We start from the raw sequence: 57,671 nt of genomic DNA, 5'->3' as shown, positions 1-57,671 counted from the left end.
AACGATTATGTCGTACAAGCCGGGTACAAATATCTCATTGTCATTTAGTTACTCATTTTAACGCTTAACATATTGTTAATGTGAGGTTAACGCTAAAGCAAACTTAAATCAATCTATTTGCACTATTCAAAAAGAAAACTAGAAAAATGAAAATCAAAATTTTATTATTAGCATTATCGGTTGTTTTATTCGCAACCTCATGCAAGAAGAACAGCGTTGTTGATGATGAGCCAACGCCTGTTGCTGGAAATGTAGTAGAGGTTAGCGGAGAGATTTCGGCCAACACTACTTGGTCTGCAAGCAAAATCTATTTGTTAAAAGGCTTTGTTTATGTAAGCAATGGCGCTACCTTGACTATTGAGCCTGGAACAATCATTAAAGGCGATAAAGCAACTAAAGGTACTTTGGTTGTAACCCGTGGTGCTAAGATCAATGCTACTGGTACTGTTGATAAACCCATTGTATTTACTTCTGCTTTGGCAGCTGGCGCACGTAGCCAAGGCGATTGGGGCGGTGTAATCCTTTTGGGTAAAGCGCCTGTAAACCAAGGTAACGATGTGAAGATAGAAGGTGGTTTGGTACAGCCTACTGGCAAAGACGAAAAAGCTTATATCTTTTATGGCGGTACAGATCCAGCTGACAACTCTGGTACCATGAAATATGTACGTATCGAGTTTGCAGGTATCGCTTATTCAGTTGATAACGAAATCAACGGATTGACGATGGGCGGTGTTGGTAGCGGTACTACTTTAGATTATATCCAAGTTTACCGTTCTGGCGACGATGCTTTCGAGTGGTTCGGTGGTACAGTAAATGCAAAACACTTATTGGCTATCGGTACTTGGGATGATGATTTCGATACAGATTTCGGTTATTCAGGTAATGTTCAGTTTGCTTTGGCTCAACGTGTAGCTACCGTGGCCGACCAATCAGGTTCAAACGGTTTCGAATCAGACAACAATGCAACTGGTACTGATCAAACGCCTAAAACTTCGGCTGTTTTCTCAAACGTAACCATCATTGGTCCATGCAAAGCCGCTACAGGTTCTTTCAATGCCAATTTCCAAAACGGTGCGCAAATCCGTCGTAACTCTTCAATCAGCATCCTGAACTCGGTTATTGCCGGTTACCCAATTGGTTTGTACATTGACGATACTACCGTTCAAACAGCAAACTCTACTACAGCAAACTTCAACTCAGGTTCGATGGTTATTGCCAACAACTTGATTTACGGTACAAGAACACAAGAAGTTAAAATGAGCAACACAGGTGCTTTGGCAGCTGTTGAAGCGAAACTTCGTACCGATAACGTTTTTGCAAACGGTCTTTTTGCAGGTAGCTTATTTGTAAATCCTTATTTATACGCAACTGATTTCGGATCGGGTGCAACCCTAGGTACAGCTAACTTTACTTTGGCTGCTGGTTCGGTTGCTGCAACTGGTGCTTCATTCACCAACGCAAAAGTATCTGGTTCGTTCTTTACACCTGTTGCCTACAAAGGTGCTTTCGGTACTGACAACTGGGCAGCTGGTTGGGCAGAAGTTGATGCACAATCATTGGCTTACACCACTCCAGGTGCTGTAAAATAATAAGATATTAAATTGTTTATTTCAAAACCGTTCCGATTAGCTTCGGGACGGTTTTTTTATGCCTTCAACATTTAAGGGTTATTTGTTGAGCGGATCGTAATGGTACACCACCTCGTAAGGCTTGTTTTTTAGGCTGGCCGATAGCTCGCCCATTTTGAGGTTCTGCTGTTGTGGCGTAGGCTCGCAAACGGTGTACGATTTGCCATTGTATATAATGGCATTGCCCACAGGCTTATCAAACTGTACAGCCATGGTAATATGCGTAGGGTAGAGCATGGCAATCATGGGCAGGTTGTAGATTTCCTTTACCAAAAAGAAAAACAAGGCCGCGCGGTCGTCGCAGTCGCTGTATTTATTCAATAAGGTCTGCTCTGGCGATAGGCGTTTTTCCTTGCCGAAATTATCTTCGTCGTTTTCGTAGAGGAAAGCATAACGGGTAAAACGCATGAGGTAGTCTACACCGTTTTTGGTGCTCATGCCTTTGAGGTTTTCCTTTAATATCGGAATAAGCGACTGATAGGTTTCCCTGCTCAGCGGAATATTAAAATAAGTTTCGAAATCTACGCCCGGATAATTGGCAAAGATCTTGTCTACCTCATTGTTCAGCTTTACCTTAAAGTGGTAGGCTTTGTGCTTGTAGTTAAAGGCCAGTTGCTTCTCGGTATAATCTTCGGGCTTAAACTCGGGCATGCGGGTTACTTTATAGCTGAATGCGTTCTTGGCTTCGGCAATAGCAATGTTTACCGGTTTGTAGGTGTCTTCGCGCTTAAACAATTTGCCGTAGTCGTGGTAGTTTAGACAGGTGTATTTTTTGTCGTCGACCATAAAGAAAGGGATATCGGCAATGTCTTCGTTGTTGCGGATGTAGAATATAATCTGGTCGTTGCCTACGGCTACCTTGGCATCGTAACCCGATTTGGCCATTAAAAACCATTTGTACAGCGTATAACGGCTATAGTTCTCGGCTTTCGGACTAATTTCCTGCGCTGTTTTTCTAATCAGTTGATAATAGAGCCAATCGTTCAGTTTGTATTTGTCGCGGTAATCGAGCAGGGCCTGTACGAGCGCCTGGTAATGGCCAGAATTTACCTTATAGTAAAAATCTTTAACCGACTGATTAGTCAGCTGTGCTTGAAAAGGAATATCGATAGTCGAGTCGGCTTCAAAATTGAAGGTGCCCTCGTAAAATTCGAAGCTATAGCGCTGTGACTTTGCGCTTGCAAAAGAAAATGCTAATCCGATGATGATGAGAAGCTTATAGGCGATATGTTGGACTCTGCTTTTCAATGCCTTAACATTGCGATAACATTAAATATATATAAATTTAACCTATCGGCCTAGCTTTTATTGTCCAAAAAATGTTAAATCCGACGAAAAATCAGTTTTAGTCGATTCCTATATTAAATAATCTTAAGATAATCCCGATTTCATAAGTTCTTAACATTGCAGACCTACTTTTGTGGTGTTAAATATTTGGTTAGTATTTATCATTACAGTTTAGGTTAGTTGATAGCAAAAAGCCCCGATGGATGTCAGGGCTTTTGCTTTTTGCGGTTATGGCTGAACAACCTGATAACCTATGCCGTCGGGAAATTCTGGGGCATCTACTTCGGCATAATAGCTGCCGTCGAGGTAATAATATTCTATGCCGTTAATGTTCCTGATTTCGTAGCCGTCAGGCAAGGCATCAACTACAGCGCCAAGCGGTGCATCTACCACCACATAGGCATCGGCCATCCGGGTATAGAAGGTCCCGTAATAGTAGAAATAGCTTCGAGGACCAAGTATGATGGTTCTGTAGCCTACAGGCAATACTCTTATTCTTACTCCCCTTACCGGTCTAACTACGGCAAACGATCCACCTCTTTTTACGTAATAAATACCCGAGTTATAATAGTAGTTGTTGTTTCCAAACCTGATGTTGAGCGAAGCCCTGGGCACCACATTAACAGCCGCGCCCCATCTAGGCATTGGGGCATAATGAACATTTGCCTTTCTGGCCACCACGCGGTGTGCCTCACGGTGTGCAACAGGTGCCCTTTCTCTGCCCCTTCCTCTGCCTTGAGCGTTTGCATTTAAATTGGCTATGCTTAATAAGCCTACAGCTGTTGCAGCCAACAGCATTTTAAAATTTCTCATCGCCTTTATATTTTAAGTTGCATATATGTACAAGACTAGAACTGAACGGCAAAGTTTAAAGTGGCAGGGCTGCAGCCTGGTTTCTTCATCAAAACTTCAGAATAAGCATCAAAAAAGCCCCGGTGGATGCCAGGGCTTGTGTTGTTTATAATAGCTTATCGTTCATTAGTGACTAGCTCATCACTGTGAGCTGGAAACGGTGAACTGAACCTAAAAGTTCTTACCAATCTTCTCCAGCATCTCCGACGGGATCTTGTGTACGTCGACCACCAAGAAACCGTCAAGGCAGTCGGAGAATTTAGGGTCGATGTTGAAGCAGATGATTTTTGCATTCAAGGTCATGTACTGACGCAACAGCACCGGAATTTTGATGTGCGAATTTTCGATATCGCCAATCAGGCTGTCCAGGTCTTTCAGCGAGTCGCTGTTTTCTATCAGCAAATCGGTATCGATAGGGGTAAGGTCGGCCTTGAATTTGTTTCTAGGCTTTACATAGTGCGCCAGTTCGTAGTTGAAATGGTTTTTGGTAATGTAATCTACAATCAGCGATTTAGAAAACTTCGAAAAATTGTTGCTGATACTTACCGGTCCGAACATATAGCGGTATTTCGGGTTTTCGATCAGGTATTTCAATATCCCTTTCCAAAGCAGGAACAGGGGCAAGGGTTTTTGCTGGTATTCTTTTCTGATCCACGAGCGGCCCAGTTCAATGCCTTGCCTCAACACCGGATAAAAAGGCTCCTTGATCTTAAACAGTTCCGACAGGTAAAATCCTCTACGGCCCATGGTGTTTAAAATCTCGTCGCCTTTGCCTATGCGGTAGGCGCCTACAATGGTATGGGCATCCTTGTCCCAAATAAACAAGTGGTTGTAATAGATGTCGTAATTGTCGAGGTCGATTTTCTTGTTCGTGCCTTCGCCAACCTCCCTGAAGGTAATCTCGCGCAAACGGCCAATTTCCCTCAATATATTCGGAATGTTGGATGTAGGGGTAATGTAAACCTCGTAGTTCTTTTCTTCCCAAACCCTAAAATCCTCCAGCTTGGCCACTTCGTTTACAATCAGGTTGCGGTCGGTTTCCTCTACAATCTGCGCCGGTTTTTTCTTCCGCTTGAACAGGTTGATCGGGTTGAACAATTTTTTCTCCTCCTCCAAGCTGGTACCCAAAGCATAGGTTCTCGCCCTTAAAAAGTCGAGCAGCTTGTTGGTGTTGTTCTTGTAGGAAATATCTTCGATCTTGATCGGCTTGCCAATACGCACTTTGATTTTTAGGCCCTGTTTGTTCAGGAACTCCGACGGCAGTTTGGCCGTTCTTAAAGTAGGGTGTATAAAACTTAGGATGTTGAACAAGATGCCGTTGTTGCCATGGAAATAAATCGGCACTACCGGCATTTTGGCCCTGGCAATAAGTTTGCCCACCACCGGATGCCACAACCTATCGGTAATTTCCTGGGTTTCGAGGTTAAAGGTCGATACCTCGCCGGCAGGGAAGATGCCAATCGGCGTACCGCTCTGCAACAAATCGAAAGTAGCTTTCAAGCCACTGATGCTCGAAGAATGCTGCACGTTTTCGAAAGGGTTAACCGCCACGAAAAACTCGCTCAGGTTAGGTATTTTCTTCAGGATAAAATTTACCATGACCTTGGCTTCCGGCCTTACGGTACACAATAATTTAACCAGTGCAAGGCCTTCTACGCCACCATAAGGATGGTTGGCAATGGCAATAAAGCCACCTGTTTTGGGGATATTCTTCAGGTCGTCCTCGTCAAAATCGATAGAAACGCCAATGGTTTCCAAAATCTTGTCGACAAATTCGAGGCCCTCAAAGTGTTCGTTTTGAGAGAAAACTTTATTGATGTCGTTGAGCTTCATTACTTCCATCAACAAAGCGGCCAGACCCGGTACTCCTAACTTATCTATCTTGGTTGCTTTTGCAAACTCTTTTGTGGTAATAATCTTCATCTGTAAGGAGGAATTAATTCATAAAGCAATTTCAAAAATAAGATTTATATTTATAGTACCTATCTTATCTATGAAAAATTGGTTAAATAAGTACTTTGGCTTTACAAAGCGCGAGTACAATGGCCTGTTGTTTCTAATGGCCGTTTTGCTGTTTTTAGCGGTATTTCCGTATGTGTATGATCTGTTGAAAGACAAACAAGAACCGGCAACGGCCGTTGAAGTTACGGCTATCAAGCAACTGGAGCTGGTCAATATGGAATCCGACAATCGGGATGGTTATGCCTATCCTGATCATGCCAGGGCTGTACGCAAAGCACCCGAATTGTTCCGTTTTGATCCGAACCAGATCGATGCCTCTCAATGGCAAAGCCTGGGGCTTTCGGCCAAGCAGGCGCAATCCATTATCAATTACCGTAACAAGGGAGGGAGGTTTTACAAAGCAGAAGACCTGCAGAAAATGTATGTGATTTCTCCAGAAATGTATGCGCGCCTAAAATCTTATGTAACGATTGAAGGCGGTGCGACGGACAAATTCGAGAACAAGCAACCATTTCATAAAGACACCAATCCAAGGCCTCAAAAAGAACTAGCAGTGATCGAAATCAATGGAGCCGATACTGTCCAGCTTCAGGAAATCAGGGGCATCGGTCCGGCATTTGCCAAACGCATTGCCAATTATAGGGAAAGATTAGGCGGTTTTTACCGGAAAGAACAATTGTTAGAAGTTTTCGGATTAGACAGTGCAAAATTTGAAGGCATCAAAGACCAGGTGCGCGTTGACGCCGGCCAGCTCAAAAAAATCAATATCAATACCGCTGTTTTCGACGAGCTCAAAAACAACCCTTATTTGAAATACAAGCAAATCAATGCCATTATCCAGTACAGAAAACAACATGGGCCTTATAAAGCTATAGAAGATTTGAGGAAAGTAGCTATCTTAACGCCTCAAAATATACAGAACTTAGCACCTTATCTTACATTTTAACATGCTTGAAGCAAGAATTAAACAAACCCTGCGCGACGTGGCCGATTTTCCGAAGCCCGGAATAATTTTCAAAGACATCACCCCGGTATTGCATAACCCCCAACTATGTACCGAAATTACCAAGGCATTGGCCGAGCAGGTGAAAGATTTGCACATAGACGTGGTTGCGGGCATCGAAAGCCGTGGTTTTTTGTTTGGCCTGGCCTTGGCGCAGGCCCTTCAGGTTCCTTTTGTGCCCATCCGCAAAGTCGGTAAGCTGCCTTATAAAACCGTTCAACAGTCTTATGATTTGGAATATGGAAGTGCAACGCTCGAGGTGCACGAAGACGCATTTAAGGCTGGCCAAAATGTACTCATCCACGACGATCTGTTGGCTACTGGAGGAACGGTGGTGGCGGCTTCTAAGTTGGTAGCGTTGCTGGGTGCAAAAGTAGCAGGCTATTCTTTTCTCATCAGCCTCGATTTTTTGAATGGTCGCGAGCGCTTGAAGGACTTTTGCACGCAGGTATTTTCTTTGGCCAAGTTCTAACTTTGGCTACATTTTTTAACCCCAAATTGTAATCGGATTGTCTTATTCGGCCTTGCCCGAAATTTTTTTTAAAATTTTTTTAGGCAAACGTTTGCCCTTTTTTATAAACCTGTATTTAGCAGGTTAACTAATTGAACCAAATACTAAATCATTCTACTATTTTATGGTCAAAAACCGAGTTGTGGCGTATGTTTTATTTGTTTAATATTGCCCTCAACCAAATATAAATCTTAAGAAACTGTTTAAATCAAAACGCCCATTATCAGCGCAAAATTTAAACAGTTTCTTTTTTTAATCGAACTTAATATATGCATACTGGCTTTAGCTTTGAAATAGCAGAAAACCAAGATATGATCAGAAAGATGGTCAGCGATTTTGCCGAAAAGAACATTCGTCAAAATGTAATGGAATGGGATGAGGCACAACATTTTCCTGTAGAAATTTTTAAGCAACTGGGCGAACTGGGCCTGATGGGCGTTTTGGTTCCCGAAGAATACGGAGGTTCGGGCTTTGGCTATCAAGAATATGTAGATGTTATTGTAGAAGTGGCCAAGGTTTGCGGTTCGATAGGTTTATCGGTGGCGGCGCATAATTCGTTGTGCACCGGCCATATCTTGGCATTTGCCAACGAGGCCCAAAAACAAAAGTGGCTGCCTAAATTGGCTTCGGCCGAGTGGATTGGTGCCTGGGGCCTTACCGAGGCCAATACCGGTTCTGACGCCTTGCGTATGCGTACCACAGCCGTGCTAGACGGCGACGAATATGTAATTAATGGTGCCAAAAACTGGATTACACACGGCAAGTCTGGCGATGTAGCCGTGGTGATGGTGCGTACTGGAGAAGCGGGAAGCTCTAAAGGCATTTCGGCCATTGTAGTAGAACGTGGCACGCCAGGTTTTACCGCCGGCAAAAAAGAAAACAAATTGGGCATGCGTGCTTCAGAAACCACCGAAATGATTTTCGATAACTGTCGCGTACCTAAAGAAAATCTCTTGGGCAACGAAGGCGATGGCTTTAAACAAGCCATGAAAGTTTTGGATGGTGGCCGTATTTCTATTGCGGCGCTATCGTTAGGTATTGCAAAAGGGGCTTACCTGGCCGCATTGGGCTATGCACAAGAACGCCACCAGTTTGGCGTGCCAATCTCTAGTTTTCAGGGCATCAGCTTTAAATTGGCCGATATGGCTACCGAAATCGAAGCGGCAGAGCTGTTGATTCGTCAGGCAGCCGATTTGAAGAACCGCCACCAGCCAATGACTAAAGAATCGGCTATGGCCAAATATTATGCCTCTGAGGTGGCCGTAAAATGTGCTACGGAAGCAGTGCAGATTTTTGGTGGCTACGGTTATACCAAAGATTTTCCGGTAGAGAAATATTATCGCGATAGTAAACTGTGTACGATAGGCGAGGGAACTTCCGAAATACAAAAGATTGTTATCGCCCGCGAAATCATGAAATAAGAAACTATTAACTAACCATAATTACTAACTGGAGGCCATCTGAAATTTCGGGTGGCCTTTTTGTTTTTTCCACGGTCTGTAGCTCTTTTCTCTTTTCCATGGTCTGTGGCTCACAGACCATGCGTAGTAAGATCAGGTCAATCAACCGCATAACGAAGCTAAGTTAGCCACAGATTGACAGATTTTACCCACGGTCTGTGGGCCACAGACCGAATACGGTAAGATGAATTAACTGTATAGCAAAACTAGGTTAGCTTGTTCCTTACCCACGGTCTGTGAGCCACAGACCATAAGTGATATTCTTTTTAAGTCGTAAAGCATAGCCAAGTTAGACACAGATTAACAGATTTTAGTCAATAAGCTAGTCCTAGCATTATAAGCTGTCAACCTGTGGCTTTCTTTTTTTTAAGTTTATCTTATCCATGGTCTGTGGCCCACAGACTATAGGTGATATTTTTTTTCAGGTCTATGGCTTTTATCCAAAGGCAACTGGGAGCCTGCAACCTTTCGTTTATTGCATATTCACAATACTGTCTACCACATACACGCTAAAGCCGCGCCAAGGCAAGGCACCTTTGTACTCTCGGTAATGCACTTCGAAATTCTTGCCGCTGTTGGTCATCATCTTTTGGGCAACTTCCTCGCTGGCTACAGAGAATTCGAACTCGTTCGATTGGATGCTGCCTGCCTGTCTCGATTTAATGCCGCTTTGGATGATCTTGCCTTCATAGGTCTTAAAAACATAGCCTTTCTTAACAATGTAGTTGAGGTCGCCTGATTTTACGCCTTCGCCAAAAACAAAGAAATAACGGTAGTATACCATAATGGCCAGTACCAAAACCACAAGGCTTGCAGTAATGAGGATGAATTTTCTTTTGGTTGTCATGATTGGGCTTTGAGGTAAATTTAGCAATTGCCCTGCACAATTCGTACCAAATTGAAACACAGGTTTTTTAATTGTTGGCCCTATTGAAAGGCTCGGCGCCTCCCGCAGAAAAAATAAGGCAAAAACTTTCTCTTTTTCAATAATTTACTTACATTTGCATCCCCTACATAAACAGGGCATTAAAAATCGACTGAGAGGAGGTATTTCACGTTATGATCATTATCAATATTAAAGACGGCGAATCGTTAGACAAAGCGTTAAAACGTTTCAAGAAGAAGTTTGAAAAAACTGGTGTGTTAAGAGAATTGCGTAGCCGTCAGGCATACGAGAAAAAATCTGTAACCCGTCGTACTGAAATTAAACACGCTGTTTACATCCAAGGATTGAACCAAGAAGGTACGCTATAAGCCCTGTCTTGTTGAAGATAATAAGCGCCTCCGAATTTCGGGGGCGTTTTTTTTTGGAAAAAAAATACTTGGAAAGCTATTTTTTGTATATTCACCAACAACGAACCCTATGCCTATGCTGGTGAGCAATTTTCTGACCTATTTGCAGCACGAGAGGCGCTACTCTCCGCATACTGTACAAGCCTACCAAAAAGACCTGATGCAGTTTGAGGGCTTTATGCAAAAAGAATTTGAGCTCGACCTCGTTGCCGTCCAGCCTACCCATGTCAGGAGTTTCATGGTACACCTTTTAGACCATCAAATGGCCGAAAGTACGGTTAAAGCCAAACTGTCTACGTTAAGAAGTTTTTACAAGCACCTGCTCAGGGAAAAAGCCATCAAAACGAGCCCAATGACGCTAGTCAAAGCGCCGAAGGTGCCCAAACGGCTACCGGTATTTATCGAAGAGGCCAAGATGGATACGCTGCTGGATGGATACATAAACGAAAAAGGTGAAAAGGTCGAGTTTTTTGACGATAACTTTAGCGGCCAGCGCGACAAGCTGGTGGTGGAACTGCTTTTCGGAACCGGAATGCGTTTGGCCGAATTGGTGGCGCTCAAAGAAAGCGATGTCGATTTTTACGAAGGCGCCATCAAGGTGTTGGGCAAGCGCAACAAGGAACGCATCATTCCTTTGCACGGCGAATTGGCCAAGCAGATCAAATTGTACATAACACTGAAATTATTACAGAATTTTGATAACAAAAGCGAGGCCTTAATCGTTACTGACTCAGGCACCGGTGCCTACCCAAAATTGATCTATAGGATCGTTACCCGTTATTTGACAGATGTATCAACGCAAGACAAGAAAAGCCCCCATGTGCTGCGGCATTCGTTTGCCAGCAGCCTGTTAAACAAGGGAGCCGATCTTAATGCAATAAAGGAACTGTTGGGGCATGCAAGCCTGGCCGCTACCCAGGTGTATACGCACAACTCAATAGAACGCTTAAAATCTATATATAAACAAGCCCATCCAAAGGCATAAAAAAGGAGGAAAAATGAAAATCAGAGTTCAGTCCATTCATTTCAATGCAGACAAAAAGTTATTAGACTTTATCCAAAAGAAAGTTGACAAGTTAGATCAGTTTTTTGATCAGATTATAGGTGGCGAAGTTTATTTGAAGCTAGAAAATGTTGAAGATGAGGAGAATAAGATTTCCGAAATTAAATTAATGGTTCCAGGAATGACGCTTTTTGCCAAAGAACAGTGCAAGTCTTTTGAAGAGGCTACCGATTTGGCAATCGAATCGCTGAAAAAACAAATTACTAAACATAAAGACAAAACCCGTGCAAAATTAAGCGAGCATAAGGCCCTGCTTAATGCAGATGAAGTATCTGATTACTAGGAGGATATTTCCATATCGAATTTCAAAAGGATTTGGCGGACGATGTTCCGCCAAATTTTTTTTTAAAATATATTTTTTTCAGAAATTAATTTTTGTAGATTTGCATTCCATTTCGGAAAGGGCATGAGAAAAAGCCGAGAGATGGAAGTTCTGTGAAAGATTAAAAAGATACAAAAACATCGATTTTATTGAATTGATGTACCGTATAAGCCTCCTTAGCTCAGCTGGTAGAGCAACTGACTTGTAATCAGTAGGTCATTGGTTCGATTCCGATAGGAGGCTCTTTTTATTTCAGGTTGACGATTTTAGATTTTAGATTGGAACTTTTCAGTCGTAATTCGCAAATCATCAAATCGAAAATAAAAAGAGGGGGAGATACCAGAGTGGCCAAATGGGACAGACTGTAACTCTGTTGTCGCAAGACTTCGAAGGTTCGAATCCTTCTCTCCCCACCAAATGGTTTTAGATTGTAGAACGACGATTTTAGATTGGAATATTTCAGTCGTAATTCGTTAATCAAGAATCTTCAATCAAAAAGCGGAAGTAGCTCAGTTGGTAGAGCGATAGCCTTCCAAGCTATAGGTCGCGAGTTCGAACCTCGTCTTCCGCTCTTTAAGAAGAGTTGAGCAGTGGCGGTTAAGGGTTGGCAGTTTAAACTGTAAACTGAAGACTGGGAACTGAAAACTAAAAAAGCCGAAGTAGCTCAGCGGTAGAGCACTTCCTTGGTAAGGAAGAGGTCGTGGGTTCAAGTCCCATCTTTGGCTCAAAAGATATAAATGCTTTGTTAAAGCTGTTCAAAAGAGCAGTATTAAACAAGGTTTTTTGTGTTGAAAATTGTATCAAAGCAATAAATAAATAAAAAAAGTTAACCTACTAATAAGTATAAAAAAATGGCAAAAGAAAAGTTTGACCGCAGTAAGCCGCACTTAAACATCGGTACTATCGGTCACGTTGACCACGGTAAAACAACCTTAACAGCAGCTATCACTAAAGTGTTATCTGATGCTGGTTTATCTGAGGCACGTTCATTTGATTCGATTGACTCTGCTCCAGAGGAAAAAGAAAGAGGTATCACTATCAACACTGCTCACGTTGAGTATTCAACTGCTAACCGTCACTATGCACACGTTGACTGTCCAGGTCACGCGGATTACGTGAAAAACATGGTTACTGGTGCTGCTCAGATGGACGGTGCGATTATCGTGGTTGCTGCTACAGATGGTCCGATGCCACAAACTCGCGAGCACATCCTATTGGCTCGTCAGGTAGGTGTACCTTCATTGGTAGTATTCATGAACAAAGTGGATATGGTTGACGATCCAGAATTGTTGGAGCTTGTTGAGATGGAAGTTCGTGAACTATTATCTTTCTATGAGTTCCCAGGTGATGACATTCCAGTTATCCAAGGTTCGGCTCTAGGTGGTTTGAACGGCGACCCTAAATGGGTTGGCAAAATCATGGAATTAATGGCAGCTGTAGATAGCTACATTCCAATTCCTCCACGTTTGACAGACCTTCCATTCTTGATGCCAGTTGAGGACGTATTCTCAATCACTGGTCGTGGTACAGTAGCAACTGGCCGTATCGAGCGTGGTCAAATCAACTCTGGTGATCCAGTAGAGATTTTGGGTATGGGTGCTGAGAACTTGAAATCAACCGTAACAGGTGTGGAAATGTTCCGTAAGATCCTTGATTATGGTGAAGCAGGTGATAACGTAGGTCTATTGTTGCGTGGTATTGAGAAAACTGATATCCGTCGTGGTATGGTAATCTGCAAACCAGGTTCAGTAACTCCTCACACCGATTTCAAAGCTGAGATCTATGTATTGTCTAAAGCTGAAGGTGGTCGTCACACTCCATTCTTCAACAAATACCGTCCTCAGTTCTATTTCCGTACCACAGACGTAACTGGTGAGATTTCACTAGCTGAAGGTACTGAGATGGTAATGCCAGGTGATAACGTAACGATCACTGTAAAATTGATCAACGCTATCGCAATGGAAAAAGGTCTACGTTTCGCTATCCGTGAAGGTGGTAGAACAGTAGGTGCTGGTCAGGTAACCGAAATCCTTAAATAAGGATAAACATAACAAAACAACAATTAGCTAGTTAGCAAATTCGCTGATTAGCTAATTGTGTCTACGGGAATAGTTCAATGGTAGAATAGAGGTCTCCAAAACCTTTGATCAGGGTTCGAATCCTTGTTCCCGTGCAAAATAATGATTGAATAAAGAATGGTAAGATGAATGAATAATGCCATTCAACCTTCAAAATTCAGTCATCCAAAATGATATAATATGGCTGGTGTAGTTCAATTTATTAAAGAATCATACGAAGAAATGACCCAGAAGGTAACTTGGCCTACTTGGGGAGAATTGCAAAATTCTGCAGTATTGGTTTTGGTAGCATCGCTTATTATTGCCGTGGTTATCTTCGGCATGGATAAAGGTGCCAACTATATATTAGAAACTTTTTATAATTCATTAAACTAAGAGGACACTAGATGAACGATCAGCTAAAGTGGTATGTAGTTAGGGCGGTAAGTGGCAAGGAAAAGAAGGTTAAACAATATATCGACTCTGAAATCAGCCGTTTAGGTTTTTCTCATTTGGTACCTCAGGTATTGATCCCTATGGAGAAATACTACCAGATGAAAGAAGGAAAGAAAATTGCCAAAGAACGTAACTTTTACCCAGGCTATGTACTAATCGAGGCAGTTTTGGATGGAGAGTTGGAACATATTATAAAAGGTATCAATAGCGTAATCGGATTTTTGGGCGACAAGGCCGGAAATCCTATTCCTATGCGCCAGGCAGAAGTGAACCGTATCTTGGGTAAGGTTGACGAAATGAGCCAGCAAGGCGAAACCATGAACATCGCTTACTATGTAGGCGAGAACGTTAAAGTAATGGATGGCCCATTCAACGGTTTTACCGGGGTTATCGAAGAGGTTAACGAAGAGAAGAAGAAACTAAAAGTAATGGTTAAGATCTTCGGTCGTAAAACGCCGTTGGAGCTTAACTATATGCAGGTAGAAAAAGAATAATAGCGTAAGCGTTTTGCGTACGGCGTTTAAATTAACGCTTATCGCTTAACGCCAAACGTCTTTATAAAAATCTTAAATGTTACATGCTTCCAATATTTAACATTGAGTATTACAATTAACAAATCAGAAAATGGCAAAAGAAGTCGGTGCACTTGTTAAATTACAAATCAAAGGCGGAGCGGCAAATCCATCACCACCGGTAGGACCTGCATTAGGTGCTAAAGGTGTTAATATCATGGAATTTTGCAAGCAATTCAACGCTCGTACCCAAGATAAGCCAGGTAAAGTATTACCAGTTGTAATTACTGTATATGCTGACAAGTCGTTCGAATTCATCATCAAAACCCCTCCGGTTGCAATCCAGTTATTGGAAGCTACCAAATTACAGAGCGGTTCTGCTGAGCCCAACCGTAAAAAAGTTGGTTCGGTGACTTGGGATCAAGTTAAGACAATTGCTGAAGAGAAGATGAGCGATTTAAACGCTTTCACTATCGAATCTGCTATGAAGATGGTAGCGGGTACAGCACGCAGTATGGGAATCACCGTTAGCGGTGACGCACCCTGGTCTAATTAATTAACCAAAAACAGTTTACAACAGTGGCTAAGTTAACAAAAAATCAAAAAAAGGCACACGCTAAACTAGAAGCCGGCAAAGTGTATTCTTTACAGGATGCAGCTGCTTTGGTAAAGGAGATCACAATGACTAAATTCGATGCATCGGTTGATATCGATGTGAGTTTAGGCGTTGATCCACGTAAAGCCAATCAAATGGTACGTGGTATTGCTACTTTACCTCACGGTACAGGTAAAACTGTACGTGTTTTGGTGCTTTGTACTCCTGACAAGGAAGAAGAGGCTAAAGCAGCAGGCGCGGATTTCGTAGGATTAGACGAATATGTGGCCAAGATTGAAGGTGGTTGGACAGATGTTGACATTATTATCACTACTCCTGCTTGTATGGCAAAAGTAGGTAAACTGGGCCGTGTTTTAGGTCCACGTAACCTTATGCCAAACCCTAAGTCAGGTACAGTAACCAACGAAGTTGGTAAAGCTGTTACTGATGTAAAAGGCGGTAAGATTGATTTTAAAGTTGACAAAACTGGTATCATCCATGCTTCGATAGGAAAAGTATCATTCTCAGCAGAGAAAATATATGAAAATGCGTTAGAAGTACTTCAAACCATTTCAAAATTAAAGCCTTCTGCTGCAAAAGGAACTTATTTTAAAAGCATTCACGTGTCTTCTACAATGAGTCCTGGAATTGCAATCGAAACTAAATCAGTAGCGGGGATCTAATTATGAACAGAGAAGAAAAACAAGAAGTAGTTTTAGCTCTTCAAGAGAAAATGCAGGAGTTTGGCAATTTTTACATTGCTGATACCTCAAGCTTATCTGTTGAAAATGTAAATAACATCCGTCGCAAATGTTTCGAGAACGGTATCGAAATGAAAGTTGCCAAAAATACTTTGATCAAAATTGCGATCGAAGGATTGGAAGGCGATGCATCTGAGATATTCCCAGCATTAAAAGGCCAGTCGGCCTTGTTGTTCTCAAAAGTAGGTAATGGTCCAGCCAAGCTGATCAAAGCCTTGAGAAAAACATCTGACAAGCCAGTGCTTAAAGCAGCTTATATCGAGTCGGCGATTTATGTTGGCGACAACCAATTAGATTCACTAATCACCATCAAGTCGAGAGAAGAATTGATCGGAGATATCGTTGGTCTATTGCAGTCACCAGCTAAAAACGTAATCTCGGCATTGAAATCGAGCGGAGGCAAACTTGCAGGTATAGTTAAAACACTACAAGAAAGAGAAGGTTAACGAAATCCTTTAGAAAATCGTTATAAATTAAAATTATTAAGTAAAATTTTTAAAAATCTATAAAATGGCAGATTTAAAAGCGTTTGCTGAGCAATTAGTAAACTTAACAGTTAAAGAAGTTAATGAGTTAGCTCAAATCTTGAAAGACGAGTATGGTATTGAGCCTGCAGCAGCAGCAGTAGCTATTGCTGGTCCTGCGGCTGGTGGTTCTGATGCTCCTGCAGCTGAAGAAAAAACATCATTTGATGTAATCTTGAAAGATGCTGGTGGTCAAAAATTAGCAGTTGTTAAATTGGTAAAAGACTTAACTGGCCTAGGCTTGAAAGAAGCTAAAGACCTAGTTGACGGTGCACCAAAAGAATTGAAAGCTGGTGTTGCTAAAGACGAGGCTGAAGCTTTGAAAAAACAATTAGAAGAAGCTGGAGCTACAGTTGAGATTAAGTAATCACTTAATTTCAATAAACCTTTAAGAAAAGACTCCGACTATTAAGTCGGAGTCTATTCCTGTTTATGAACATGGCATCTTGTTTGGTTGGTGCATGTGTTCCCGAAAGCAAACCAAACTAATAGTTTATTCTTAAACTAAATTAAATTTAGTCCCTTGGCAAATAAAGTCGACCAAAGAGTAAATTTTGCACGTAGTAAGCATATCATAGATTATCCAGATTTTCTGGATGTGCAGTTGCAATCATTTAAAGAATTTTTTCAGATCGAAACTACTTCAGACAACCGTCATACCGAAGGCTTGTTTAAGGTATTCGCTGAGAATTTCCCGATTACAGATTCAAGGAACATCTTTGTTCTTGAATTCTTAGATTATTTTATTGACCCGCCACGCTATGACATTCCAGAATGTATAGACCGTGGGTTAACTTACAGTGTTCCGTTGAAAGCAAAGCTGAAGCTTTCTTGTAACGATGCAGAACACGAGGATTTTGAAACCATCATTCAGGACGTATACCTGGGAACCATTCCTTACATGACTCCCAAAGGTACTTTCGTGATCAATGGTGCCGAGCGCGTTATCGTATCTCAGCTCCATAGGTCGCCAGGTGTGTTCTTCGGCCAAAGCCGCCACACCAACGGTACCAAGTTGTACTCTGCCCGTGTGATTCCTTTCAAAGGTTCTTGGATCGAGTTCGCTACAGACGTTAACAACGTTATGTACGCCTACATCGACCGTAAGAAAAAGTTCCCGGTTACCACCTTGTTGCGCGCCATCGGTTACGATTCGGATAAAGACATCTTGGAGCTTTTCGATTTGGCTGACGAAGTAAAAGTTAGCAAATCTGGCTTGAAGAAATTTATCGGCCGTAAATTGGCTGCAAGGGTTTTGAGAAAATGGGTTGAAGATTTCGTAGACGAGGATACAGGTGAGGTGGTTTCGATTGACCGTAACGAAGTGATCTTAGACAGGGATACCGTTTTAGAAGACGACCATATCGATATGATCATTGATGCAGGCGTAAAAACCATTATCTTGTCGAAAGACGATGGTGCCTCTCAAGCCGATTATACCATTATATATAACACATTACAAAAAGATACTTCGAACTCTGAAAAAGAGGCTGTGGAGAACATCTACCGTGCTTTGCGTAACGCAGAACCACCTGATGAGGAAACGGCAAGAGGTATCATCGAGCGTTTGTTCTTCTCGGATAAACGTTACGACTTGGGCGATGTAGGTAGATACCGCATCAACCGCAAGTTGAAAATGGATACCCCTGATGACGTTAAGGTATTAACCAAAGACGACATCATTGCGATTGTTAAGTATTTGATCAAATTAATCAACTCTAAAGAAGAGGTGGATGATATCGATCACTTGTCTAACCGTCGTGTACGTACCGTAGGTGAGCAGTTATACGCACAATTCGGCGTAGGTTTAGCCCGTATGGCCAGAACGATCCGCGAGCGTATGAACATCCGCGACAACGAGGTGTTTACGCCAACAGATTTGATTAATGCCCGTACTTTATCGTCGGTTATCAATTCATTCTTTGGTACCAACCAGCTATCGCAGTTCATGGACCAAACCAATCCTTTGGCAGAGATTACGCACAAACGTCGTCTTTCAGCCTTAGGTCCAGGCGGTCTGTCACGTGAGCGTGCAGGTTTCGAGGTTCGTGACGTTCACTACACCCACTATGGTCGTTTGTGTACCATTGAAACACCAGAGGGACCAAACATCGGTTTGATTTCTTCTTTGTGTGTTCACGCTAAAATCAACAACTTGGGCTTCATCGAAACGCCTTACAAAAAAGTAGTCGAAGGTGTGGTAGCGGTTGACGAGGATGTAATTTACCTGTCGGCAGAAGACGAAGACGGAAAAACCATTGCACAGGCCAATGCCGAGTACGATGATAAAGGTAACTTTACCACCCCTCGCGTTAAAGCCCGTTACGAAGGTGATTTCCCGATTATCGAGCCTGAGAAATTAGACTTGATGGATATTGCGCCAAACCAGATTACCTCTATCGCCGCTTCGTTGATTCCTTTCTTGGAGCACGATGATGCGAACAGGGCTTTGATGGGATCGAACATGCAGCGCCAAGCGGTGCCATTGTTGCGTCCTGAAGCGCCAATTGTAGGTACAGGATTGGAAGGCCGCGTAGCCCGCGACTCGAGAACCCTGATCAATGCAGAAGGCGACGGCGTGGTTGAATATGTAGATGCCAACGAAATCACCATCAAATATGTAAGAAACGAGTCAGATCGTTTGGTTTCATTTGAAGGCGACAGCAAAACATATAAACTGACCAAATTCAAAAAAACCAACCAAAATACTTGTATCAACTTGAAGCCGATTGTTAAAAAAGGCCAAAAAGTAACCAAAGGTCAAGTGCTTTGCGAGGGTTATGCCACCGAAAACGGCGAATTGGCATTGGGAAGAAACTTGAAAGTAGCTTTCATGCCTTGGCAAGGATATAACTTTGAGGATGCGATCGTAATCAACGAGCGTATTGTTAGAGATGATATCTTTACCTCATTGCATATCGAAGAGTTTGAATTGGAGGTACGCGATACCAAACGTGGAGAAGAGGAATTGACACCGGATATCCCTAACGTATCGGAAGAAGCGACCAAAGATCTAGACGAAAACGGTATCATCCGTATCGGTGCCGAAGTAAAAGAAGGCGATATCCTGATTGGTAAAATTACGCCAAAAGGAGAGTCTGATCCTTCACCGGAAGAGAAATTGCTTCGTGCCATTTTCGGCGATAAAGCCGGCGACGTGAAAGATGCTTCGCTAAAAACTCCACCTTCAATCAAAGGTGTGGTTATTGATACCAAATTGTTCTCAAGAGCTAAGAAAACTACTAAAGCAGAGGAAAAATCAGCCATTGAGAAACTAGATAAGAAATACAATTTAGCTGTAGAGAACCTTAAAAACGAGTTAGTTGACAAGTTGTTCCAAATTGTAAACGGCAAAACATCGCAAGGTGTATTTAACGTATACAAAGAACTATTGGTAGCTAAAGGCGCTAAGTTTACCCAAAAGATTTTGGCCGACCTAGAGTATGCGCACATCAATCCATACAAATGGACTACTGATGACGACAAAAATGACCAGATCAAAATGTTGTTGCATAACTACGGTATCCGCGTAAACGAAGAATTAGGTGCTTATAAACGCGATAAATTTGCAGTAAGCGTGGGCGACGAGTTGCCTTCGGGAATTGTACAAATGGCGAAAGTTTATGTAGCTAAAAAACGTAAATTAAAAGTAGGTGATAAGATGGCGGGCCGTCACGGTAACAAGGGTATTGTAGCCCGTATCGTACGCGACGAGGATATGCCATTCTTAGACGACGGAACACCGGTTGATATCGTGTTGAACCCACTGGGTGTACCTTCACGTATGAACTTGGGCCAGATCTACGAAACCGTATTGGCATGGGCCGGTAAAGAATTGGGCGTTAAATTTGCGACCCCGATCTTTGATGGTGCCAAGCACGACGAGGTAGAAGACTGGATTGCCAAAGCAGGCATCCCGGCTTCGGGTAGAACTTACTTGAACAATGGTTTAACTGGCGAGAAATTCGATCAGCCGACTACAGTAGGTATCATCTATATGCTGAAACTGGGTCACATGGTTGACGATAAGATGCACGCACGTTCTATCGGACCATACTCATTGATTACGCAACAGCCTTTGGGTGGTAAAGCCCAGTTCGGTGGTCAGCGTTTTGGTGAGATGGAGGTTTGGGCACTAGAGGCATTCGGTGCCGCTAATATCCTTCAAGAAATCCTGACTGTGAAGTCGGATGATGTAATTGGAAGGGCCAAAACCTACGAAGCCATTGTTAAAGGCGAAAACCTACCAACCCCTGGCGTACCAGAATCGTTCAACGTATTGGTACACGAGCTTCGCGGCTTAGGTTTGGATATTACGTTAGATTAACTAAGGTAGAAGGTTAAAAGGTAGAAGGTTTAGGGTATATCCCCAAGCCTTCCACCTTCCGCCTTCTTCCTTTAACCTTAAAGAAGTATGTCTTACAAAAAGGATAATAAATTAAAAAGCAATTTCACCTCGATTACCATTAGCTTGGCATCGCCTGAGAATATCTTGGAGCGTTCAAGCGGCGAGGTGTTAAAACCTGAGACCATCAACTACCGTACCTACAAACCCGAACGCGATGGTTTGTTCTGCGAGCGTATTTTTGGTCCGGTAAAAGATTACGAATGCCACTGCGGCAAGTACAAACGTATCCGTTATAAAGGTATTGTTTGCGACCGTTGCGGCGTTGAGGTAACCGAGAAAAAAGTACGTAGAGAGCGTATGGGGCACATCAACTTGGTGGTTCCTGTAGCGCACATCTGGTATTTCCGTTCGTTGCCTAACAAAATCGGATACCTTTTAGGTTTGCCAACCAAAAGACTGGACTTGATCATTTACTACGAACGTTATGTAGTAATCCAAGCAGGTTTAATGGCTGAGCAAGGCATCCAGTACATGGATTTCCTAACCGAAGAAGAGTATTTGGACATCTTAGACAAGTTGCCTAAAGAAAACCAATACCTTGACGATAAAGACCCTAATAAATTCGTTGCCAAAATGGGTGCCGAAGCATTAGAAGATTTATTGAAACGTATTGACTTAGACACTTTGTCTTACGATTTGCGTCACCAAGCAGCCAACGAAACTTCTCAGCAACGTAAAAACGAGGCTTTAAAACGTCTTCAAGTTGTAGAAGCTTTCCGTGGTTCGCAAACCCGTATCGAGAACAACCCAGAGTGGATGATCATCAAGATCGTTCCGGTTATTCCGCCAGAGTTGCGTCCGTTGGTGCCTCTAGAAGGCGGCCGTTTCGCTACTTCAGATTTGAACGATTTGTATCGTCGTGTAATTATCCGTAACAACCGTTTAAAACGTTTGATCGAGATCAAAGCACCTGAGGTAATCTTGCGTAACGAAAAACGTATGTTGCAGGAAGCTGTAGATTCGTTGTTCGATAACTCGCGTAAGGTAAATGCGGTTAAAACCGAAGGTAACCGTGCCTTGAAATCACTTTCAGATATCCTGAAAGGTAAACAAGGTCGTTTCCGTCAGAACTTATTGGGTAAACGTGTAGATTACTCTGCCCGTTCGGTAATTGTTGTAGGTCCAAACCTTAAATTGCACGAATGCGGTTTGCCAAAAGATATGGCCGCTGAATTATTCAAACCGTTCATCATTCGCAAGATGATTGAAAGAGGTGTGGTTAAAACAGTAAAATCAGCCAAGAAAATCGTAGATAGAAAAGATCCATTGGTATGGGATATCCTCGAAAACGTATTGAAAGGACACCCTGTATTGCTTAACCGTGCACCTACGTTGCACAGATTGGGTATCCAATCTTTCCAGCCTAAATTGGTTGAAGGTAAAGCGATCCAATTGCACCCCTTAGTATGTACCGCCTTCAACGCGGATTTTGACGGTGACCAGATGGCAGTTCACTTACCGTTGGGTAATGCTGCAATTTTGGAAGCCCAAGTACTGATGCTAGCTGCGCACAACATCTTGAACCCTGCAAACGGTACACCGATTACGGTACCTTCGCAAGACATGGTTTTGGGCCTTTATTACATTACTAAAGGCCGTAGAACCGATGCTACTCGCGTAGTGAAAGGTCAAGATTCGTCATTCTATTCTCCAGAAGAGGTAATCATTGCCTACAACGAGAAAAAAGTTGATTTGCACGCTTTTATCAAGGTAAAAGTGAACGTAAAACAAGAGGATGGCACTATCGTTAACAAATTAACAGAAACTACTGTTGGTAGAGTATTGTTTAACCAATTGGTACCAGAAGAAGTAGGCTATATCAACGAACTATTGACCAAGAAATCTTTAAGGGATATCATTGGTGAGGTAGTAAAAATGACTGGTATGGCCCGTTCGGCCAGGTTCTTGGATGATATCAAAGAACTAGGTTTCCAAATGGCATTTAGAGGAGGTTTATCGTTCAACTTACAAGACGTAAACATTCCTGTAGAGAAACATGCCCTATTGGAGCAAGCCGCTTCTGAGGTTGAAGAGGTAAGAAACAACTATAACATGGGTTTCATTACCAACAACGAGCGTTACAACCAAATTATCGATATCTGGACCCGTATCAACAACCGTTTAACTACGTTTGTAATGACGCAGTTGGCCAACGATAACCAAGGTTTCAACTCTGTTTACATGATGCTTGACTCTGGAGCCCGTGGTTCTAAAGAGCAGATCCGTCAGTTGGCAGGGATGAGGGGCTTGATGGCGAAACCTCAAAAATCAGGTTCAGGCGGCGAGATTATCGAGAACCCGATCCTATCGAACTTTAAAGAAGGCTTGTCGGTATTAGAGTACTTTATCTCTACCCACGGTGCCCGTAAAGGTTTGGCGGATACGGCCTTGAAAACGGCCGATGCTGGTTACTTGACCCGTCGTTTGCACGATGTTGCCCAAGATATGATCGTTAACGCAGTTGACTGCGGTACGTTGAGAGGTATGTACACTACAGCCTTGAAAGACAACGAGGATATCGTGGAGCCACTATACGAAAGAATTTTGGGCCGTACTTCACTGCACGACGTATTTAACCCGCTAAACGGCGAGTTATTGGTTGGTGCTGGCGAAGATATCAACGAAGATGTTGCGAAAGCAATCGAAGAGTCTCCGTTAGAAGGCATCGAAATCCGTTCGGTATTGACCTGCGAAAACAAACGTGGTGTTTGTGCCCTTTGCTACGGCCGTAACTTGGCCTCTGGTAAACGTGTTCAAACTGGTGAAGCTGTAGGTGTAATTGCCGCACAGTCAATCGGTGAGCCGGGTACACAGTTAACACTTCGTACCTTCCACGTGGGTGGTACCGCATCTAACATTGCGGCCGAATCTCAACTTAATGCCAAATTTGACGGCGTAATCGAGTTCGAGAACCTACGTACGGTAGAAACGGTAACAGAAGATGGCAAAATCGATATCGTATTGGGTCGTTCAGGCGAGTTCAAAATCGTAGAGCCAGGTACCAATAAAGTAATCGTAAGCAATAACATCCCTTACGGTGCATTCTTGTACGTAAAAGAAGGCGATACCATCGCTAAAGGCGACAAGATCTGCTCATGGGATCCATATAACGCGGTAATTATCTCTGAATTTGCAGGTAAGATCGAGTTCGAAGCCATCGTTGAGGGGGTAACCTTCCGCGAAGAGTCTGACGAGCAAACCGGTCACCGCGAGAAAGTAATTATCGATACCCGCGATAAAACCAAAAACCCTTCAATCCGCGTGGTTGACAAAAAAGGCGATTTGGTAAGAGCTTACAACATTCCGGTAGGTGCACACATTGCGGTTGACGAAGGCGAAGGAATCCAACCAGGTCAAACCTTGGCTAAAATCCCTCGTGCTACTGGTAAAACCCGAGATATTACGGGTGGTTTGCCACGTGTAACCGAGTTGTTCGAAGCACGTAACCCATCTAACCCTGCGGTAGTAACCGAGATTGATGGTGTGGTAACCCTAGGTGGCGTAAAACGTGGTAACCGTGAGATTACCATCGAATCGAAAGACGGAGAAGTTAAAAAATATCTTGTTCCACTATCAAAACACATTTTGGTACAGGACAACGACTTTGTGAAAGCAGGTATGCCATTATCTGACGGATCGATCTCTCCAGCTGATATTTTAGCCATCAAAGGACCGGCAGCGGTACAAGAATACCTGGTAAATGGTATTCAAGAGGTTTACCGTTTGCAAGGTGTGAAAATCAACGATAAGCACTTTGAGGTTATCGTACACCAAATGATGCAGAAAGTTCACATTGAAGATCCAGGAGATACCCGTTTCTTAGAAAACGACTCGGTAGACCGTTGGGACTTCATGGAAGAAAACGACGAAATCTACGACAAAAAAGTAGTAGTAGACGCCGGCGAATCGACTGCAGTAAAACCAGGTCAGATCATTTCGTTACGTAAATTAAGAGACGAGAACTCTCAGCTGAAACGTAAAGACATGAAACAAGTTGAAGTGCGCGATGCCAAACCGGCAACCGCAAGTTCGATCCTGCAAGGTATTACCCGTGCATCGTTGGGAACCAAATCGTTTATCTCTGCCGCATCGTTCCAGGAAACTACTAAAGTGTTGAACGAAGCAGCTATTGCAGGTAAACGCGATAACATGCTAGGCTTGAAAGAAAACGTAATTGTTGGTCACTTGATCCCTTCAGGTACTGGCGTACGTGGCTACGAGCGTATCATTGTAGGTTCGCAAGAAGAATACGATAAATTGTTGGCTTCGAAACAAGAAGAAGTAGAAGCTTAATCAATTCGCATATTTGATTTAAAAAGTCCCTCCCCAACCGGAGGGACTTTTTTGTTTAATGACCGGTTTAAACACAAGGTTTTTGCTATATTCGTCCCAAAACCCAATCAATTATGCGCCTCTTATATATTAAGCTCCTGCCTTTTCTTTTGTTGTTGACCTTGATTTCCTGTAGCAAAAAAGACCCGAAGCCCGAGCAGCAGGGCGATCAAAAATTAACCAAGATCGTGAATGTAGACCTGACTACCGGCGCAGAAACAGCACTATGGGAGTTTACTTATAACCAGAACAGCCAAATAAGTACTATAGTAGGCGGCGATGGCCGATTTGTATTGACTTACGATGCCAATGGCAAACTATCGGGTATAGCTAAGGCATACAACTTTGACAATCTTACCTCAATATCCAGCTTTGAGTACGATGGGAAGGGGAGACCAGTCAAGCAAACCGAAGTCATGAAATACCCCAACTCGCCAAACGTGGTAACGACCATCAATACTTTTGAGTACGATAGCAACAACAGACGTACCAAGTGGGTCCGTAACTCGAGAACCTATGAAGGTGTATGGAGCGGCGACAACATGACCGAGTGGAACATCACTGAAAATGGGCTGCGCACTTACAGCTACAAAAATCCTCTTTACGATAATAAACGAAATCCATTGTATGATCGTGCCGATGTTTTGGAAATCATTGGATTTGTATGGGCCAAATGCAAGAATAATTCTTTGGGTGAAACGACCATCAACCCAGATGGTTCTACCAGTACTTCTACAATCGACAGAACTTACAATGCTTTAGGCTATCCTACAACAGCAACCTTTTCAACTGCAGGAAAGGTAACATCGAAAGTTAAATACTACTACGAGCCTTGATTCAATTTCAAATCTTAGGTAAGATAAGCTTGTTGGCGGAGAACACTAGCAAGGGCTTGAAAAGTTAATGCTACTCAAGCCCTAACTCGATTTTGGACCATTTGAAGATTGTGGGTGGTATTCTTTACCTAGTTTTATCTGAGCTAGGCTTGTTGGTGAAGAACACCAACAAGGGCTTTGTAAATTAACTGGCGAGAAATACCAACATGTGCATGGCTCAGTAAATCGTTCATCCAATTGTATAGGCAACAGTTGGTGTTCTTCACCAACGCATGGAGTAAGTCAGCTGGCGAAAAATACCCATAGTGCTTTGGCTCGGTAAATCGTTCATCCAATTGTATAGGCAACAGTTGGTGTTCTTCACCAACGCATGGAGTAAGCTAACTGGCGAAAAATACCCATTGCGTTTTGGTTCAGTAAATCGTTCATCCAATTGTATAGGCAACAGTTGGTGTTCTTCACCAACGCATGGAGTAAGCCAACTGGCGAAAAATACTCATTGCGTTTTGGTTCAGTAAATCGTTTATCCAATTGTTAAAATAATTGTTTGTAAGCTCGTGCAAACTATTAGCTTTGTTTTATGGAAGAGCAACAAAACGAAAATCAACTGAACATAGAGCTTTCTGAAGAAATTGCAGAAGGTATTTTTTCTAACCTGGCCATTATTACCCATTCTAATACCGAGTTTGTATTGGATTTTATCCGCGTAATGCCGGGTGTGCCAAAGGCCAAAGTAAAATCGAGGATTATCCTTACCCCAGAGCATACCAAAAGGCTTTTACAGGCCATGCAAGATAACGTTGAGAAATTTGAAGCCATTAACGGCCGTATCAAAACCCAAGAAGAGCCTCCGGGCTTTCCAATGAACTTTGGCGGACCAACCGCACAGGCTTAATCAGATTGGCTAATTGGTGTATTTTCCGATTAGCCGATTTTCCCTTCTAAAAAAGAAATTATTTTTTCGGTTTCGTTTGGTTCAAACCATTCCGTTTCTTCATCGCGCCTAAACCAGGTAAGCTGGCGTTTGGCAAACCTGCGCGTGTTTTGCTTGATCATGGCCACAGCTTGTTCTAAACTTGCTTTGCCATCCAAGTAGTCGAACAGCTCCGAATAGCCAACCGTATTGAGGGCATTGTACTGGCGATAGGAAGTCAGACCTTTTACTTCCTCCAGCAAGCCTGCCTGCATCATCAAATCAACGCGGTGGTTGATGCGTTCGTAAAGCAAGGCCCTATCGGTATTTAACCCTATTTTAACGATGTTGAAAGGTCTTTGTTTTTTGGTAGCGGTGAGCATCGAACTGAGTTTTTTTCCGGTAGAAAGCACCACTTCCAAGCCTCTGATCATGCGTTGCGGGTTCGATTGGTCTACCTTTTCATAATATTCGGGGTCGAGTTGCTGCAATTGCTTCCTGATGGGCTCAATACCTTCGTTGGCAAATTGCTGGTTCAACTGTTCGCGAATAGCCAAATCAATTTCCGGCATTTCGTCCAAGCCCTTGCAAATCGCATCAATGTATAGGCCAGAACCTCCAACCATAATAAGCTGATCGTGTTTTTGGAAAAGTTCCTCCATCAAGTGAAGCGCTTCTACTTCAAAATCGCCGGTGCTGAAAAGCGTACTTACCGAATGCGAATCGATAAAATGATGGGGTGCTTCGGCCAGTTCCTCAACAGCAGGTTTGGCCGTGCCGATATACATTTCCTTAAAAAACTGGCGCGAATCGGCCGAAATGATTTCGGTATGGTAGTGCTTGGCCAATTGAATGGCCAAGGCGGTTTTCCCGATGGCGGTTGGCCCTACTACAACAATTAAGGTCTTTTGTGGCATGGGCATAGTCATTTTGGATTTTAGGATTACGATTTTAGATTGGAATTAATGTATCCAAAATCGAGAAATTAACCGAATAAATTTCGGTTAATAATCGTCTTTATCGCTGTGGCCGTAGTCGTCTTCGTAATCGTCGCCATTAGAGAACTCGTCGTTTTCGTCTTCGTTCTCCTCTTCCTCCTCGTCAACTTCTTCGGCATTGATGCCTCTGCCACCCATGGCTTCCAGTTCTTCGGCATCTTCGGGCACAAAGTCCATTTCGTTCAAAAAGTCGAAATCGCCAGAAGAAGTACTGCTGGCCGCAAAGCTTCCAACATTGGTTTTATCAATGATTTTTGGTGCTTCTCCGGTGCTTTTAACCAAGAAAGGATATTCGATGTTTGGATCGTTTTCCAAAATGATCTTGATCAGTTCTACATGGAAATCGTAAGGACGCTCGAAATTGTAGATGTAATAGAACTTTTGGTGCGGATCATCGATAAAGCTGCTCAGTTTCGAGCTCTCCATCAGTTTCACGCCATTGTCTATTTTGCGCTGGTTAGGCAAGATGGCAATTTCCTCTCCCTTAATCCAGTTGTCGGTACTTACGTAAAAAGAAGATGATTTATCGGCGTTATAACCTGTAGAGCGGTGGATTGCCCTATGCAAATCTTCAAAAGTTTGAGTGGTTTTAATGTCGATTTCTCTTACGATGTCGTCAAAATCCTCAAAAGAAATTCTAAATCTATAAATTGCCATTGCGCTGTTCTGTTTCTGGCTGTAAAATTAAGAAATAAAAAATAATTTTAAGAGCGTACTTCTATCTCCGTTTGGTCAAATAGATTAAAACCGGGCTTTTTCGTGCAACTATTTTAATTGTTGGTACAACTCTTGCTTTCTTCGGCAAGAATATTTATACTTGGTTACACACAAAAACACACAAATGAAAAATCTACAATTTAAAAAAAGGCATTTACTGATGCCTTATGCAAGGATTTTGATGGCCTTGCTGCTGATGGGCTGGCTTCTGCCGGCCAATGCACAGGTTTCGGCCGACAGGAACGAAATGGATTATTACAACAATGTCTTCGCCATTCTGAACGGAAGGTTTAAGGCTGTTGGTAATACCGATATCACCTATTACACGGGCGATTTTTATCCTGAAATCAAAGGCAAGATCAAATCTATCGGCAATACCGAGATTACTTACTATACCGGCGACTTCTACCCTGAAATAAGGGGAAGGGTTAAATCTGTAGGCAATACCGAAATCACGTATTATACGGGCGATTTTTACCCTGAAATTAAAGGAAGGCTCAAGTCTATCGGCAAAACCGACCTGGTTTACTATACCGGCGATTTCTACCCCGAGCTGAAAGGACGTATCAAATCTATCGGCAAAACCGAGGTAACTTATTATACTGGCGACTTCTATCCAGAAATCAAAGGCAGACTGAAATCTGTGGGTAATATGGCCATAAGCTATTATACGGGAGATTTTTATCCCGAGATCAAAGGCAAGCTCAAATCTGTTGGTCAAGCCGAAATTACCTACTATACCGGCGATTTCTATCCGGAACTTAAAGGCAAGGTAAAGTCGGTTAGCGGCAGTTTTCCGGAAGGCATTTTGTTCCTTTTTCCCGAACTGGGACTGATGAACTAAAGCTATTGAAAAAGGCCTGGACTTAGCTCCGGGCCTTTTGGTTTGGAAGTAGTTTTATGGCTTGACCACTTGGGCCAGGCCTAGTTCCTTGGCTTTTTCGAGCATAAAATGAAATGCTTCTTCGTAGCTGTTTTTGATTTCGCCTTCCAGGATGGCTTCCCTGATGGCATTTTTAAGCAAACCTACTTCGCGACCGGCAGTCAAACCAAAGGTTTCCATAATGTCGTTGCCCGAAATAGGCGGCTGCCAATTGCGCAATTGATCACGCTCCTCCACATCTTTTAGCTTCTGTTTAACCAGCTCGAAGTTGTTGCGGTATTTCTTGATTTTGTATTCGTTCTTGGTGGTTACATCGGCATTACACAGCAACATGAGGCTTTCTATTTCTTCGCCAGCTTCGAAAAGCAAACGCCTAACGGCCGAATCGGTTACCTTTTCCTGTGCCAACACAATAGGGCGCAGGTGCAGCTGTACCAGTTTCTGCACAAACTTCATCTTTTCGTTGAGGGGCAGTTTAAGTTGTGCAAATATTTGGGGTACCATACGGGCGCCTTTATCTTCGTGCCCATGAAAAGTCCAGCCGTGGCCTTCTTCAAAGCGTTTAGTAGCTGGTTTGGCAATGTCGTGCAAAATGGCAGCCCAGCGTAGCCATAAATCGTCGGAAGTTTTGCAAATGTTATCTAGTACCTGCAAAGTGTGGTAGAAATTATCCTTATGGCCTTTGCCTTTGATGATTTCTACACCATACAAATTGGCCATCTGCGGAAAAATGAGCTGCAAAAGACCGGTATCGAACAAATAATTAAAGCCTATGGAAGGCTGTTTGGCCAAAATAATCTTATTCAGTTCGTCGGTTATGCGCTCTTTAGAAACAATGCTGATTCTTTCCTTTTGGCTTTTGATAGCCTTTATGGCGGTTTCGTCTATGCTAAAGCCCAATTGGGTAGCAAAACGGATGGCCCGCATCATGCGCAATGGATCGTCTGAAAAAGTAATTTCGGGATCGAGAGGTGTACGGATCAGTTTGTGTTCTAAATCGGCCAGGCCGGCAAAAGGATCAACCAAGTTGCCATAAGTTGCCGGATTTAGGGAAATGGCCAAGGCGTTGATGGTAAAATCCCTGCGCAACTGGTCGTCTTCCAAGGTACCGTTCTCTACAATAGGCTTGCGCGAATTGGCCCGATAGGATTCCTTTCTGGCGCCTACAAATTCGATTTCCAAGTCGTTGTATTTGAGCATGGCGGTGCCGAAATTCTTAAACACGGCTACTTTGGTGCCCAGCTGCAAGCCTACTTTTTCGGCAAACTCGATGCCGTTGCCCAGCACGACGATGTCGATATCTTTTGAGGGACGTTTTAAGAACAGGTCGCGTACAAAACCGCCAATAACATAAGCTTCTGTTTGGGTTTGCGCCACGGTTTGCGCCAATACCTTAAATATGGGATTTTGTAAGTGCTCTTGCATATCAAAACGAATTCGTGCGCTAGCATGAACAGGGGATACCTGAGCGGGTTTAGGCGACGTAATCGGCTACAAAAGTAATAAAATTACTTTCTTATAAATTCAAATTGGCCCGAGGGACCTAATTTTATAATGGTTGAAGGCTTTTTAACAGTGTGGTCGTCTTGGTCAAGATCAACAATCAGGTCTACTGCATCTTTGATTTCTTCGCTGATTTGGTCGAAGAATTGTGGCGATGGCTGGCCACTGATATTGGCCGAGGTAGAAACAATCGGTTTGCGGAAGCGCTGTAGCAACTGTTCGCAGAATTCGTTCCTCACCACTCGGATGCCTACAGATCCATCAGTATTGATTACATTCTTGGCCAAGTTCTTGGCCCCTGAAAAGATGATGGTCAGCGGGTTTTCGGCATACTCAATCAACTGGTAAGCCACGTCCGGAATTTCGTTTACATAGCTCTGCAGCTTGTTGTCGGTATCTAAAAGCACGATCAGGCTCTTTTCGGCCGCCCGGCCTTTAATATCGTATATTTTGGCTACGGCAGCTTCGTTGGTAGCATCGCAACCCAAGCCCCAAATGGTATCTGTTGGATAAAGGATTACGCCGCCTTCTTTGAGCACGGCCAAAGCCTTGTTGATTTCTTCTTTAAGCATGGGCATTCATTTCTGGGATAAATTTACGCCAAAATTCTGGATTGTGCTTTAATGGCGCATGGCAACCAAAAGGTAGGGTTTGTCCAAGCTGGCGGTAGGCGATTTCAGGGTGAAACTCTACCGCAAAATGCATGGCTTCCTGCCAGTCGGGAATACGGAAATCGGTTTTGATTTTCGGTGCTTCCAGCGACCAGAATATATCTTCGTTAAAGGCATCGCCTTCGGTGTGGGTGTAAGGTTTGAGCACAGCGGCATCGACTTTGTCCAATACCTGCAAAGCGGCCTGCACCTTGCGTAGCGACAAACCTCCGTTGCCTACCTTGTTATAGCGTTGGCCATAAAGCTTATTTTTTTTAAAGGCCAGTTTAAGCTGCTGTACAAAGTTAAACAAGCCGTTTCTGTTCAATTTGTCGGGCCTGAACCAAGGTGCGCCTAGGTAATCGTAGTTTTTTTCGCACCATTGTTTGAGCTCGTCCTTAAAAAGATAAACATCTGCCTGGTGGATCAGGATATAATCGAACAAGGCAAAAGCCTTATAAAAAGTCTTGGAAAGCAACAGCTGATTGTAGCCGCTAATGCCTTCAAAGAAATGTTTGGCAAAACGCTTCACTTCCAATTGCTGCAGTTGGCCATAAGCCGCATCTATTTGCAGACCTTCTGGGGCAACAATAACCTGTTTATGGCCTTGGGTTAACCGCAAGCCGTTCTCCAAAAAAGCCAATTCTAACGAACTGGGAGCCTGGTATAAAGGAAAAACAACTACACAGCTCATGAGGCAAGGGTTTTAAGGTAACAGTTCATCAATTGTTCGTTTACGGTATCGTTGTTAAAACGCTGTACGTATTGCAGGCCTTTGGTTTTCATGTCGGCCTGTAGCTTTTCATCGGCCAGCACCTGATTAATGGTATTGGCCAAGGCATTTACATCATCTGGCGATACGTATTTGCTGTGCGGACCACCCGCTTCTTCCAGGCAAGAGCCTGTAGCGGCTATCACGGGTACCTGGCTATAAAGCGCCTCGATAATGGGGATGCCGAAGCCCTCGTAGTAGGAAGGCAAGACAAACAGGCTCGCCATTTGGTAGATCGCCGGTAAATCGCTAAAAGGGACATTTTTTAAGAAAATTACCCGCTCGGTTAATCCAAGCTTATTTATTTCCTGTTCAACCAATTTGGCGTAAGCCGTTGGCCGGCCAATCACAACGAGTTGGTAAGTTGGGTCAACCGTTGGCAGGGCGCGAACCAATTGCAACAGGTTTTTGCGGCCTTCTATCGTTCCTACATTCAAAATATATTTTTCGGGTAGCTGATAGGTTTGGGCAACTTTTGCTTTGCTATCGCTATTTGCCTCAACTTTAAAACTATCGTCGCAACTTTGGTAAACCACGTCTATACGGTTAGGGTCGATCTGGTAGAGCTCAACAATATCCTGCTTGGTTTTCTCGCTGATGGCAATAATGCGGTCGGCATGTTTGCAGGCGTATTGGCTTTTGAATTTATAAAGCAGCCGATCTATCAATTTGTAATATTGAGGCAAGCGCAAAAAAATCAGGTCATGCATGGTTACGATGCTTTTGATACCTGTTTTGGGTAGGCCAAAGGGGATTTCGTGGCTGAGGCCATGAAAAAGATCAAGCCGGTCTTTGACCAATTGTTTTTTGATGCCCGAACTGCGCCAGAGTAATTTGGAGCTCCCTTTTTGGGGCAATTCCAAATGGACGTTGCTTCTCGAAAACAAGGGCAGCTTGTGCAGTTTTTCCTTGATTTTTGGGGTATAGACGAAATATTGGTTTTCGGGAAACTGCTGCGCCAAATGTTCGATCAGCGAGCGACTATAGTTGCCGAGGCCGGTTTGGTTGTTGGCTGCACGTTTGCCGTCGTATCCGATTTTGAGCTTAAAGCGCAAAGCCGAAAGTCCAAGGCTTGATTGCTCAAGTGCAGAACTTTCGGCTTCGATATTTTGCTTTTTGCTATCCGCTTTCACCTTTGGTCTTAAACGGCTACGTTATTTTCCCTTAATGCATCATTAAGCGAAGTCTTTTTATCGGTTGATTCCTTGCGTTTGCCGATGATCAGGGCACATGGAACCTGAAATTCGCCAGCTGGGAATTTTTTGGTGTAAGAACCCGGAATAACTACCGAACGCGCCGGAACAACGCCTTTGTGCTCCACTGGTTTTTCGCCGGTTACGTCAATAATTTTGGTCGATGCGGTTAATACCACATTAGCGCCCAATACGGCTTCTTTTTCTACGCGAACGCCTTCAACCACAATGGCTCTCGAGCCAATAAAACAGTCGTCTTCAATAATAACAGGTGCGGCTTGTACCGGCTCTAGAACGCCACCAATGCCAACGCCGCCACTTAAGTGCACGCGTTTGCCAATTTGGGCACATGAGCCTACGGTGGCCCAGGTATCAACCATGGTACCCTCGTCTACATAGGCGCCAATGTTTACGTAAGAAGGCATCATGATCACGCCTTTGGCCAAATAGGCGCCATAACGAGCAATACCATGAGGTACTACGCGTACGCCACTTTCTTTATAGTTGGTTTTCAGTTCCATTTTATCGTGGAAAACAAAAGGGCCAACCTTAATTTCTTTCATTTCCTTGATTGGGAAATAAAGGATCACGGCTTTCTTGATCCATTCGTTAATTCCCCAGCTATTTAAAACAGGCTCTGCAACGCGCAATTCGCCTTTGTCTAATCTTAAAATTACTTCTTCTATCGCCTCGCAATAGTTGTTATAGGCTAATAAAGATCTATCTTCCCAAGCGGCTTCTACTAACTTTTTTAATTCTCCAATCATGGCTGTTTTTAAATTTTTTACAAAATAAATCAATTTTATGTATTGAGCATTGTTTTCGTCGGTTTAATTTTGAATTTCGCCCAATAAAATCGTTGCTTAAATACCATAATGCTAACAACAGACTGATATTTTTTGTTCTGGGCAATTGTTCGTCGCTCGGAGTTGTGTATTTTTGAACGTTTATGGAAGAGAAACTAAGAATAGACAAATACTTGTGGGCCATTAGGCTGTTCAAAACCCGTAGTTTGGCCACCGATGCCTGCAAGGCCGGCCGTATCAAGCTAAACGGGCAGAACATCAAGCCTTCGGCCATTGTAAAGGTGGGTGATGTTTACCAGGTATCTAAAGGCATAGAAAAGAAAGTTATCGAAGTGGTGGAGCTTTCATATAACCGTACCGATGCCAAAATTGCCGTAACCAAATACAAAGACCTTACGCCTGTAGAAGAAACACATGCCTTTAAGTCGGTATTTCATGCGCCGAGCCTGAAACGCGATAGGGGAACGGGCCGCCCGACCAAAAAAGACAGAAGGGAAACCGACGAATTGCTGGACAATTTTTTTGAGGAAGAAGATTAGGGAGAAGTTCAAAAGTCAGGAAGCCGGAAGTCCTGTATCCGCCTCTTGCTTCAATTTTTAAGCGTTGGTCTTTCTTCTGATTGCTTAACTATTAAATTTATGATTGGTACTGGGCACTCTAAAGGGAGAATTTGTAAACTGCCTCTCCCTTTAACCCTCAGTCTTCTATCTTTTCTCTTCCGCTTTCCACCACTCTCATCCGATAAGCCATCATGGCTGTTTTGCCTAGTTTTTGCAACAACTGGTAATTAGCCACTGCGCCAACCGCGGCACCAACCACCGGAAGCAACTGAGCCATTTTGGCCAAATCGATATAATCGCGGTATTCTTGCTGAAAGGTTTGCCAATCAAAGTTATCGGCGCTTTCGGGCAGGATGATTAACTTGCTGTCCCAGTTTTGCATCTGTTTATAGATATGTTGCGCACCCCGCTTACTGGAAAAGGCCAACTGGAAAATATGCAGAATGTACAAACGCTCGCGATAGTCTTTGACGTCAAAACCGTAAATCGACGCAATTTCGAAAAGCAGCTTGATTTTAATGCCAATCAGGATCGGAAAATCGGCCATGCTCATTAAAAAGCCACCCGCACCGGTAATGCCACCTTCGGCGGCTCCGGTTTTGCTGTACGAATCTATTTTCGCTTTGACCAAGGCTTCGCGGTGCAGCAGGCTCATTTCGGGTACCGGCATTTTAGTAGTGGTATAAGTAGAGCCAAAAAGTACGGCTTTCACCATTTGCTTAATGGTAACGGTAATGGCCTTGTGCACCTTTTTCGGAATGTAACTGTTGATTTTGGTTTGCATCTTTGTGGCCAGATTGCCCAATAGGGAGGGCCTTTTCATGAGCTCCTGCTCCCAAAACCGTAATTCGTACCTGATTTGCTGCTCGTAGTTTTCCATAGTTAACATTGGTCTTCAAAAATCGTTCCCTCCATGCTTAGACTGCAAACCTGTTAATTATTACAATAAAATATTTGGAAGTAAAGAAGAATAACTATACTTTTAGTTAATAACTAATTTTTTAGTTTTTAATTAAACCTGATGATGAAAAAAACAACCACCTTATTTTTTATGGTCTTTGCCTTGCTGGTTAAGGTCCATGCGCAAACCCTCAAGTTTTCAAGTGCAACCCCCGAAATGGGCAAGCCAATTAGTTTTGAGTACAACCCGAAGGGAGGAACTTTGGGTCAGTATTCTGAGATCAAATGTGTAGCCAAGGCTTTTACGGGGATAGATAATCCCAAAAGCATGGCGGTGCCGCTGGTTAAAGATGGCAATAGCTATAAGGGCACCTTTATGCCAACAGATTCGACAAACCTGGCCTTATTTGTTTTTTATGCTGGCGAAACGATCGATGAAAATCCCGCAGGCTATTTTACCAAATTCTATCAAAACGGAACAGCAAAACCAGTGGCGGTTTTTACAGAAGGTTACCTGTATGCCGGGCTTGGCAACAGGTTAACCAAGCTAAAAACAAATAATGCAAAGGCATTTGAGCTATACACAAAGGCAATTATGGCAGAGCCTAAGCTAAAAGAGAAATACCTTAACGAGTACTTGGTTTCGCAAGGTCTGCTCAACGGAGCGAAGGCAAACGAAACGGCAAAGCAATACATAGGGGTGTACGGCAAACGTGAAGCTTCGGAGCAAAACCTAAACAAGATCGTCTCGCTTTATGGCTTTTTGAAAGACCAGAAAGGCGAGGATTCGGTTAATCGGGTGCTGAGGCTTAAGTATCCCAGAGGAGCTGTTGCGCTAAAATTTACGCTCGACAGTATTTTTAAGGGTAAAGATGCTTATGAAAAAGAGGCTGCGCTGAAAAAGACCATTGCCGATTTCGGGATAGACCTGAATAAAAAGACCGATTTGGCCAAGGTTGCCGGGGCCTTTATTCGCATGGGGATTGCCTTTTTGAGTACCAAAAATGCCGACAAAGTAGAAGAATATATAGACAAGGCGCCCATGAAGCCAACGAGAGCCATGTTTTACAACTCTTTCGCCACACCGAGTATCAAAACCAAAAACGATTTGGAATTTGCGCTTAGGCTCTCGAAGAAATCGTTGGATTTGGCCGCATCGGTCATGAAAGAAGAAATGCCCGAATATTACAAGGACTATTATTATACCAAAGAAGGCTATTTAAAGGTTCAGCGCGGTGCCTATGAATCATATAAAAATACCTACGCCGCTTTGTTGGCTGCTTCGGGCAAGGATGCAGAGGCTCTTGCCATGGTAGCTGTTGCAGCCAAAGAAAACAACTACGAAAGCGTAGAGCTTAACGAAAGATACATAGACCTGTTGATTAAAAACGGAAAATCGGGCGAGGTTAAGGGCTATGTTGAACAATTTATAAAAGCAGGCGCCTCATCGCCAAAGCTCAAAGAAAACCTGAAAAGCGTTTACCAAGGAACGGTTTCGTTTGAAAGCTATTACGGAGCCTTGGAGAAAGAAGCACTTGCCACTGAGGAAGCCCAGTTGGCCAAAGAGATGATCAGCATGCCGGCACCAGCTTTTACGCTAATGAACCTGAAGGGCGAAAAGGTAAGTTTGGCCAGTTTGAAAGGCAAAACCGTAATCGTCGATTTTTGGGCCACCTGGTGTGGTCCTTGCCTGGCTTCGTTTCCAGGTATGCAACTGGCGGTAAATAAATATAAAAGCGATCCCAATGTGGTGTTTTTGTTCGTGAATACATGGGAGTGGAACGGCGACCAGAAAAAACTGGTAAAAGACTGGTATGCTACCAAAAAATACACTTTCAACATTTTGTTTGATTCGAAAAGCAAAGACAATCCCGACGAGTTTGACGTGGTTGATGCCTATAAGCCGCCGGGTATTCCTACCAAATTTGTCATTGACGGAAAAGGCAACATCAGATTTAAAAAAGTAGGCGCGCCCGAAACCGAAGAAGGAATTGTAAGGGAAATAGATATCATGATTTCGTTGATTAAAAACAGCAAATGATACCATTAATCATTTCTTAGTTCCCCCCCCCCCAAAAAAAAAGCAATAGTTTCTATTGCTTTTTTTGTTGTTGGCCAAACTTAATTTGATAATTACAGCCTTAGTGTAAAATGTACACTTTTTGTATGGCTTTGTTTGTCATAAAATTGCCATGTGGCATCGGGTTGGCCCAATAATCTGAATTTCAACTTCATTATAACTTCATAAATCTGTAGTTATTTCGTCCCTTAAATAACCAGATAGGGAACTCTAATTTATTGAAACAAATAGGTAGCGCCTGATTACAGCATACCGGTCTCGAAAATAGATTGACCTACATAATTAGGAAAGAAAACAAATCAGATTAACTAATAAAACAATGAAAAGAAACGTCATATGCCTCGGTTTGAGTGCTTTGATTTACGTAACAGGTTGTACGTCAAAAAAAGAAGAGAAAGAAGAAGTTGTTACCTACGCAGTTACCTCTCCCTTACAAATCGACACCTCGTTTACTAAAGAATATGTTTCGCAGATCAAATCTGTGCGCAACATTGAGGTGAGGGCCCAAGAGAAAGGCTATTTGCAGAACATTTATGTAGATGAAGGCCAGCATGTGCGTGCCGGACAGTTGCTGTTCAGGATTATGCCGAAACTGTTCCAGGCAGAGGTTTTAAAGGCACAGGCCGAAAAACAGGCTGCCGAAATCGAGCTTCAAAATACAAAATTGCTTACCGACAAAAATGTGGTTTCGCAAAACGAATTGGCGATGGCCAAGGCCAAATTGCAATCGGCCAATGCAGAAACTTCCTTGGCTAAGCTTCATTTGTCGTTTACCGAAATCAGGGCACCATTTGATGGCACGATTGACCGCATCCCTTTAAAACTGGGCAGTTTGGTTGATGAGGGCGCTTTGTTGACCAGCTTATCTGATAACAGCCAAGTTTTTGCATATTTCAACGTTTCAGAACCTGAATATTTGAGCTATCAATCGTCGGCAAAGGCAAAAAACGCGCAAGAAGTAGGTCTGCTCTTGGCCAATAACCAATTGCTTAAATCAAAAGGCAAGGTGGAAGTAATCGAAAGTGAATTTGATAACGAAACCGGCAACATCGCTTTCAGGGCAAGATTTAACAATACCGATAATTTGCTGAGAAATGGCGAAACCGGCAAGATCCAAATGGTCGTGCCTATCAAAAATGCCTTGGTTATTCCACAAAAGGCAACTTACGACATACAAGACAAAACCTATGTTTTTGTGGTGGATAACCGTAATGTAGTGCACTCTCGAGCCATTACCGTAACTGGCGAGTTGCCCGATTTGTATATCGTAGCCGATGGCCTAAAAGCCGGCGATAAGATCTTGTTGGAAGGCGTTCAAAAGGCCAAAGACGACGACAAAATCACTTATAAGTTCCAAAATCCACAAGAGGTGCTGAAACAGTTAAGATTAAAAGCAGAATAATTAACCCCTTAAACTTAATCTTATGTTTGGCAAATTCATACAAAGGCCAGTCCTTTCTATAGTGATATCCCTTATTATTGTGTTTTTGGGGGCACTAGCAATTTCTTACCTGCCCGTAACACAATTTCCTTCTATTTCGCCTCCAAAGGTGAACATTACCGCCGAATACCCTGGCGCCAATAACGAGCTGTTGATCAAATCGGTGGTTATTCCGCTCGAGCGTGCGCTTAATGGCGTACCCGGCATGAAATACATCGCATCTGATGCCGGTAACGACGGCGAAGCCAGTGTGCAGGTGGTGTTTAACTTGGGTACCGATCCTAACCAGGCCTCGCTTAACGTTCAAAACAGGGTAGCTGCGGTTACCAACAAGCTACCGCCACTGGTAGTGCGCGAGGGCGTGAAAATCAGTCGCGAAGAATCCAACATGTTGATGTACATTAACTTGTACAGCAAGGACCCTAAAATGGACGAAAACTTCCTGTACAATTATGCAGATATCAATTTGTTGTCAGAATTGAAAAGGGTTGACGGCGTAGGTTTCGCCGATATTTTGGGTAACCGCGAGTATGCCATGCGTATTTGGCTTAAGCCAGACCGTATGCAGGCCTATAAAATTTCGGCCGATGAGGTGATGAAATCCCTTGATGAGCAAAGTTTGGAAGCCTCGCCAGGCAAAACCGGCGAAAGTTCGGGCAAGCGCTCACAAGCCTTTGAATATGTATTGAAATATTCGGGCAGGTTCAGCACCAAGCAAGATTATGAAAACATCGTGTTGAGGGCCAATCCTAATGGCGAATTGTTACGCTTGAAAGATGTAGCCGATATCGAGTTTGGCAGCTCGATGTACGATTTGTATTCGCATATTAACGGAAGGCCATCGGCAGCTATCGTGTTAAAACAGTCTTATGGCAGCAATGCGAGCCAGGTAATTAAAGACGTGAAAGCGAAAATGGCCGAAATTAAAGACAGCTCCTTTCCAAAAGGCCTGGATTATGAAATCAGCTACGACGTTTCCAAGTTCTTGGATGCTTCGATAGAAAAAGTAATCCACACCTTGATTGAAGCCTTTATTTTGGTGGGCTTGGTGGTTTTCTTATTCCTCGGCGACTGGCGTTCAACGCTAATCCCGGCCATTGCGGTACCGGTATCGCTAATTGGAACATTCGTGTTTATGCAGTTCTTTGGCATTACGCTTAACCTGATCACTTTGTTTGCCTTGGTGTTGGCTATCGGGGTGGTGGTAGATGATGCCATTGTGGTAATCGAAGCGGTGCATGCCAAGATGGAGCACAATCCAAAACTTTCACCATTAAGAGCTACGCAACAGGCCCTCAGGGAAATTAGTGGCGCCATTATCGCCATTACCTTTTTAATGGCCTCGGTATTTATTCCGGTAGCCTTTATGTCGGGTCCAGTAGGTATTTTCTACAGGCAGTTCTCCATTACCATGGCTACGGCTATTATCTTGTCGGGTATTGTGGCCTTAACGCTTACACCGGCCTTGTGTGCCATTATGTTGAAAAACACCCATGGCAAAGCCAAAAAGAAAAGCGTTGTAGATAAGGTTATCGATGGTTTCAACAACTGGTTTGGCCGTTTAACCGGCAGGTATGTAAAGATATTGGATAGGGTGGTGAGCCGTCGTCTATTCACTTTTGGCGCATTGGGTATATTTTGTTTGGGCATTTGGTTTTTGAATGGAAGCGTACCTACAGGTTTTATTCCTAACGAAGACCAAGGCATGGTTTATGCCATTATCCAAACGCCTCCGGGCTCAACGCTCGAACGTACCAACGAGATTTCGGAGCAGTTGCAAAAAATGTCTGAAGGCATTGAAGGCGTAAAATCCGTATCGTCATTAGCGGGTTATGAAATCCTGACCGAAGGTACCGGCGCCAACTCTGGAACTTGCTTGATTAACCTTAAAGACTGGCACGAACGTAAAAACTCGGCCCAGGATATTATCGACGAGTTGGAGCAAAAGGCGAAATCAATTCCAGGCGCTACCATCGAATTTTTCCAGCCACCTGCAGTACCTGGTTATGGCGCGGCAGGCGGTTTCGAACTTCGTTTGCTAGATAAAGCGGGTAGTGGCGACTATAAAAAAATGGAAACCGTAGCCAACGATTTTGTGCGCGAGTTGAACAAGCAAAAGGAACTTTCATCGGTATTTACCTTCTACAGTTCGAGTTTCCCGCAGTACATGCTTAAAATAGACAACGATGTGGCGCAGCAAAAAGGCGTTACCATTGATAATGCCATGAATACCCTTTCAACCTTTGTGGGCAGTAATTACGAAACCAGTTTCATTAAATACGACCGACAATATAAGGTAATGGTGCAGGCTTTGCCACAATACAGGGCCTTGCCAGAAGATATTCTTAAACTTTCGGTAAAGAACAGCCGCGATGAGATGGTGCCTTTCTCTGCCTTTATGCACATGGAAAGGGTATACGGTTTGTCGGAGATTACCAGACACAACATGTACAATGCCGCCGAAATCAGCGGACAGGCAGCGCCGGGCTACAGTTCGGGCGAAGCCATTAAAGTAATTAGCGAAGTAGCCAAGAAAACATTGCCTAGAGGTTTTGGTATTGATTGGGCCGGTATTTCTAAAGACGAGGTATCGCGTGGCAATGAAGCCATTTATATCTTCCTCATTTGTTTGGGCTTCGTTTATTTGGTGCTTGCTGCCCAATACGAGAGCTTTATCTTGCCGCTTTCGGTCATTCTGTCCTTGCCAGCAGGTCTTTTCGGAGCCTTCTTGTTCCTCAAGGTCTTCGGATTGGAAAACAACATCTATGCGCAGGTAGCCATGGTTATGCTCATTGGTTTGCTGGGCAAGAATGCGGTACTGATTGTAGAATTTGCGGCGCAGCGCCATAGCCAGGGAGCGACCATCCTCAAATCGGCCCTCGAAGGCGCCAAGGTGCGTTTCCGCCCGATTTTAATGACCTCTTTCGCTTTCATTGCAGGTTTAATTCCATTGATGATTGCTACAGGGCCTGGAAAAATTGGCAACAGAACCATCGGAACGGCCGCAGCCGGAGGTATGCTTTTCGGTACGCTTTTCGGTGTGGTTATTATTCCGGGCTTGTATTTAGTTTTTGGAAAAATAGCAGCCAGGCGCAAGCTGATCAAGATTGAAGAAGAACATCCGTTAACCGAAGAAATTGAAGACAATGTTAAGAGAAAATAGCCTAAAAGGCCTTGGCCTGGCTTTAATATGTGTGGCTTATTCGGCCTGTAAAGTGCCAGAGTTTACGCAACGCAACGAAAACAAGAACGTACCTGCAAGTTTTGGGGCCTCAACAGATACCTTAAACAGTGCAAACATACAATGGCGCAAGTTTTTCACCGATCCCGATTTGGTGAACCTGATCGATACGGCCTTAAAAAACAATCAGGAGCTGAACATCACCCTGCAGGAAATCGAAATTGCCAAAAACGAGGTGAGGGCAAAAAAAGGCGAGCTTTTGCCTAGCGTAAGCTATGGCGCTGGCGCGGGATTGGAAAAGGTTGGCCGTTATACCAGTTCGGGTGCGGGCGATGCTTCTACCGATATTACACCGGGTAAAGGCGTGCCGGATGTATTGCCAGATTATAAATTTGGCTTGCAGGCCGAATGGGAAGCCGATATCTGGCACAAATTGCGCAACTCGAGGAAAGCCGCAGTTACCCGATACCTGTCAACCATTGAAGGCAAAAACTTCGTGGTTACCAATCTGGTGGCCGAAGTAGCCAATTCTTATTACGAATTGTTGGCTTTGGATAACCAGTTGGATATTGTGAAAAAGAATATCGCCTTGCAAAACAACGCTTTGGAACTGATGAAAATCCAGAAACAAGCTACCCGCGTTACGGAGCTTGCCGTAAGGAAATTTGAAGCCGAAGTGCTGAATTCAAAAAGCATGGAGTTTGATATCCAAAAAGATATTACCAACACCGAGAACAAGATCAATTTCTTGCTTGGCCGTTTTCCGCAGCCTATTCCAAGAAGCAAGGCCAGCTTTACCGATCTGGTACCGCCAAGCGTTCAAGAAGGGCTTCCATCGCAGTTGTTGGCCAACCGTCCTGATATTAAACAGGCCGAGCTCGATCTTGCGGCTGCCAAACTGGATGTTAAAGTGGCCAAAGCCAAGTTCTATCCTTCGTTGGGCATTTCTGCCTCAATCGGCTACCAGGCTTTTAACCCGTCTTATTTGCTGAGAACGCCCGAATCGATATTCTATTCGCTGGCTGCCGATTTAGCCGGACCGCTCATTAATAAAAACGCCATTAAGGCCGATTACCTAACGGCCAATGCCAAGCAATTGCAGGCCGTTTACAATTATGAACGCAGCATTTTAAATGGCTATATCGAAGTGGCTAATCAGTTGTCGAATATCAGCAACCTGCAAAAAAGCTACGATTTAAAAGCCAAGCAGGCCAAAGCACTTACCGAATCGATTGATATTTCAAACGATTTGTTCAAATCGGCTAGAGCCGATTACTTCGAAGTGCTGATGACCCAGCGTGATGCCCTGGAGTCGAAATTAGAACTGATCGAAACCAAAAAGCAGCAGCTTAATGCCGTAGTTAATATTTACCAGGCTTTGGGAGGGGGCTGGAATTAAAGGTAATTCCATCATTGTATAATCATCTTCGCGGCGTTGTAGTTTACACAGGTAGCTGTCTTTTAAAAGAAAGTTACTGGTGTTTATTACAGCGCCGTTTTGTTTTGTCGTGCTGGCTAACTGGTAGGCATTCAGTAGGTAATGTTTCGGAAATTTGGAAATGTCAAAACTAAACTATATATTTAGTTTACCTAAAACCTTAACCGAAATCAATCATGAAAAAACTATTTTTATCAGCAGTGCTGGCCTTGGCATTGGGCGGTGTCCAGGCACAAAGTATTAAGTTTTCATCGGCCACTCCAGTTGCCGGGCAGCCTTTATCGTTCGAGTACGATGCCAAAGGCGGCAAATTGGATGGTTTGGCCAATGTAAAATGCGTGGCGCAGACTTTCGTCAACAAAAAGCAGAAAGTAGTCAATATAGACCTCACCAAAGAAGGTTCCGTTTACAAAGGCAGCTTTACACCGGTTGATAGTACGGCAATTGCAGTGCTTACTTTTGCGGCCGATGGTACCAAAGACGACAATGCCAAGGGTTATTACACGCTTTTTTATAAAGATGGCAAACCTACAGGCATGGCTTATTACTGGGAAGCGGTGTACTACAATGGCATGGGCGCCGCGTTGGCAGGGATAAAATCAGACAAGGCAAAGGCAATTGCAGCCTACGAAAATGCCTTTAAAACTGATCCTAGCCTTAAAGCACCCAATTTGATTAGCTATTTGGCCCTGCAATATGGGGTTGACAAAGCCAATGGCGAAAAGATGATCATGGAGCAGATTGCCAGCTACAACAAATCGAGCAAGCCAACAGAAGATGAATTATTAAATGTGGCCAGTCTGTATTCGGTGCTGAAAAGAAAGCCATCGGCCGATTCGGTTTACAATATCGTTAAAGCAACTTTCCCAAAAGGCAAATATGTTTACGGTAAAGAAGCTAATGCCATTTATAACGAGAAAGATGCCGCAAAAATGGAGGAGAAGCTGAAAGCCCTGATGGTTAGTTTCAATCTCGATCCCAATAAAAAAGCCGATGCCGAAAAACTGGAAGGATTCTACGCCGAAGTTGCAAGTGCCTATGGCCTGGCTAAAAACAATGCAAAATTTGAAGCCTACAGCAATAAGATAAGCAGCAAAACTACTTTGGCCTCTATTTACAACACTTATGCCTGGGCTGGCGCAGAGAAAAAGGAAAATATGCCTTTCAGTGCCAAGATCTCGAAAAAATCACTCGAGCTTTTGGAAGCTGCCAAAAATGAGCCGGTTCCTCCTTACTATGCTTCTAAAGAAAGCTATCTTAAAGGCATAGATGGCAATTACGCTTCGTATGCCGATACCTACGCCTTATTGCTCGATCAGATGGGCAATAGTGCAGAAGCCTTGAAATATCAGGAAAAAGCGGTTAACATGAACAATTTTAGTAGCCCCGATATGAACGTGCGCTTTGTTTCTTTCCTGAAAAAGAACAACAGAAACGAAGATGTGGTTAAATATGCCGAAAGGTTTATCAAAGAGGGCCAAGGCACCGAGCAATTGAAAACCGATCTTAAAGCGGCTTATAAAGGTTCGCAACCATTTGATGCCTATTATGGCGCCTTAGAAAAAGAAGCCATTGCCAAAGAAAGAGCCAAGTTTGAAAAAGAGATGATCAAGAGGCCAGCCCCGGCATTCACCCTGATGAATTTAAAAGGAGAAAAAGTAGAATTGGCCAGTCTCAAAGGCAAGGTGGTTATTGTTGATTACTGGGCGACTTGGTGCGGCCCATGCGTAGCTTCTTTTCCAGGCATGCAAAAAGCGGTCGACAAGTACAAAAACGATCCGAGCGTAGTATTTTTATTCGTCAACACCTGGCAAACCGAAGAAAACAGGGAAAAAGTAGTAAAAGATTTTATGGCCAGCACGCCTTATACCTTTAACGTGTTGTACGATACCAAAAACAAACAAGATCCAAGCAAGTTCGATGTCATAGACAGCTACAATTTAAACGGCGACGGAATTCCGCAGAAATACATCATTGATGGAAACGGAAACATCCGATTTAAGAAAGTAGGTTTTGGAGGCAGTGCCGACGGAACGGTCAAAGAACTCGACATGATGATAGAACTGGCCAAAGGAGCCTCGCAGAACAGCAAATAAGCCTAAAAAAGCCCCAAAATCTTGGGGCTTTTTTTTAGGCCAATATCATCGCCTTTTGCAATTATGCAGATGACAATTTTTTTGGCCTGTACAAGATTTTTCAATAAAAAAGCCCCGAGCAATCGGGGCTTTTTAAGATTTATAGCTGTTTAGCTTATTTTTTGTCTTTGGTGTAAGCTTCGTTCAAGCCTTTTAAAACTTCGCTGGTTACATCAAGGCTTTCGTCGGCAAACAAGATGGCGCTATTGCCTTTGGCATAAGTCAACACCATTTTGTAGCCTTTGGTTTTGGCATAGCCTTTTAAGAAGTCGGCTACCTTGTTGTAAAGGGCTTCTTGCTCTTTGGCCTGCTCGTTTTGCAAAGCGGCACCGGCGTTTTGTTGGTAGGCTTGCAATTCTTGTTGCTTGCGACCCAAACGTTGCTCTGTAGCAGCTCTTTGGTCGGCCGAGAGGGTGCCTTGTTGTTGCTGATATTGTTGTACCTCGCGTTGGAAAGCCTGTTGTTTGGCTGTCAAGTCGGTTTCTGCCGCTTTGCCTTTGGTTTCCATTTTGGTTTTAAGGTCTTTGAAGTATTCGTATTTGGTTAGCAACGAATCAGAGTTCACATAAACGATTTTGTCATCAGCGGTTACCGAAGCGGTGCTGGTTTTTGCAGGGGTGGTTTCGGTTTTGGTTTCTTTATTTCCGCAAGCGGCCATTACAGAAACAAGTGCCGTTGCCGTAAGTAGGCTGCCTAGTTTTAAAGTTGTTATTTTCATCTATAATTAATTTGTTTTTCAATGCTTGCGAAGCTTGCCCAAACGGGTGCAGGTTTCGCTTTGTTTTTTAGTTTTTAATGGTGTCTTTAGCTTTGAACGCGGTTGATTTACACTTTATTACCTCTCTTTTTCTTTTCGTTGCTGGAGGTTCAAATCTGCTAAATTTTAGCAAATATAAAAATCAAAACCGACTATCCTAAAAACAAGCTTTTTTTAATCATTTTTATGCGATTTTAACACGCAAATAGTTATCCACATCTGCCTTAATTCGGTAAAAAATGGGTATATTTGATTCTTTAAGTATTAAACAAAATTATGAGCGAAGAAAAAGATCCAAAGTCAAATTATTCGGCAGATAATATACAGGTTTTAGAAGGTTTAGAAGCTGTTCGTAAGCGTCCTTCCATGTATATTGGTGATACTGGGGTTAAGGGTTTGCACCACTTGGTTTACGAGGTGGTAGACAACTCTATTGACGAGGCGTTGGCAGGCTACTGTACTGACATTTTTGTCACCATTCATAAAGGCAACTCAATTACCGTAGAAGATAATGGCCGTGGTATTCCAACCGGCATCAATACCAAAGAGGGCAAATCGGCCTTAGAAATCGTAATGACGGTTTTGCACGCCGGTGGTAAATTCGATAAAGACACCTACAAAGTATCGGGCGGTTTGCACGGTGTGGGGGTAAGCTGCGTTAACGCGCTGTCTATCCACGTTAAAACCGTGGTACACCGCGAAGGCAAAATCTTTACCCAAGAGTACGAAAGAGGCAAGCCTTTGTTTGACGTCAAAGAAATCGGAGTTTCTGATAAAACCGGTACAATCCAAACGTTCCAGCCAGATGCCGAAATCTTTACCCAAACTACCGAATATCGTTATGATACCTTGGCCGGCCGTTTGCGCGAGTTGGCTTTTCTGAACAAAGGCATCAGCCTAACGCTAACCGACGAGCGCGAAACCAACGAAGATGGTTCTTACCTGTCGGAGGTTTTCAAATCTGAAGGCGGTTTAAAAGAGTTTGTCCAGTTTTTGGATGGCACCCGTCCGTCGTTAATTCCTGAGCCGATTTATGTAGAAGGCATTAAAAGCGGCATTCCGGTTGAGTTGGCCATGCAGTACAACGATAGCTACTCGGAAAACGTACACTCTTATGTAAACAACATCAATACCCACGAAGGTGGTACCCATATTGCAGGTTTTAGGCGCGGTTTAACCCGTACCTTAAAAGCTTATGCCGAAAAATCGGGATTGCTGAAAAACGTAAAATTCGAAATCACTGGCGACGACTTTAGGGAAGGCCTAACCGCCGTAGTTTCGGTAAAGGTTCAAGAGCCTCAATTTGAAGGACAGACCAAAACCAAATTGGGCAACTCTGAGGTGATGGGTGCGGTTGATATCGCTGTTGGCGAGGCATTGGGCAATTATTTGGAAGAAAATCCGAAAGAAGCCAAAATGATCGTTAACAAGGTTATTTTAGCAGCTACAGCCCGCGCGGCAGCCCGCAAGGCCCGCGAAATGGTACAGCGCAAGAGTGTTATGGGCGGTTCTGGCTTGCCAGGCAAACTGGCCGACTGTTCTGATTCTGATCCAGAAAGATGCGAATTGTACCTGGTAGAGGGCGACTCGGCGGGTGGTACCGCCAAGCAAGGCCGCGACCGTAACTTCCAGGCTATTCTGCCGTTAAAAGGTAAAATCCTGAACGTAGAAAAAGCCATGGAGCATAAAATCTACGAAAACGACGAGATCAAGAACATGTTTACCGCCCTTGGCGTAAGCATCGGTACCGAAGATGACGACAAGGCTCTGAACCTGACCAAGCTTCGTTACCATAAAATTATCATCATGACGGATGCTGATATCGACGGATCGCACATTACTACGCTGATCCTCACTTTCTTCTTCCGCTACATGAAGAGCCTGATCGAAGCCGGTTATGTGTATATCGCTGCGCCACCACTTTACCAAGTTAAAAAAGGCAAGGATTTCGAATATTGCTGGAACGATCAGCAACGCGATGCTGCGGTACAACGTTTAAAAGGTGCCGGTAAAGAAGAAAGCGTTCATATCCAACGCTACAAAGGTTTGGGAGAGATGAACGCCGAACAGTTGTGGGAAACTACCTTAAACCCGGCAACCCGTACTTTGCTAAAAGCGACCATTGAAAATGCAGCCGAGTGCGATCATACCTTCTCGATGTTGATGGGCGACGAAGTCGCACCACGTAGGGAATTTATCGAGCGCAATGCGAAATATGCGAAGATTGATGCTTAGGTGTTAGTCCATAGTTAATAGTCGACAGTCCATAGTCTTTGGGCTAAGACCATAAAAATTGAACCCTCCTTGCTAAGCTTGGAGGGTTCGTTGTTTATTAGGATTGTGAATGTGGCATTTTGGACTGTATTATAGGATATAGTACGAACCAATCGGGGCCATTTCGGCATGTGGCTTGTCTTCGTACAGCTTGTGGTCGTCGAGCATTTGGCAGAGGTCTTTTTCAATGTTTCTGCAAATGGTGGTGGTGGGCGTATCGGTAGGCTTGTTCTCGAATGGGTCTTGCAGGTGAACGGCCATCTTTTCTACCAAGAGGAAGAAAGTGGCAATGGCAATAACCACCGGAACCTCCATGTAGCCAAAATACTCGATCAGGCCGAAGGGAAGCAGCACAATGAACAAATGGATAGACATGTTGATGTACTTGCTGTAGGTAACCGGAAAAATGGTATTCTTGATCCTTTCCGATCCGCCCATGTGGTTACATAAAGCCGTTAGGGTTTTGTCTATTTCAATTTGTTGGTACTGATTGATCCAGCCTTCTATGAGCGCCTTTTTCAAATCCATGGCATGTAGCTCGAGCAAAGCCACCGTTACGTTGCGTTGCTTTTTGATAAATTGCAGCTCTTCCTTGTCCAGGTATCTTTCCAATCCCTTGGCGGCGCTCTGGCCCCTCAAGCCTTGGCTTAGGGCAAAACACCAGGCAATTTGGCGCTTAATAAAACGGTTTTTGAAGCGTTCAATCTCATCGAGCCCATAAGGATTGTCTACAAAAGAGAGGATCTGGCGAGCCAACGATCTCGAATCGTTTACAATGGCGCCCCAAAGAATGCGGGCTTCCCACCACCTGTCGTAAGCCTGGTTTGACCTGAAGGCCAGCAAAAGAGATATGATGGTACCCAAAAGTGCTGGAACAGCCACAGGAATGGAGATGCGCGTAACATGGAAGTTTTCGTAAAGCACTACGATGCCGATCGAATAACTGATGACAAAAATGAGCTCTTTTTTAATCTTTCCAAAAATGTAGGTAAAGGGAATATTGTTTCGTAACAGCATAAAAATTAAGTTTAATTAGACGCTTACCGCTTTAACGGTTTCTTTCGGCATCCTGGTTTCAAATAAGTTGTCGCCAATGGCGATATCGGTAATGTTCAGTTCAAACACCTTGCATCCAGAGCGCATGATGAGGTATTTAGGATCTACGCTGTATTTGTTGATCGGGCAAAAATCGTAGTCCTGCGGATAGGCAATGGCATCAACCTGTAGGGCTTCCAGCAAATTTTTAAAGGCTACCAAGGTACTGCCGTAAAAATACTCGACGCCGATTCGGCCAATCCTCGAACCGTACTTTTGTTGATAATGGTTCATTTTTTGGTAAAAGGCATCGCTTACGTTTTCATAGTCCCTGCTTCTTCTGCTCAGCATCAGCATGTCGGTTATCGAATCAGACAGCTTAAAGGCATGCAGAAAAATAATGTTGAGCTCGCTACAGTTTTGGGTCAGCAGAAACGCATCTATAATTTTGGTGCTTTCTGGATTGAAATCGGTTGGTACCAGTAAAGTTTTCATGGTCTTATCTTGTTTTAAGTGATTGAATGATTAACTGATACAAGATTAGCCCCAAAAAATTATAGCCGTATAAGAGCGAGATTAGAATGAGATTAGAATTTTAAGACGAGAGTCCATAAGTCCATAGTTCATAGTCCATGGTTGATGGTGCATCAGAAAATTGCTATTGCAGGAACAATACTTAGAGATTGCTTCGTTGTGCCTCCTCGCTATGAGGATCAATTATCAGTTTGCAGTTGCCAGTTTACAGTTGACGGTTTGCAATTAATTAATCAGCCAATGACTAATGAACTAATGATACTAGTGAACTAATGAACTAAATAATCGGCAAAATCACCTTAATGGTGGTACCAATGCCCACTTGCGATTGGATGGCAATGCTGCCCCGGTGCAGGCGGATGATATTGAGCGAAAGGGGCAGGCCTACGCCATAGCCCTTAAAGTTGGAGGTATTGGAAGCCCTGTAAAATGGCTCGAAAATATGCTGGATGTCTTCTTGAGGTATGCCAATGTCCTGGTCGGCCACGGCGATAGACAGCAAATGGCCATTGCTTTCGAGGCTAACCAGCACAGGCTTATTGTCTGAATATTTGCAGGCATTGCTCACAATATTGGTGATGGCCAGTTTAATGAGATTTTTGTTGGCTTTTAAGGTAAGCGCTTCTTCATTAGCCGGCAGCTTGCTAAAATCGATTTCTATTTTGCTTTCGGGATGCACCTGCTGTACCGAATCCTTGGCTTCCCAAACCAGTTCGTCCATCCTTACCTCTTCGCGTGGCTGTACCTTGCCGTTAAAGCCCGATTGTGCCAAGCCCAACAAACTGGTTAAGATATGTTCGAGCCTGTCGGCTTCATCCTTGATTTTGTGGAGCGCTAAGCCCTGTTCAGGCGAGTTGTCAAAGGTTTTCAAGGCCAGTTCCACTTCGCCACTGATGATAGTTAGCGGTGTCCGCAGTTCGTGCGAAGCATTGCTGATGAAGTTGTTCTGGGTTTCAAAAGCCGTTTCTAACCTGTTGAGCATGTTGTTAAAGGTTTGGGCCAATTGCGACATCTCGTCGGTTCCCTGCTTCACATCAAGCCTTAAATGCAGGTTTTCGGCCTTGATTTTCTTGACGCTTTTGATCATTTTACGTAAGGGATCGAGCATATAGTTGGAGAATTTCCAGCCGACCAAAAAAGACAACACAATAGAAAGGAAGAAGCCGGCAAACAAGATTTTCTGCAGGTCTTTCAGTTCCCTAAAGCCAAAAGGGTCGTCGGCCGAAATAATAACGATGTAGTTTTTGCCATTGCTCTTAAAAAACTTTCCGGCATTGAAATGGTTTTCGCTTCGGTAGCGCGACATCTTGCCGGCCCTGATCTTGTCAAAAAAACTCTCCGGTATTTTCAGTTCGGTTTTGGCCTTTTCCAGCTGGCTTTCTTCAATCACCAATTCGCGTTCCGATGGCAAGCGTTCGAGGTATTGATTGCGCATCTTGGCGTAGGCGCTGTTGTTTTCGTCGTGGAATAATTTGATTTGGGCGGCAATGTTTACCCGGGCCTCCAGTCGTTTGTAAAAATCTTCGAAGGCAAATTCGTTCGAAAAATACCAAACAAAACCACTTAGCAAAGAAATGATGATGGCCGATAGGATGGCGAAAAGCAAGGTGATTTTTTTGGCAATGCTCATGTGCTCTCCTTTAAAACATAGCCCAGGCCTACTGCCGTATGAATTAATTTTTGCGAAGCATCTTTGTCTATCTTCTTGCGCAGGTAGTTCACGTAAACATCAACCACGTTGGTGCCCAGGTTAAAATCGATGTCCCATACGTTTTCGAGGATATCGATACGCGACAGGATTTTCGACTTGTTTTTGGCCATGTACTCCAACAAACGGTACTCGGTAGCGGTCAAGCTGATTTCGTTTTGGTTACGTTTCACGGTTTTGGCGCTGAGGTTCAATTGCAGGTCGGCAATGTTGATGATTTGGTCTTGGTTGGCCTGGCCGCCATAGCGCCTCAGCAAGGTACGGATTCGGGCAAAAAGCTCGGCAAATTTAAAAGGCTTTACCAGATAGTCGTCGGCACCATTGTCAAGGCCTTTCACTACGTTTTCGGTGCTGCCTAAAGCCGTAAGCATGATAATGGGAACGTTGGGCTTGGCTTTTTTGATGAGTTTGCAGAGCTCCAGTCCGTTAATGCCAGGTAACATGATATCCAGGATAATCAGATCGAAATGGTGATGTACAGCCATATCCAAGCCAATTTGCCCATCTGGCGCCACACTAACGGTAAAACCCTCATCTGTTAATCCCCTCGACACAACAGATACTACGTTGGGCTCGTCTTCAACAAGTAATAAATTCATCAAGCAGCAAATAATCTAAAAATCGGTAAATAACAAAATCAATCGGCCATTGTTTAGGTAATTGAGTGTCTTTTTAACGCAAATCAGACATTTTTGTTTGGCCGATGCATAAAAAAAGCCCTTCGGTTGTTTACCAAAGGGCCTTTGTGGCTTGAAGCCTCAAAAAATGCTATTCTCCTTTTTCAGATTTTTCTTTCAAAGACTGAAGGCCGCTTTCAAAGTCTTTGCCAATCATCTTGTCCATGCTTACAAATACGCACATCCATTTACTGATAATGTTGTTTTCGCCGCTCATGGTCCAGGTAACTTTTTGGCCTGTTCCCTCGGGTTGGATTTCGAATTTGGTATCGGCTACGCTTTCAAAAGGCTTAATGAATTTCAGCTCGATATCAACCAGTTTGGAAGGTTCGGCTTTCACGATTTTCATTTGGCCTGTTCCGGTTTCTTTGCCTTCCCAGGCATAAAGTTGTCCGGGTTGCGCTACAGGGCCACTTACTGTAACCTTGGCGCTAGGTTCCTTTTTAGACCATGGATTCCATTTGGTAAACTGGTTAAAATCGGCAATGTTCTTATAAATTACACTATCTGGTGCGTTAATTACCGTAGTTCGGCTTACGCTGTAGGTTTTGGGCAGAAACATGCCGCCTACAAAAATGATGATAATCAAGATGGCAATAATCGCCACTAATACTTTTAAAAATTTCATGTTCAAAATGGGTTTGGTTTATTTAAAGTTAAGGATAATGCCTTTTAATATGCAAGCTTTTCGAGCCTTATTTTAGGCCAGTTTGTCAATGCACCGGAGCACCCTTTAAATGCAGGTCTTGGAGGGCAATTCTTATGTTTTTCATAAAAGTACGACCCGGATCGGTTTTGTCGGAGTGATAATAGGGGTCGGTTTCGCGCCATAGCGGCGTATTTTTGAACCAGGTATGCTCGTAATGCCCAATCAGGTACTGGATAGGGTACTTTTGGCAAAGATAGCGCACCAATTGCTCGTTTGCTTTCAATTGAGCCGTGGTAAGTGGATATTTATCGCTGCCCACGTTCTCTATGCCAATGGCGCAATAATTAAGGCCTATGGCATGGCGGGCAAAAACGGTATCGGGCAAAAGCTGATAAATGGTGCCATTACGATCGACAAGGTAATGAGCCGAAACGTTTAGCCTGCTGGCACCCGCTATCGCCCTGCGCGAACTGGGCAAAACAGATTGATTGAAAGCATTGAAGGCACCCATCAAACTGCTGGAAGCCGTCCAGTGCAGCACAATCATTTTAGGTTTGATGCTTGGCGTTTGTTGAACCAGGTTGTGCCTTTTTTTAAGGTAGGCCAACGAAAGTTCGGTTCGCAACTGGTCAAATTCGATAGGTTTTTGGATAATCTTGGGTTGCTGACCGAAAGCTAAAAGCGGACAGAGGCCACAAAAAAGTAAGAATCTTCTCATCAAATGCATGTAAAACCCAAGCGTGGCTTATTTGTAAAATCTCAATAGCTTCTTTTGGTAATCTATTTTGGCTTGGTAGGCCATTAAAATATCGCCACCAATAATGGCCGCAATGGCAGGATGGCCCAATTGCAGGTAGGTGTCGTTTACGCCTTGCAGGTCGAGGGCAACCCCAGCATACGATTTGAGGGTCAGCGCTCCGATTTTAAGTTGGGGAATAACGCCAAGCAGGGTAGTAGAGGTACTGAAAATAGTAGCCGCCTGGGTTTCTTCGCTTACCGCAAGGTCGACGATGTTTTTTTCCATCAGGCCTTTGTCGAATACACTTCGCGAGGCGCCGGTATCTACTACGGCAAATTGCTTTTCGCCAAAAACAACAATTTCCACCAAAAGGTGGAAACCGTCGTCTTGTAAATTGATTAAGGTTAAAGGAACTGTTAGGGTTCTCATGTATCTCGTTTATCATTCAGGGCAGGAAACCTGTTCGGATAGATTCCTCATGCCACCAGAATGACAAATGTTTATAAAATTTAAATCAAATTCATTTCGGCCAATACGTTGTTCATGTTGCGAACGGCATCGGCACTTTTGTTAAACGCGGCTTGTTCGGCATCGTTTAATTTATAGTCGATAATTTTTTCCCAACCATTGCGGCCCACGATTACCGGAACGCCCAAGCAGATGTCTTTTTGGCCATACTCGCCATCTAAGGCTACGCAGCAGGTGAACAGTTTTTTCTCGTCACGTACAATGGCTTCTACCAGTGCTGCACCGGCCGCACCCGGCGCATACCAGGCCGAAGTGCCCAATAAACCGGTTAGGGTAGCACCGCCCACCATGGTGTCGGTCGCTACTTTGGCCAAGGTAGCCTCATCTAGCAAATCGCTCACCGGCAAACTTTGGTAAGTGGCGTAACGGGTTAACGGAATCATGGTCGTATCGCCATGGCCGCCAATTACAAAACCTTGCAAATCGTTCGAATTGCAACCCAAAGCTACGCTTAGATAATATTTGAAACGCGAGCTGTCTAAAGTACCGCCCATGCCAATGATACGGTTTTTAGGTAATCCCAACGATTTCAAGGCCAAGTAGGTCATGGTGTCCATCGGGTTGCTGATTACCACGATAATGGCATCGGGAGAATATTTAAGGATATTTTCGGCTACGCCTTTTACAATGCCCGCATTAATGCCGATCAGCTCTTCGCGGGTCATCCCCGGTTTGCGAGGCAGGCCCGAAGTGATTACAGCTACCGCCGAACCAGCCGTTTGGCTATAGTCGTTGGTTACGCCTTTAATTTTAGTGTCGAAACCCAATAAAGTGGCTGTTTGCATCATGTCGATGGCCTTGCCCTCGGCAAATCCTTCTTTGATGTCTAACAATACCAGTTCTTCGGCTAATTCTTTTCTTGCAATGTTGTCTGCACAGGTGGCTCCAACGGCGCCAGCACCTACTACCGTTATCTTCATTTTATTTTATATTTTGGATAGAAAATGTTTATATGCCGAAGTTATAGAATTGTGGCAGTTTAAAAAAGGCTTTGTTGAATTTAGTTGTCAGTTGTTGGTCATCCTTGAAGGGTTTTAGTTGATAGTTCATGGTCCATGGTCGATAGTCTATTGTCTATGGACCATCGGCTATGGTCTTAGATTATGGTCGATAAGCTAAACTATCCATACCAAATTTAAGGATTGGTAATTTTCTTGATTTCTTCTGGCGTATAGGCTTTGTAAATGATGCCGAATCTTTTCGCGTTTTCTTCAACGCTCAACTTAAAGCCTGCTTCTTTTCTTCTTTTGTTCACGTTTTTGGCATCTTCGATAGGCATCACATATTCGAAAAATTCTTTTTGCCCCGTTTTGGGATTGGTAATTTGTACGGAATAGATCTGTGTGCCGTAGATTTGAAGCTTTCCTTCGCCTGTGAGTTTTCTATCGAGCATCATGGCTACATTTTCAAAAGGCAATTCACCTTCTTTTCCTGCTTTTTCAATCAATGGGTAGTACTTTGATATTTGACTGGGGGTGTGCTGTATGACAAAGAAAACAGCGGTATTGGCAGGCTCGCCCACCAGGCTTTTGCCCGGGTAGCCGTATTTTGAAACGATGCTTTCTACTTTCTTGAAGTTGGCCGAATCGATTTTGTTCATGAGGGACCAAGCCTTCTTCTTAAGCTCTTCTTTGGAATAGCCGAGCGCTTTGGCAAGCTGGTCTTTTCTTGCTTCCGATGTTTCCGTATCTACAAATTCCCTGATGCCCTGGTCGCTAGCCAATATAGAATCGAGTTGTTGTTTGAGTCCGATATTTATCTTTTGTTGCGCGCAGCAACTAAGGCACATCATAATGGTGCTGGTAATTAACAAGGCTTTTTTCATGATTGAATGGTTTTGAACAAAAATAAGGACCAGTGCGACAAGGAAAAAGGTATAAATCAGACAATATCATTTCAATTGGAATGGCGAACCACCATTGCCAACCAAAAAAAGAGCTTTGTAAAACTGGGTCAGGCCAGCCCCTGTAAACTGCCGGAAATCCTTTCTAAAATGAGCCAAATCGAAATAAGTACTTTCGTCGTAGAATTTTTTCGGATAACCATTGCCATTATAGGTTTGGCCGATGGCGCTTCTAAACCTGCGGATTTTATTGAACGCAGATGGACTACAGCCAAAATAATCCTTAAAATACCTTAAAAGGTTTCTTTCAGACATATGCACCAGATTGGCAAGCTCTTTTACTTGCTGTATTTCGTTTCGACTAACTTGGGTGTAGATTTTTTCCAATATCTCTTTGTTCTCTTCATTTAGACAAGTTAAGAGAAAATCCTCGAGCAAAGCGAGCCGCTCTGGTGCTGGTGCGGCAAAAAGTACAGCAGCAAAATTGGTCCATTTGTGATTCGTTAATACCTGATGGGCTTGCTGGGCAATCTGATAAAATGGAACATCAAAAAAATAATTGATACCGCAAGCCGTAAAATTGATGGCAATCTCTTCAACGGGATCGTTAAACGTAACCGATACCGGAAACTGGGCGCGCCCTAACAAAATGATGCTTGGCCTTGTTCCTTTGTCCTTGCTGAATGAAACATGCGTTTCTTCAATGCAAACTTTCGTTTGATTGAAGAAAGCCAAACAGGTGCCTAAATTAGGAAATGCAATATAAGTGGTAGGGCAAGTGGCTTCTTTTACAGATAGGGTGAAGCTGTGGATATATTTGCTAAGCCGTTTTGAAATAGGGGCAATATTTACGAACAGTTCCCTTTCCATCGCTTTCCCTTTAACCTATTTTTTA

At 43.5% G+C, this 57,671-nt stretch carries 51 protein-coding genes and 5 tRNA genes (2 of these 56 running past the window's edge); 32 read left to right on the top strand and 24 right to left on the bottom strand.

What is annotated here, in order from left to right:
• Positions 1-61, top strand: partial view of a TonB-dependent receptor gene (locus tag VRU48_RS10535; RefSeq protein ID WP_330107890.1) — the end only. It extends 2,732 nt beyond the left edge of the window; the window shows 61 of its 2,793 coding nt (coding positions 2,733-2,793); its start codon lies beyond the left edge, outside the window; the stop codon is at positions 59-61.
• Between the two features lie 85 nt (positions 62-146).
• The gene (locus VRU48_RS10530; protein ID WP_330107889.1) at positions 147-1,589 is read left to right on the top strand and encodes a hypothetical protein; all 1,443 of its coding nucleotides are present in this window, start codon (positions 147-149) and stop codon (positions 1,587-1,589) included.
• Positions 1,590-1,667: 78 nt separating this feature from the next.
• Here VRU48_RS10530 and VRU48_RS10525 read toward each other — a convergent pair whose 3' ends face one another.
• From VRU48_RS10525 to VRU48_RS10515, 3 genes are all read right to left on the bottom strand, one after another.
• Positions 1,668-2,876: a hypothetical protein gene (locus VRU48_RS10525; protein ID WP_330107888.1), complete on the bottom strand. Its 1,209-nt coding sequence runs from the start codon at positions 2,874-2,876 to the stop codon at positions 1,668-1,670.
• Between the two features lie 267 nt (positions 2,877-3,143).
• Positions 3,144-3,728, bottom strand: coding sequence for a DUF6515 family protein (locus tag VRU48_RS10520; protein WP_330107887.1), 585 nt, complete (start codon positions 3,726-3,728; stop codon positions 3,144-3,146).
• Positions 3,729-3,938: 210 nt separating this feature from the next.
• Positions 3,939-5,690 (bottom strand): bifunctional lysophospholipid acyltransferase family protein/GNAT family N-acetyltransferase, encoded by a 1,752-nt coding sequence (locus VRU48_RS10515; protein WP_330107886.1) that lies wholly within the window; start codon positions 5,688-5,690, stop codon positions 3,939-3,941.
• Between the two features lie 70 nt (positions 5,691-5,760).
• Between VRU48_RS10515 and VRU48_RS10510 the strand changes: the two genes are divergently transcribed.
• From VRU48_RS10510 to VRU48_RS10500, 3 genes are all read left to right on the top strand, one after another.
• Entirely contained in the window at positions 5,761-6,675 is a 915-nt protein-coding gene (locus VRU48_RS10510) for a ComEA family DNA-binding protein (protein WP_330107885.1), read from the top strand.
• A gap of 1 nt (position 6,676) precedes the next feature.
• Positions 6,677-7,204, top strand: coding sequence for an adenine phosphoribosyltransferase (locus tag VRU48_RS10505; RefSeq protein WP_330107884.1), 528 nt, complete (start codon positions 6,677-6,679; stop codon positions 7,202-7,204).
• Between the two features lie 308 nt (positions 7,205-7,512).
• Positions 7,513-8,664, top strand: coding sequence for an acyl-CoA dehydrogenase family protein (locus tag VRU48_RS10500; RefSeq protein ID WP_330107883.1), 1,152 nt, complete (start codon positions 7,513-7,515; stop codon positions 8,662-8,664).
• 511 nt (positions 8,665-9,175) lie between these two features.
• On the opposite strand, the gene VRU48_RS10495 is transcribed toward VRU48_RS10500, so the two are convergent.
• A complete protein-coding gene (locus VRU48_RS10495; protein ID WP_330107882.1) occupies positions 9,176-9,550 on the bottom strand; it encodes a hypothetical protein in 375 nt (124 codons plus the stop codon).
• Positions 9,551-9,762: 212 nt separating this feature from the next.
• Here VRU48_RS10495 and rpsU point away from each other — a divergent pair, with 212 nt between their 5' ends.
• From rpsU to VRU48_RS10400, 19 genes are all read left to right on the top strand, one after another.
• Positions 9,763-9,957: a 30S ribosomal protein S21 gene (rpsU, locus tag VRU48_RS10490; protein WP_199141706.1), complete on the top strand. Its 195-nt coding sequence runs from the start codon at positions 9,763-9,765 to the stop codon at positions 9,955-9,957.
• 115 nt (positions 9,958-10,072) lie between these two features.
• Complete coding sequence (locus VRU48_RS10485; protein ID WP_330107881.1) at positions 10,073-10,981, top strand: tyrosine-type recombinase/integrase; 909 nt, start codon at positions 10,073-10,075, stop codon at positions 10,979-10,981.
• A gap of 13 nt (positions 10,982-10,994) precedes the next feature.
• On the top strand, positions 10,995-11,342 hold the full coding sequence (gene hpf, locus VRU48_RS10480; RefSeq protein WP_199141708.1) for a ribosome hibernation-promoting factor, HPF/YfiA family: 348 nt from the start codon (positions 10,995-10,997) through the stop codon (positions 11,340-11,342).
• 209 nt (positions 11,343-11,551) lie between these two features.
• A tRNA-Thr gene (locus VRU48_RS10475) sits at positions 11,552-11,624 on the top strand.
• A gap of 87 nt (positions 11,625-11,711) precedes the next feature.
• Positions 11,712-11,797, top strand: a tRNA-Tyr gene (locus VRU48_RS10470).
• A gap of 82 nt (positions 11,798-11,879) precedes the next feature.
• Positions 11,880-11,952, top strand: a tRNA-Gly gene (locus VRU48_RS10465).
• 82 nt (positions 11,953-12,034) lie between these two features.
• Positions 12,035-12,106, top strand: a tRNA-Thr gene (locus VRU48_RS10460).
• Between the two features lie 126 nt (positions 12,107-12,232).
• Complete coding sequence (gene tuf / locus VRU48_RS10455; RefSeq protein ID WP_199141709.1) at positions 12,233-13,420, top strand: elongation factor Tu; 1,188 nt, start codon at positions 12,233-12,235, stop codon at positions 13,418-13,420.
• A gap of 63 nt (positions 13,421-13,483) precedes the next feature.
• Positions 13,484-13,554 (top strand) — tRNA-Trp (locus VRU48_RS10450).
• 85 nt (positions 13,555-13,639) lie between these two features.
• The gene (gene secE / locus VRU48_RS10445) at positions 13,640-13,834 is read left to right on the top strand and encodes a preprotein translocase subunit SecE (RefSeq protein ID WP_199141710.1); all 195 of its coding nucleotides are present in this window, start codon (positions 13,640-13,642) and stop codon (positions 13,832-13,834) included.
• Positions 13,835-13,845: 11 nt separating this feature from the next.
• The gene (gene nusG, locus VRU48_RS10440; protein ID WP_330107880.1) at positions 13,846-14,388 is read left to right on the top strand and encodes a transcription termination/antitermination protein NusG; all 543 of its coding nucleotides are present in this window, start codon (positions 13,846-13,848) and stop codon (positions 14,386-14,388) included.
• Between the two features lie 130 nt (positions 14,389-14,518).
• The gene (gene rplK / locus VRU48_RS10435) at positions 14,519-14,962 is read left to right on the top strand and encodes a 50S ribosomal protein L11 (protein WP_330107879.1); all 444 of its coding nucleotides are present in this window, start codon (positions 14,519-14,521) and stop codon (positions 14,960-14,962) included.
• Between the two features lie 23 nt (positions 14,963-14,985).
• Positions 14,986-15,684, top strand: coding sequence for a 50S ribosomal protein L1 (gene rplA, locus VRU48_RS10430; RefSeq protein ID WP_330107878.1), 699 nt, complete (start codon positions 14,986-14,988; stop codon positions 15,682-15,684).
• A 2-nt stretch (positions 15,685-15,686) separates the two neighbouring features.
• Positions 15,687-16,208: a 50S ribosomal protein L10 gene (rplJ, locus tag VRU48_RS10425; protein WP_199139407.1), complete on the top strand. Its 522-nt coding sequence runs from the start codon at positions 15,687-15,689 to the stop codon at positions 16,206-16,208.
• Positions 16,209-16,272: 64 nt separating this feature from the next.
• Entirely contained in the window at positions 16,273-16,653 is a 381-nt protein-coding gene (rplL, locus tag VRU48_RS10420; protein WP_199139409.1) for a 50S ribosomal protein L7/L12, read from the top strand.
• A gap of 156 nt (positions 16,654-16,809) precedes the next feature.
• Complete coding sequence (gene rpoB, locus VRU48_RS10415) at positions 16,810-20,613, top strand: DNA-directed RNA polymerase subunit beta (RefSeq protein WP_330107877.1); 3,804 nt, start codon at positions 16,810-16,812, stop codon at positions 20,611-20,613.
• 87 nt (positions 20,614-20,700) lie between these two features.
• The gene (rpoC, locus tag VRU48_RS10410; RefSeq protein WP_330107876.1) at positions 20,701-24,987 is read left to right on the top strand and encodes a DNA-directed RNA polymerase subunit beta'; all 4,287 of its coding nucleotides are present in this window, start codon (positions 20,701-20,703) and stop codon (positions 24,985-24,987) included.
• 113 nt (positions 24,988-25,100) lie between these two features.
• Positions 25,101-25,862, top strand: coding sequence for a hypothetical protein (locus tag VRU48_RS10405; RefSeq protein ID WP_330107875.1), 762 nt, complete (start codon positions 25,101-25,103; stop codon positions 25,860-25,862).
• A 580-nt stretch (positions 25,863-26,442) separates the two neighbouring features.
• Positions 26,443-26,757 (top strand): DUF3467 domain-containing protein, encoded by a 315-nt coding sequence (locus tag VRU48_RS10400; RefSeq protein WP_199139417.1) that lies wholly within the window; start codon positions 26,443-26,445, stop codon positions 26,755-26,757.
• A gap of 29 nt (positions 26,758-26,786) precedes the next feature.
• Here the strand turns inward: VRU48_RS10400 and miaA are convergent, their stop codons facing one another.
• Positions 26,787-27,692: a tRNA (adenosine(37)-N6)-dimethylallyltransferase MiaA gene (gene miaA, locus VRU48_RS10395; protein ID WP_330107874.1), complete on the bottom strand. Its 906-nt coding sequence runs from the start codon at positions 27,690-27,692 to the stop codon at positions 26,787-26,789.
• Between the two features lie 87 nt (positions 27,693-27,779).
• A complete protein-coding gene (locus tag VRU48_RS10390) occupies positions 27,780-28,430 on the bottom strand; it encodes an IS1096 element passenger TnpR family protein (protein ID WP_330107873.1) in 651 nt (216 codons plus the stop codon).
• Positions 28,431-28,614: 184 nt separating this feature from the next.
• Between VRU48_RS10390 and VRU48_RS10385 the strand changes: the two genes are divergently transcribed.
• Positions 28,615-29,334, top strand: a complete 720-nt coding sequence (locus VRU48_RS10385; protein ID WP_330107872.1) for a hypothetical protein — start codon at positions 28,615-28,617, stop codon at positions 29,332-29,334.
• A 54-nt stretch (positions 29,335-29,388) separates the two neighbouring features.
• On the opposite strand, the gene VRU48_RS10380 is transcribed toward VRU48_RS10385, so the two are convergent.
• The 5 genes from VRU48_RS10380 to VRU48_RS10360 form a co-directional block, all read right to left on the bottom strand.
• Positions 29,389-30,798 (bottom strand): CCA tRNA nucleotidyltransferase, encoded by a 1,410-nt coding sequence (locus tag VRU48_RS10380; protein ID WP_330107871.1) that lies wholly within the window; start codon positions 30,796-30,798, stop codon positions 29,389-29,391.
• A gap of 83 nt (positions 30,799-30,881) precedes the next feature.
• On the bottom strand, positions 30,882-31,448 hold the full coding sequence (locus VRU48_RS10375; protein WP_330107870.1) for an L-threonylcarbamoyladenylate synthase: 567 nt from the start codon (positions 31,446-31,448) through the stop codon (positions 30,882-30,884).
• Positions 31,441-32,220, bottom strand: a complete 780-nt coding sequence (locus tag VRU48_RS10370; protein WP_330107869.1) for a DUF5672 family protein — start codon at positions 32,218-32,220, stop codon at positions 31,441-31,443. Before VRU48_RS10370 ends, VRU48_RS10375 begins: the two co-directional genes overlap by 8 nt.
• Positions 32,217-33,431, bottom strand: a complete 1,215-nt coding sequence (locus VRU48_RS10365; protein WP_330107868.1) for a glycosyltransferase family 4 protein — start codon at positions 33,429-33,431, stop codon at positions 32,217-32,219. The genes VRU48_RS10370 and VRU48_RS10365 overlap by 4 nt, the downstream gene beginning before the upstream one ends.
• A gap of 8 nt (positions 33,432-33,439) precedes the next feature.
• Positions 33,440-34,258, bottom strand: coding sequence for a 2,3,4,5-tetrahydropyridine-2,6-dicarboxylate N-succinyltransferase (locus tag VRU48_RS10360; RefSeq protein WP_199139431.1), 819 nt, complete (start codon positions 34,256-34,258; stop codon positions 33,440-33,442).
• A gap of 182 nt (positions 34,259-34,440) precedes the next feature.
• Here VRU48_RS10360 and VRU48_RS10355 point away from each other — a divergent pair, with 182 nt between their 5' ends.
• Positions 34,441-34,836: an RNA-binding S4 domain-containing protein gene (locus VRU48_RS10355; RefSeq protein ID WP_330107867.1), complete on the top strand. Its 396-nt coding sequence runs from the start codon at positions 34,441-34,443 to the stop codon at positions 34,834-34,836.
• Positions 34,837-34,993: 157 nt separating this feature from the next.
• Here the strand turns inward: VRU48_RS10355 and VRU48_RS10350 are convergent, their stop codons facing one another.
• The gene (locus VRU48_RS10350; RefSeq protein WP_330107866.1) at positions 34,994-35,737 is read right to left on the bottom strand and encodes an EcsC family protein; all 744 of its coding nucleotides are present in this window, start codon (positions 35,735-35,737) and stop codon (positions 34,994-34,996) included.
• Positions 35,738-35,878: 141 nt separating this feature from the next.
• Between VRU48_RS10350 and VRU48_RS10345 the strand changes: the two genes are divergently transcribed.
• The 5 genes from VRU48_RS10345 (at position 35,879) to VRU48_RS10325 (ending at position 45,993) form a co-directional block, all read left to right on the top strand.
• A complete protein-coding gene (locus VRU48_RS10345; protein WP_330107865.1) occupies positions 35,879-37,798 on the top strand; it encodes a TlpA family protein disulfide reductase in 1,920 nt (639 codons plus the stop codon).
• A gap of 358 nt (positions 37,799-38,156) precedes the next feature.
• Positions 38,157-39,239 (top strand): efflux RND transporter periplasmic adaptor subunit, encoded by a 1,083-nt coding sequence (locus VRU48_RS10340; RefSeq protein WP_330107864.1) that lies wholly within the window; start codon positions 38,157-38,159, stop codon positions 39,237-39,239.
• A gap of 22 nt (positions 39,240-39,261) precedes the next feature.
• On the top strand, positions 39,262-42,441 hold the full coding sequence (locus VRU48_RS10335; protein ID WP_330107863.1) for an efflux RND transporter permease subunit: 3,180 nt from the start codon (positions 39,262-39,264) through the stop codon (positions 42,439-42,441).
• Positions 42,425-43,858, top strand: coding sequence for a TolC family protein (locus VRU48_RS10330; protein ID WP_330107862.1), 1,434 nt, complete (start codon positions 42,425-42,427; stop codon positions 43,856-43,858). The genes VRU48_RS10335 and VRU48_RS10330 overlap by 17 nt, the downstream gene beginning before the upstream one ends.
• A 215-nt stretch (positions 43,859-44,073) precedes the next feature.
• Positions 44,074-45,993, top strand: coding sequence for a redoxin domain-containing protein (locus VRU48_RS10325; RefSeq protein ID WP_330107861.1), 1,920 nt, complete (start codon positions 44,074-44,076; stop codon positions 45,991-45,993).
• Between the two features lie 154 nt (positions 45,994-46,147).
• Here the strand turns inward: VRU48_RS10325 and VRU48_RS10320 are convergent, their stop codons facing one another.
• The gene (locus VRU48_RS10320; RefSeq protein ID WP_330107860.1) at positions 46,148-46,750 is read right to left on the bottom strand and encodes an OmpH/Skp family outer membrane protein; all 603 of its coding nucleotides are present in this window, start codon (positions 46,748-46,750) and stop codon (positions 46,148-46,150) included.
• Positions 46,751-47,065: 315 nt separating this feature from the next.
• On the opposite strand from VRU48_RS10320, the gene gyrB reads away from it, so the two are divergent.
• Positions 47,066-49,024 carry a DNA topoisomerase (ATP-hydrolyzing) subunit B gene (gyrB, locus tag VRU48_RS10315; RefSeq protein WP_330107859.1) on the top strand — a complete coding sequence of 653 codons (1,959 nt, stop codon included), beginning with the start codon at positions 47,066-47,068 and terminating at the stop codon, positions 49,022-49,024.
• Between the two features lie 129 nt (positions 49,025-49,153).
• Here the strand turns inward: gyrB and VRU48_RS10310 are convergent, their stop codons facing one another.
• The 11 genes from VRU48_RS10310 to VRU48_RS10260 all read right to left on the bottom strand — a co-directional run.
• Entirely contained in the window at positions 49,154-50,080 is a 927-nt protein-coding gene (locus VRU48_RS10310) for a bestrophin family protein (RefSeq protein WP_199139453.1), read from the bottom strand.
• A gap of 15 nt (positions 50,081-50,095) precedes the next feature.
• On the bottom strand, positions 50,096-50,593 hold the full coding sequence (locus VRU48_RS10305; protein WP_330107858.1) for a hypothetical protein: 498 nt from the start codon (positions 50,591-50,593) through the stop codon (positions 50,096-50,098).
• A gap of 316 nt (positions 50,594-50,909) precedes the next feature.
• On the bottom strand, positions 50,910-52,262 hold the full coding sequence (locus tag VRU48_RS10300) for a sensor histidine kinase (RefSeq protein WP_330107857.1): 1,353 nt from the start codon (positions 52,260-52,262) through the stop codon (positions 50,910-50,912).
• A complete protein-coding gene (locus VRU48_RS10295) occupies positions 52,259-52,939 on the bottom strand; it encodes a response regulator transcription factor (RefSeq protein ID WP_330107856.1) in 681 nt (226 codons plus the stop codon). The genes VRU48_RS10300 and VRU48_RS10295 overlap by 4 nt, the downstream gene beginning before the upstream one ends.
• Before the next feature lie 169 nt (positions 52,940-53,108).
• Positions 53,109-53,645 carry an SRPBCC family protein gene (locus VRU48_RS10290; RefSeq protein ID WP_330107855.1) on the bottom strand — a complete coding sequence of 179 codons (537 nt, stop codon included), beginning with the start codon at positions 53,643-53,645 and terminating at the stop codon, positions 53,109-53,111.
• A gap of 85 nt (positions 53,646-53,730) precedes the next feature.
• Entirely contained in the window at positions 53,731-54,384 is a 654-nt protein-coding gene (locus VRU48_RS10285; RefSeq protein WP_330107854.1) for an N-acetylmuramoyl-L-alanine amidase, read from the bottom strand.
• Between the two features lie 27 nt (positions 54,385-54,411).
• A complete protein-coding gene (locus tag VRU48_RS10280) occupies positions 54,412-54,834 on the bottom strand; it encodes a retropepsin-like aspartic protease (protein ID WP_330107853.1) in 423 nt (140 codons plus the stop codon).
• 80 nt (positions 54,835-54,914) lie between these two features.
• On the bottom strand, positions 54,915-55,853 hold the full coding sequence (gene mdh / locus VRU48_RS10275) for a malate dehydrogenase (protein ID WP_330107852.1): 939 nt from the start codon (positions 55,851-55,853) through the stop codon (positions 54,915-54,917).
• A 215-nt stretch (positions 55,854-56,068) separates the two neighbouring features.
• Complete coding sequence (locus VRU48_RS10270) at positions 56,069-56,758, bottom strand: DUF6624 domain-containing protein (protein WP_330107851.1); 690 nt, start codon at positions 56,756-56,758, stop codon at positions 56,069-56,071.
• A 66-nt stretch (positions 56,759-56,824) separates the two neighbouring features.
• Positions 56,825-57,646 carry a helix-turn-helix domain-containing protein gene (locus VRU48_RS10265; RefSeq protein ID WP_330107850.1) on the bottom strand — a complete coding sequence of 274 codons (822 nt, stop codon included), beginning with the start codon at positions 57,644-57,646 and terminating at the stop codon, positions 56,825-56,827.
• A gap of 15 nt (positions 57,647-57,661) precedes the next feature.
• Positions 57,662-57,671: the 3' end of a 5'-nucleotidase gene (locus VRU48_RS10260; RefSeq protein ID WP_330107849.1), read on the bottom strand. Its footprint extends 968 nt past the window's final position; the window shows 10 of its 978 coding nt (coding positions 969-978); its start codon lies off the right edge, out of view; it ends in the stop codon at positions 57,662-57,664.

The sequence above is a fragment of the Pedobacter albus genome (assembly GCF_036324255.1).
GTDB lineage: Bacteria > Bacteroidota > Bacteroidia > Sphingobacteriales > Sphingobacteriaceae > Pedobacter > Pedobacter albus.
Note: the sequence above shows the minus strand (reverse complement) of the source record. Positions and strands in the feature narration are given on the sequence as shown.

Coding starts and splice junctions, on each gene's coding strand:
- VRU48_RS10290 (WP_330107855.1), bottom strand. CDS start 53,645: ATGAAATTTTTAAAAGTATTAGTGGCGATTATTGCCATCTTGATTATC.
- VRU48_RS10335 (WP_330107863.1), top strand. CDS start 39,262: ATGTTTGGCAAATTCATACAAAGGCCAGTCCTTTCTATAGTGATATCC.
- VRU48_RS10280 (WP_330107853.1), bottom strand. CDS start 54,834: ATGAGAACCCTAACAGTTCCTTTAACCTTAATCAATTTACAAGACGAC.
- VRU48_RS10520 (WP_330107887.1), bottom strand. CDS start 3,728: ATGAGAAATTTTAAAATGCTGTTGGCTGCAACAGCTGTAGGCTTATTA.
- VRU48_RS10355 (WP_330107867.1), top strand. CDS start 34,441: ATGGAAGAGAAACTAAGAATAGACAAATACTTGTGGGCCATTAGGCTG.
- miaA (WP_330107874.1), bottom strand. CDS start 27,692: ATGCCACAAAAGACCTTAATTGTTGTAGTAGGGCCAACCGCCATCGGG.
- secE (WP_199141710.1), top strand. CDS start 13,640: ATGGCTGGTGTAGTTCAATTTATTAAAGAATCATACGAAGAAATGACC.
- VRU48_RS10330 (WP_330107862.1), top strand. CDS start 42,425: ATGTTAAGAGAAAATAGCCTAAAAGGCCTTGGCCTGGCTTTAATATGT.
- nusG (WP_330107880.1), top strand. CDS start 13,846: ATGAACGATCAGCTAAAGTGGTATGTAGTTAGGGCGGTAAGTGGCAAG.
- VRU48_RS10390 (WP_330107873.1), bottom strand. CDS start 28,430: ATGGCAATTTATAGATTTAGAATTTCTTTTGAGGATTTTGACGACATC.
- tuf (WP_199141709.1), top strand. CDS start 12,233: ATGGCAAAAGAAAAGTTTGACCGCAGTAAGCCGCACTTAAACATCGGT.
- VRU48_RS10285 (WP_330107854.1), bottom strand. CDS start 54,384: ATGAGAAGATTCTTACTTTTTTGTGGCCTCTGTCCGCTTTTAGCTTTC.
- hpf (WP_199141708.1), top strand. CDS start 10,995: ATGAAAATCAGAGTTCAGTCCATTCATTTCAATGCAGACAAAAAGTTA.
- VRU48_RS10530 (WP_330107889.1), top strand. CDS start 147: ATGAAAATCAAAATTTTATTATTAGCATTATCGGTTGTTTTATTCGCA.
- VRU48_RS10270 (WP_330107851.1), bottom strand. CDS start 56,758: ATGAAAAAAGCCTTGTTAATTACCAGCACCATTATGATGTGCCTTAGT.
- VRU48_RS10485 (WP_330107881.1), top strand. CDS start 10,073: ATGCTGGTGAGCAATTTTCTGACCTATTTGCAGCACGAGAGGCGCTAC.
- VRU48_RS10265 (WP_330107850.1), bottom strand. CDS start 57,646: ATGGAAAGGGAACTGTTCGTAAATATTGCCCCTATTTCAAAACGGCTT.
- VRU48_RS10510 (WP_330107885.1), top strand. CDS start 5,761: ATGAAAAATTGGTTAAATAAGTACTTTGGCTTTACAAAGCGCGAGTAC.
- VRU48_RS10350 (WP_330107866.1), bottom strand. CDS start 35,737: ATGGAAAACTACGAGCAGCAAATCAGGTACGAATTACGGTTTTGGGAG.
- VRU48_RS10325 (WP_330107861.1), top strand. CDS start 44,074: ATGAAAAAACTATTTTTATCAGCAGTGCTGGCCTTGGCATTGGGCGGT.
- VRU48_RS10340 (WP_330107864.1), top strand. CDS start 38,157: ATGAAAAGAAACGTCATATGCCTCGGTTTGAGTGCTTTGATTTACGTA.
- VRU48_RS10505 (WP_330107884.1), top strand. CDS start 6,677: ATGCTTGAAGCAAGAATTAAACAAACCCTGCGCGACGTGGCCGATTTT.
- rpoC (WP_330107876.1), top strand. CDS start 20,701: ATGTCTTACAAAAAGGATAATAAATTAAAAAGCAATTTCACCTCGATT.
- rpsU (WP_199141706.1), top strand. CDS start 9,763: ATGATCATTATCAATATTAAAGACGGCGAATCGTTAGACAAAGCGTTA.
- VRU48_RS10385 (WP_330107872.1), top strand. CDS start 28,615: ATGAAAAATCTACAATTTAAAAAAAGGCATTTACTGATGCCTTATGCA.
- VRU48_RS10360 (WP_199139431.1), bottom strand. CDS start 34,258: ATGATTGGAGAATTAAAAAAGTTAGTAGAAGCCGCTTGGGAAGATAGA.
- VRU48_RS10380 (WP_330107871.1), bottom strand. CDS start 30,798: ATGCAAGAGCACTTACAAAATCCCATATTTAAGGTATTGGCGCAAACC.
- VRU48_RS10495 (WP_330107882.1), bottom strand. CDS start 9,550: ATGACAACCAAAAGAAAATTCATCCTCATTACTGCAAGCCTTGTGGTT.
- VRU48_RS10345 (WP_330107865.1), top strand. CDS start 35,879: ATGATGAAAAAAACAACCACCTTATTTTTTATGGTCTTTGCCTTGCTG.
- VRU48_RS10405 (WP_330107875.1), top strand. CDS start 25,101: ATGCGCCTCTTATATATTAAGCTCCTGCCTTTTCTTTTGTTGTTGACC.
- rplK (WP_330107879.1), top strand. CDS start 14,519: ATGGCAAAAGAAGTCGGTGCACTTGTTAAATTACAAATCAAAGGCGGA.
- VRU48_RS10375 (WP_330107870.1), bottom strand. CDS start 31,448: ATGCTTAAAGAAGAAATCAACAAGGCTTTGGCCGTGCTCAAAGAAGGC.
- gyrB (WP_330107859.1), top strand. CDS start 47,066: ATGAGCGAAGAAAAAGATCCAAAGTCAAATTATTCGGCAGATAATATA.
- mdh (WP_330107852.1), bottom strand. CDS start 55,853: ATGAAGATAACGGTAGTAGGTGCTGGCGCCGTTGGAGCCACCTGTGCA.
- VRU48_RS10305 (WP_330107858.1), bottom strand. CDS start 50,593: ATGAAAACTTTACTGGTACCAACCGATTTCAATCCAGAAAGCACCAAA.
- VRU48_RS10320 (WP_330107860.1), bottom strand. CDS start 46,750: ATGAAAATAACAACTTTAAAACTAGGCAGCCTACTTACGGCAACGGCA.
- rplL (WP_199139409.1), top strand. CDS start 16,273: ATGGCAGATTTAAAAGCGTTTGCTGAGCAATTAGTAAACTTAACAGTT.
- VRU48_RS10500 (WP_330107883.1), top strand. CDS start 7,513: ATGCATACTGGCTTTAGCTTTGAAATAGCAGAAAACCAAGATATGATC.
- VRU48_RS10400 (WP_199139417.1), top strand. CDS start 26,443: ATGGAAGAGCAACAAAACGAAAATCAACTGAACATAGAGCTTTCTGAA.
- VRU48_RS10300 (WP_330107857.1), bottom strand. CDS start 52,262: ATGAGCATTGCCAAAAAAATCACCTTGCTTTTCGCCATCCTATCGGCC.
- rplJ (WP_199139407.1), top strand. CDS start 15,687: ATGAACAGAGAAGAAAAACAAGAAGTAGTTTTAGCTCTTCAAGAGAAA.
- VRU48_RS10515 (WP_330107886.1), bottom strand. CDS start 5,690: ATGAAGATTATTACCACAAAAGAGTTTGCAAAAGCAACCAAGATAGAT.
- VRU48_RS10295 (WP_330107856.1), bottom strand. CDS start 52,939: ATGAATTTATTACTTGTTGAAGACGAGCCCAACGTAGTATCTGTTGTG.
- VRU48_RS10370 (WP_330107869.1), bottom strand. CDS start 32,220: ATGAGCTGTGTAGTTGTTTTTCCTTTATACCAGGCTCCCAGTTCGTTA.
- VRU48_RS10310 (WP_199139453.1), bottom strand. CDS start 50,080: ATGCTGTTACGAAACAATATTCCCTTTACCTACATTTTTGGAAAGATT.